General features: G+C 44.7%; 55 protein-coding genes, 2 tRNA genes, 1 pseudogene, 1 riboswitch and 1 other annotated feature (1 of these 60 running past the window's edge). Of the genes and pseudogenes, 42 read left to right on the top strand and 16 right to left on the bottom strand.

What is annotated here, in order from left to right:
* The 4 genes in view from T487_RS0105100 to T487_RS0105085 are tightly spaced (at most 12 nt apart) and all read right to left on the bottom strand, a layout consistent with a single transcriptional unit that may run on beyond the window.
* Positions 1 to 1,011, bottom strand: partial view of an electron transfer flavoprotein subunit alpha/FixB family protein gene (locus T487_RS0105100; RefSeq protein ID WP_031574852.1) — the 5' portion only. 15 nt of this gene lie to the left of the window's left edge; the window shows 1,011 of its 1,026 coding nt (coding positions 1-1,011); its start codon is at positions 1,009 to 1,011; its stop codon lies off the left edge, out of view.
* Positions 1,012 to 1,022: 11 nt separating this feature from the next.
* Positions 1,023 to 1,811, bottom strand: a complete 789-nt coding sequence (locus tag T487_RS0105095) for an electron transfer flavoprotein subunit beta/FixA family protein (protein WP_031574850.1) — start codon at positions 1,809 to 1,811, stop codon at positions 1,023 to 1,025.
* A gap of 12 nt (positions 1,812 to 1,823) precedes the next feature.
* Positions 1,824 to 2,963: an acyl-CoA dehydrogenase gene (locus T487_RS0105090; RefSeq protein WP_031574848.1), complete on the bottom strand. Its 1,140-nt coding sequence runs from the start codon at positions 2,961 to 2,963 to the stop codon at positions 1,824 to 1,826.
* Positions 2,964 to 2,972: 9 nt separating this feature from the next.
* The gene (locus T487_RS0105085; protein WP_031574846.1) at positions 2,973 to 3,389 is read right to left on the bottom strand and encodes a MaoC family dehydratase; all 417 of its coding nucleotides are present in this window, start codon (positions 3,387 to 3,389) and stop codon (positions 2,973 to 2,975) included.
* 769 nt (positions 3,390 to 4,158) lie between these two features.
* On the opposite strand from T487_RS0105085, the gene fabG reads away from it, so the two are divergent.
* The 10 genes from fabG (at position 4,159) to T487_RS0105035 (ending at position 13,792) form a co-directional block, all read left to right on the top strand.
* On the top strand, positions 4,159 to 4,878 hold the full coding sequence (gene fabG / locus T487_RS0105080) for a 3-oxoacyl-ACP reductase FabG (RefSeq protein WP_031574844.1): 720 nt from the start codon (positions 4,159 to 4,161) through the stop codon (positions 4,876 to 4,878).
* Between the two features lie 11 nt (positions 4,879 to 4,889).
* Positions 4,890 to 5,909 (top strand): 3-oxoacyl-ACP synthase, encoded by a 1,020-nt coding sequence (locus tag T487_RS0105075; RefSeq protein WP_031574842.1) that lies wholly within the window; start codon positions 4,890 to 4,892, stop codon positions 5,907 to 5,909.
* Positions 5,910 to 6,785, top strand: coding sequence for a branched-chain amino acid ABC transporter permease (locus tag T487_RS0105070; RefSeq protein ID WP_031574840.1), 876 nt, complete (start codon positions 5,910 to 5,912; stop codon positions 6,783 to 6,785).
* Positions 6,786 to 6,795: 10 nt separating this feature from the next.
* On the top strand, positions 6,796 to 7,821 hold the full coding sequence (locus T487_RS15365; RefSeq protein WP_074542634.1) for a branched-chain amino acid ABC transporter permease: 1,026 nt from the start codon (positions 6,796 to 6,798) through the stop codon (positions 7,819 to 7,821).
* A complete protein-coding gene (locus T487_RS0105060) occupies positions 7,814 to 8,605 on the top strand; it encodes an ABC transporter ATP-binding protein (RefSeq protein ID WP_207638294.1) in 792 nt (263 codons plus the stop codon). Before T487_RS15365 ends, T487_RS0105060 begins: the two co-directional genes overlap by 8 nt.
* A gap of 1 nt (position 8,606) precedes the next feature.
* Positions 8,607 to 9,332 (top strand): ABC transporter ATP-binding protein, encoded by a 726-nt coding sequence (locus T487_RS0105055; RefSeq protein WP_031574834.1) that lies wholly within the window; start codon positions 8,607 to 8,609, stop codon positions 9,330 to 9,332.
* 138 nt (positions 9,333 to 9,470) lie between these two features.
* Positions 9,471 to 10,733, top strand: a complete 1,263-nt coding sequence (locus T487_RS0105050) for an ABC transporter substrate-binding protein (protein ID WP_031574831.1) — start codon at positions 9,471 to 9,473, stop codon at positions 10,731 to 10,733.
* A gap of 185 nt (positions 10,734 to 10,918) precedes the next feature.
* Positions 10,919 to 12,232 (top strand): acetyl-CoA hydrolase/transferase family protein, encoded by a 1,314-nt coding sequence (locus T487_RS0105045; RefSeq protein WP_031574828.1) that lies wholly within the window; start codon positions 10,919 to 10,921, stop codon positions 12,230 to 12,232.
* Positions 12,233 to 12,240: 8 nt separating this feature from the next.
* Positions 12,241 to 13,059, top strand: a complete 819-nt coding sequence (locus T487_RS0105040; protein WP_031574826.1) for an alpha/beta fold hydrolase — start codon at positions 12,241 to 12,243, stop codon at positions 13,057 to 13,059.
* A 115-nt stretch (positions 13,060 to 13,174) separates the two neighbouring features.
* Positions 13,175 to 13,792, top strand: a complete 618-nt coding sequence (locus T487_RS0105035) for a TetR/AcrR family transcriptional regulator (RefSeq protein ID WP_031574823.1) — start codon at positions 13,175 to 13,177, stop codon at positions 13,790 to 13,792.
* Positions 13,793 to 13,850: 58 nt separating this feature from the next.
* Here the strand turns inward: T487_RS0105035 and T487_RS0105030 are convergent, their stop codons facing one another.
* From T487_RS0105030 to T487_RS0104990, 9 genes are all read right to left on the bottom strand, one after another.
* Positions 13,851 to 14,525 carry a TraX family protein gene (locus T487_RS0105030; protein ID WP_031574819.1) on the bottom strand — a complete coding sequence of 225 codons (675 nt, stop codon included), beginning with the start codon at positions 14,523 to 14,525 and terminating at the stop codon, positions 13,851 to 13,853.
* 128 nt (positions 14,526 to 14,653) lie between these two features.
* A complete protein-coding gene (locus T487_RS0105025) occupies positions 14,654 to 15,430 on the bottom strand; it encodes a DUF1295 domain-containing protein (protein WP_031574817.1) in 777 nt (258 codons plus the stop codon).
* Positions 15,427 to 17,226, bottom strand: coding sequence for a DAK2 domain-containing protein (locus tag T487_RS0105020; RefSeq protein ID WP_031574814.1), 1,800 nt, complete (start codon positions 17,224 to 17,226; stop codon positions 15,427 to 15,429). Before T487_RS0105020 ends, T487_RS0105025 begins: the two co-directional genes overlap by 4 nt.
* 20 nt (positions 17,227 to 17,246) lie before the next feature.
* Positions 17,247 to 17,651, bottom strand: a complete 405-nt coding sequence (locus T487_RS0105015) for a DUF2177 family protein (RefSeq protein ID WP_036909220.1) — start codon at positions 17,649 to 17,651, stop codon at positions 17,247 to 17,249.
* A gap of 76 nt (positions 17,652 to 17,727) precedes the next feature.
* Positions 17,728 to 18,411 (bottom strand): hypothetical protein, encoded by a 684-nt coding sequence (locus T487_RS0105010; RefSeq protein ID WP_031574808.1) that lies wholly within the window; start codon positions 18,409 to 18,411, stop codon positions 17,728 to 17,730.
* 1 nt (position 18,412) lies between these two features.
* Positions 18,413 to 19,789 carry a deoxyribodipyrimidine photo-lyase gene (locus tag T487_RS0105005; RefSeq protein ID WP_242848018.1) on the bottom strand — a complete coding sequence of 459 codons (1,377 nt, stop codon included), beginning with the start codon at positions 19,787 to 19,789 and terminating at the stop codon, positions 18,413 to 18,415.
* Between the two features lie 20 nt (positions 19,790 to 19,809).
* Positions 19,810 to 20,493, bottom strand: a complete 684-nt coding sequence (locus T487_RS0105000) for an ABC transporter ATP-binding protein (RefSeq protein WP_031574803.1) — start codon at positions 20,491 to 20,493, stop codon at positions 19,810 to 19,812.
* Positions 20,486 to 21,646: an ABC transporter permease gene (locus T487_RS0104995; protein ID WP_031574800.1), complete on the bottom strand. Its 1,161-nt coding sequence runs from the start codon at positions 21,644 to 21,646 to the stop codon at positions 20,486 to 20,488. The genes T487_RS0105000 and T487_RS0104995 overlap by 8 nt, the downstream gene beginning before the upstream one ends.
* Complete coding sequence (locus T487_RS0104990; protein WP_031574798.1) at positions 21,643 to 22,293, bottom strand: cobalamin B12-binding domain-containing protein; 651 nt, start codon at positions 22,291 to 22,293, stop codon at positions 21,643 to 21,645. Before T487_RS0104990 ends, T487_RS0104995 begins: the two co-directional genes overlap by 4 nt.
* 212 nt (positions 22,294 to 22,505) lie before the next feature.
* Between T487_RS0104990 and T487_RS0104985 the strand changes: the two genes are divergently transcribed.
* Together T487_RS0104985 and zupT are read left to right on the top strand one after the other, a co-directional pair.
* On the top strand, positions 22,506 to 23,387 hold the full coding sequence (locus tag T487_RS0104985) for a helix-turn-helix domain-containing protein (protein WP_051651526.1): 882 nt from the start codon (positions 22,506 to 22,508) through the stop codon (positions 23,385 to 23,387).
* A gap of 140 nt (positions 23,388 to 23,527) precedes the next feature.
* Positions 23,528 to 24,352, top strand: coding sequence for a zinc transporter ZupT (gene zupT, locus T487_RS0104980; RefSeq protein ID WP_031574794.1), 825 nt, complete (start codon positions 23,528 to 23,530; stop codon positions 24,350 to 24,352).
* 118 nt (positions 24,353 to 24,470) lie between these two features.
* Here the strand turns inward: zupT and T487_RS0104975 are convergent.
* Positions 24,471 to 24,546, bottom strand: a tRNA-Pro gene (locus T487_RS0104975).
* A 159-nt stretch (positions 24,547 to 24,705) separates the two neighbouring features.
* On the opposite strand from T487_RS0104975, the gene T487_RS0104970 reads away from it, so the two are divergent.
* The 9 genes from T487_RS0104970 (at position 24,706) to T487_RS0104930 (ending at position 33,857) form a co-directional block, all read left to right on the top strand.
* Positions 24,706 to 25,080 (top strand): ArsR/SmtB family transcription factor, encoded by a 375-nt coding sequence (locus T487_RS0104970; RefSeq protein ID WP_162178221.1) that lies wholly within the window; start codon positions 24,706 to 24,708, stop codon positions 25,078 to 25,080.
* A 1-nt stretch (position 25,081) separates the two neighbouring features.
* Entirely contained in the window at positions 25,082 to 25,438 is a 357-nt protein-coding gene (gene arsD / locus T487_RS0104965) for an arsenite efflux transporter metallochaperone ArsD (protein ID WP_031574790.1), read from the top strand.
* A 9-nt stretch (positions 25,439 to 25,447) separates the two neighbouring features.
* A complete protein-coding gene (gene arsA / locus T487_RS0104960; RefSeq protein ID WP_031574788.1) occupies positions 25,448 to 27,190 on the top strand; it encodes an arsenical pump-driving ATPase in 1,743 nt (580 codons plus the stop codon).
* A gap of 138 nt (positions 27,191 to 27,328) precedes the next feature.
* A complete protein-coding gene (locus T487_RS0104955; protein ID WP_031574786.1) occupies positions 27,329 to 27,520 on the top strand; it encodes a hypothetical protein in 192 nt (63 codons plus the stop codon).
* Positions 27,521 to 27,628: 108 nt separating this feature from the next.
* Positions 27,629 to 29,017 (top strand): tRNA lysidine(34) synthetase TilS, encoded by a 1,389-nt coding sequence (gene tilS / locus T487_RS0104950; protein ID WP_031574783.1) that lies wholly within the window; start codon positions 27,629 to 27,631, stop codon positions 29,015 to 29,017.
* A complete protein-coding gene (hpt, locus tag T487_RS0104945; protein ID WP_031574781.1) occupies positions 29,004 to 29,546 on the top strand; it encodes a hypoxanthine phosphoribosyltransferase in 543 nt (180 codons plus the stop codon). Before tilS ends, hpt begins: the two co-directional genes overlap by 14 nt.
* Before the next feature lie 129 nt (positions 29,547 to 29,675).
* Entirely contained in the window at positions 29,676 to 31,616 is a 1,941-nt protein-coding gene (ftsH, locus tag T487_RS0104940; RefSeq protein ID WP_031574780.1) for an ATP-dependent zinc metalloprotease FtsH, read from the top strand.
* Between the two features lie 157 nt (positions 31,617 to 31,773).
* The gene (locus T487_RS0104935) at positions 31,774 to 32,160 is read left to right on the top strand and encodes a thioesterase family protein (protein ID WP_031574778.1); all 387 of its coding nucleotides are present in this window, start codon (positions 31,774 to 31,776) and stop codon (positions 32,158 to 32,160) included.
* 29 nt (positions 32,161 to 32,189) lie between these two features.
* Positions 32,190 to 33,857: a formate--tetrahydrofolate ligase gene (locus T487_RS0104930; protein WP_031574775.1), complete on the top strand. Its 1,668-nt coding sequence runs from the start codon at positions 32,190 to 32,192 to the stop codon at positions 33,855 to 33,857.
* Positions 33,858 to 33,891: 34 nt separating this feature from the next.
* On the opposite strand, the gene T487_RS0104925 is transcribed toward T487_RS0104930, so the two are convergent.
* The gene (locus tag T487_RS0104925) at positions 33,892 to 34,758 is read right to left on the bottom strand and encodes an AraC family transcriptional regulator (protein ID WP_031574772.1); all 867 of its coding nucleotides are present in this window, start codon (positions 34,756 to 34,758) and stop codon (positions 33,892 to 33,894) included.
* A 174-nt stretch (positions 34,759 to 34,932) separates the two neighbouring features.
* On the opposite strand from T487_RS0104925, the gene T487_RS0104920 reads away from it, so the two are divergent.
* The 13 genes from T487_RS0104920 to lysS all read left to right on the top strand — a co-directional run bounded on the left by T487_RS0104920 (position 34,933) and on the right by lysS (position 48,406).
* Positions 34,933 to 36,318 carry a carbohydrate ABC transporter substrate-binding protein gene (locus T487_RS0104920; protein WP_031574769.1) on the top strand — a complete coding sequence of 462 codons (1,386 nt, stop codon included), beginning with the start codon at positions 34,933 to 34,935 and terminating at the stop codon, positions 36,316 to 36,318.
* Positions 36,319 to 36,390: 72 nt separating this feature from the next.
* Positions 36,391 to 37,281, top strand: a complete 891-nt coding sequence (locus T487_RS0104915; protein ID WP_031574766.1) for a carbohydrate ABC transporter permease — start codon at positions 36,391 to 36,393, stop codon at positions 37,279 to 37,281.
* Between the two features lie 13 nt (positions 37,282 to 37,294).
* Positions 37,295 to 38,164 (top strand): carbohydrate ABC transporter permease, encoded by an 870-nt coding sequence (locus tag T487_RS0104910; RefSeq protein ID WP_031574763.1) that lies wholly within the window; start codon positions 37,295 to 37,297, stop codon positions 38,162 to 38,164.
* A gap of 1 nt (position 38,165) precedes the next feature.
* Complete coding sequence (gnpA, locus tag T487_RS0104905; RefSeq protein WP_031574760.1) at positions 38,166 to 40,343, top strand: 1,3-beta-galactosyl-N-acetylhexosamine phosphorylase; 2,178 nt, start codon at positions 38,166 to 38,168, stop codon at positions 40,341 to 40,343.
* Complete coding sequence (locus tag T487_RS16385) at positions 40,333 to 40,494, top strand: DUF6903 family protein (RefSeq protein ID WP_155953240.1); 162 nt, start codon at positions 40,333 to 40,335, stop codon at positions 40,492 to 40,494. The genes gnpA and T487_RS16385 overlap by 11 nt, the downstream gene beginning before the upstream one ends.
* 11 nt (positions 40,495 to 40,505) lie before the next feature.
* Positions 40,506 to 41,429 (top strand): nucleotidyltransferase family protein, encoded by a 924-nt coding sequence (locus T487_RS0104895; RefSeq protein ID WP_031574756.1) that lies wholly within the window; start codon positions 40,506 to 40,508, stop codon positions 41,427 to 41,429.
* The gene (locus T487_RS0104890) at positions 41,426 to 42,529 is read left to right on the top strand and encodes a phosphotransferase enzyme family protein (protein ID WP_051651524.1); all 1,104 of its coding nucleotides are present in this window, start codon (positions 41,426 to 41,428) and stop codon (positions 42,527 to 42,529) included. Before T487_RS0104895 ends, T487_RS0104890 begins: the two co-directional genes overlap by 4 nt.
* A 25-nt stretch (positions 42,530 to 42,554) precedes the next feature.
* Positions 42,555 to 42,632: riboswitch (Fluoride riboswitch) on the top strand.
* A gap of 55 nt (positions 42,633 to 42,687) precedes the next feature.
* Positions 42,688 to 43,869, top strand: coding sequence for a cation:proton antiporter (locus T487_RS0104885; RefSeq protein WP_031574753.1), 1,182 nt, complete (start codon positions 42,688 to 42,690; stop codon positions 43,867 to 43,869).
* A 160-nt stretch (positions 43,870 to 44,029) separates the two neighbouring features.
* Positions 44,030 to 44,407, top strand: a complete 378-nt coding sequence (locus T487_RS0104880) for a YbjQ family protein (RefSeq protein ID WP_051651523.1) — start codon at positions 44,030 to 44,032, stop codon at positions 44,405 to 44,407.
* A 196-nt stretch (positions 44,408 to 44,603) separates the two neighbouring features.
* The gene (locus T487_RS0104875; RefSeq protein WP_031574747.1) at positions 44,604 to 45,383 is read left to right on the top strand and encodes a type III pantothenate kinase; all 780 of its coding nucleotides are present in this window, start codon (positions 44,604 to 44,606) and stop codon (positions 45,381 to 45,383) included.
* Positions 45,367 to 46,338, top strand: a complete 972-nt coding sequence (dusB, locus tag T487_RS0104870) for a tRNA dihydrouridine synthase DusB (protein ID WP_031574744.1) — start codon at positions 45,367 to 45,369, stop codon at positions 46,336 to 46,338. Before T487_RS0104875 ends, dusB begins: the two co-directional genes overlap by 17 nt.
* Positions 46,339 to 46,404: 66 nt before the next feature.
* Positions 46,405 to 46,893, top strand: a complete 489-nt coding sequence (gene greA, locus T487_RS0104865) for a transcription elongation factor GreA (RefSeq protein WP_031574741.1) — start codon at positions 46,405 to 46,407, stop codon at positions 46,891 to 46,893.
* Between the two features lie 4 nt (positions 46,894 to 46,897).
* Entirely contained in the window at positions 46,898 to 48,406 is a 1,509-nt protein-coding gene (gene lysS / locus T487_RS0104860) for a lysine--tRNA ligase (RefSeq protein WP_031574738.1), read from the top strand.
* 69 nt (positions 48,407 to 48,475) lie between these two features.
* Here the strand turns inward: lysS and asnA are convergent, their stop codons facing one another.
* Positions 48,476 to 49,459: an aspartate--ammonia ligase gene (asnA, locus tag T487_RS0104855; RefSeq protein WP_031574736.1), complete on the bottom strand. Its 984-nt coding sequence runs from the start codon at positions 49,457 to 49,459 to the stop codon at positions 48,476 to 48,478.
* 44 nt (positions 49,460 to 49,503) lie between these two features.
* Positions 49,504 to 49,754 (bottom strand) — a binding site (T-box leader).
* A 221-nt stretch (positions 49,755 to 49,975) separates the two neighbouring features.
* Here asnA and T487_RS0104850 point away from each other — a divergent pair.
* The 8 genes and pseudogenes from T487_RS0104850 to T487_RS15360 all read left to right on the top strand — a co-directional run bounded on the left by T487_RS0104850 (position 49,976) and on the right by T487_RS15360 (position 57,655).
* A tRNA-Asn gene (locus tag T487_RS0104850) sits at positions 49,976 to 50,050 on the top strand.
* A gap of 225 nt (positions 50,051 to 50,275) precedes the next feature.
* Positions 50,276 to 51,667: a glycine--tRNA ligase gene (locus T487_RS0104845; RefSeq protein WP_031574732.1), complete on the top strand. Its 1,392-nt coding sequence runs from the start codon at positions 50,276 to 50,278 to the stop codon at positions 51,665 to 51,667.
* Positions 51,668 to 51,786: 119 nt separating this feature from the next.
* Positions 51,787 to 52,494, top strand: coding sequence for a DUF624 domain-containing protein (locus tag T487_RS0104840; protein ID WP_031574730.1), 708 nt, complete (start codon positions 51,787 to 51,789; stop codon positions 52,492 to 52,494).
* Positions 52,495 to 52,496: 2 nt separating this feature from the next.
* On the top strand, positions 52,497 to 53,867 hold the full coding sequence (gene murD / locus T487_RS0104835; protein ID WP_031574725.1) for a UDP-N-acetylmuramoyl-L-alanine--D-glutamate ligase: 1,371 nt from the start codon (positions 52,497 to 52,499) through the stop codon (positions 53,865 to 53,867).
* A 113-nt stretch (positions 53,868 to 53,980) separates the two neighbouring features.
* Positions 53,981 to 55,078, top strand: a complete 1,098-nt coding sequence (locus T487_RS0104830) for a 6-phosphofructokinase (RefSeq protein ID WP_031574722.1) — start codon at positions 53,981 to 53,983, stop codon at positions 55,076 to 55,078.
* A 240-nt stretch (positions 55,079 to 55,318) separates the two neighbouring features.
* Positions 55,319 to 55,926: pseudogene (locus T487_RS16800) on the top strand (pullulanase-associated domain-containing protein); the annotation flags it as partial.
* A 99-nt stretch (positions 55,927 to 56,025) separates the two neighbouring features.
* Positions 56,026 to 56,595: an early set domain-containing protein gene (locus T487_RS16795; RefSeq protein WP_423219166.1), complete on the top strand. Its 570-nt coding sequence runs from the start codon at positions 56,026 to 56,028 to the stop codon at positions 56,593 to 56,595.
* A complete protein-coding gene (locus tag T487_RS15360; protein ID WP_051651521.1) occupies positions 56,537 to 57,655 on the top strand; it encodes an alpha-amylase family glycosyl hydrolase in 1,119 nt (372 codons plus the stop codon). The genes T487_RS16795 and T487_RS15360 overlap by 59 nt, the downstream gene beginning before the upstream one ends.
* Positions 57,656 to 57,671 lie beyond the last annotated feature (16 nt).

Raw genomic sequence — 57,671 nt, 5'->3', positions numbered from 1 at the left:
CCGGTAGTTTCTGATTTCTTTTGTGAGGAGCGGAAGAATTTCCAGAGCATTTCCCACAAGTCCGATGTTTGCCACTTGGAAGATGGGTGCATCGGGATCTTTATTGATGGCAATGATGTAGTCGGATTTCTCCATACCTGCCAGATGCTGTACTGCACCCGAAATACCGCAGGCGATATAGACTTTGGGTTTTACGGTTTTACCGGTCTGTCCAACTTGGTAGTCCTTCTCGATTCTTCCTTCGTCTACAGCGGCTCTTGAGCCTGCTACTTCAGCCCCAATCATATCCGCGCATTCCCTCAGAAGATCAAATCTGTCGCCAACGCCTCTGCCGCCGGAGATGAGGATGTCTGCCTTAGCAATGTCCACGGCCATGTGGTCCTTCTTCAGCACCTCCAGAATACTCACAGGATCTTTCATCCCATCAAGGCTGACCTTCTTAGTGGTCACTTTTCCGGTGAGGGCTGGGTTTCTTTTCATTTTATCCATGACACCAGGTCTTATGGTGGTCATTTGCGGTCTTTTGGTCTCATTGATGATGGTGCCGAAGAGGTTTCCCCCAAAGGCCGGTCTTGTGACATAAAGAAGAGAAGAGTCCGGGTTTTCTGGATCAAACTCCAGCTTTGTTGCGTCTGCCGTAAGTCCTGTGTCGCATCTTGCAGCCAGTCTTGGTGCCAGATCTCTACCTAGGACAGTGGCTGGAATGAGGAAAATATCGGGTTTTCTCTCCTCAATCATCTGATGCAGAAGATGTGTGTAGTGAAGTGTGCTGTACTCATTCAGTTGTTCATGGTGAAGATATACCGTCTCATCTGCACCCCGCTGTGACAGTTCAGAAAGAAGATCCTCACTTACTTCTCCAAGAAGAACGGCAACCACCTGATAATTCAGGGAAGGCCTGTCTTCTTTCAGTCTTCTGGCTTCTCCAAGCAGTTCAAGACTCGCTTCGTGTATTATATTCTCTTCATGTTCAATGAATACATAAAGATCCTTATATTCCTGTATGTTCATACTATATCCTCCTACTTTCCGATAAACTGGTTCTCAAGAAGCACGTCCAGAATTTTTGCCGCTGCCAGTTTTGGTTCCAGAGTCAGCACATCTGAATTTTTATGGACTTCCTTGGTGAAGGTCTTCTTCACTTTTGTGGGGGAGCCCTTGAGGCCGATGTCTTTCTGTTCCAGCTTCAAATGCTCGTTGGTGATGACCGTCACAGGTTTATCAAAAGCCTTCATGATTTCACGTACATGCATATAACGTGGTTTTGCAATGGAGCTTAGGGTGGTGATGAGGCAAGGCATCTCGGACTCCAGAATTTCATATCTGCTCTCCAGGGCCTTACGTACTCTGATTTTTTCCTCTGAAATGGAGAGTATCTCATCCACATAGGTAATCTGTGGCAGATTCAGCTTTTCAGCAGTTTGAGGTCCTACCTGTGCGGTATCGCCATCAATGGCCTGTCTGCCTGCAATAATAAGATCGTAAGGGATGGTTGCCAGGTAGGCACCTAGGGTATTGGAGGTTGCCCAGGTGTCCGCACCTCCAAACTTCCCATCACTGATGAGCACACACTCATCTGCACCAAGTGCATAGAGCTCTCTTAGCATGGATTCTGCCTGAGGAGGACCCATGGTAACACAAATCACTTTTGCCCCTTGTCTGTCTTTGACCTGCAGGGCTGCTTCAAGACCTGCCAGGTCATCTGGATTGGTGATGGTAGGGACGCCGGTTCTGATGAGCGTGCCCTTTTCTTTGTCTATCTTCATTTCTGTGGTATCTGGAACTTGCTTTAAAAGTACTACAATATTCATCTTCTCTCTCCTTTACTTCAGTAGAGACGCTGCGATGACCATCTTCTGAACTTCAGATGTGCCTTCGTAGATCTCGGTGATTTTTGCGTCACGGAACATTCTTTCCAAAGGATATTCTCTGGTATATCCGTAACCGCCTAGAAGCTGGAGGGAGATTCGTGTGCTCTCCATGGAAATGTCTGAAGCGTAAAGCTTCGCCATGGCAGCTTCTGTGGAGTAAGATTTCCCCTCATCCTTCAGAACTGCAGCACGGTAGGTAAGAAGCCTTGCAGCATCAATTTTTGTCTGGAGTTCCGCAATTTGAAACTGTGAGTTCTGGAAGGCGGAAAGGGGTCTTCCGAACTGTTTACGCTCTTTGATGTACTTGATGGCTTCATCCAGTGCACCCTGGGCGATACCAAGGGCTTGGGCTGCGATGCCGATTCTTCCGCCATCCAGAGTCTTCATGGCGATGCCGAATCCTTTGCCTTCCTGACCCAGAAGATTCTCAGCAGGAAGCATGAGATCCTTAAAAATCAGCTCAGTGGTGGAGCTTCCCTTGATGCCTAGTTTATGTTCTGTCTTTCCAATGGAGAAACCTTCCATGCCTTTTTCCACAATGAAGGCAGAAATGCCACGGGTGCCTTTCTGTTTGTCCGTCATGGCAAAGATGATGAAAGTGTCCGCATATCCACCGTTGGTTATGAATATCTTAGAACCGTTGATTCTATAAAAATCTCCTTCCCGCACTGCGATGGTCTGCTGCATGGCTGCATCAGAACCTGCATTAGGTTCAGTTAGGCCAAATGCGCCAAGTTTGTCACCGGATGCTAGAGGGAGAAGATATTTTTCTTTTTGTGCTTCTGTGCCAAAGGCCAGAAGAGGAGCGCAAGCCAGAGAAGTATGAGCGGATACAATGACGCCTGTGGTGGCACAATGTTTGGAAAGCTCTTCCACAGCCATGATATAGGTCAGGTTGTCACCGCCGGAACCTCCATAATTCTCGGGTACTGGAATGCCCAGCATACCAATTTTTGCCATTTTTTCCACGGTTTCCACTGGAAATCGCTCTAATTCATCTACTTCCTGAGCCAAGGGTTTTACCTCATTCAGGGAGAATTCTTTAAATAATTTCAGAGAAAGGGCTTGTTTCTTGTTCAGTTCAAAATTCATATGGTCCTCCTATTTGGGTGGCATGACGGTTGCAGTGCCTTTCACCACAACGTCTCCATGCTGGTTGTATGCGATGGTGTCCAGTTTGACAATATTCTTTTCTTCCAGGATCTCTGATACAGTAACTACTGCTTTGATGGTATCCTGAAACCTGACTGGTTTTGTGAATTTCAGATCCTGACCTAGATAAATGGTGCCTGGTCCTGGAAGAAGAGTGCCAAGAACGGTGGAAAAGTAAGATGCGGTAAGCATCCCGTGTACAATTCTACCTTTAAACATGGTTTCTTTCGCATAGGATTCATTAAAATGTGCGGGATTCAGATCACCGGAAATGCCACCAAACAGAACGACGTCTGTTTCCGTGACGGTTCTTTCGTAAGATTCCTGATCACCAATTCTCATATCGTGAATAGTTTTTCCTTTCATGTTGACCTCCCTATGATAATTAAATAACGAATGGTTTCCATGTAATTGTTTAACATGATGAACCTTTCATGTTTAACTCTATTATATTCCTTCGTTGAGAAAAAACAATAGATTTAGCGAAAATAATGTTATTAATTTAACGAAAATGAATTTTGAACCTGGGAAACAAGGAAACAAGCCTTTCTGATAGTCATACAACCATTTTTATTATACAGGATGCGATCAGAGTTCTCCAAGGGAAAAGTGAACTTTTCTGTCAATCCTGATAAAAAATAACTTGTAGATGAAATAACGAATTCATTGGGCTTTGGACGAAGCTATTTCTTTTCTTGGTAATTCCATCACAATAAAGCAAGGAATCATAAAGGATATGTATACAAGCTGTGGATAGATGAATCTCATTGAGAAACGAAAACAACATGGCACTCAAGGTTAAAAATGTGTATTCATACAGCACAATTAATGATAATAAAATAACAAAATGAGAGGAAGGGAAATGACAACCTTTTCATTTGTTTTCATAAAAATCGATGATTTATTAGTTTATGGAACGATTCATTAAAGAAATGGCATAAGTGTTCATGGATTTTAAACGAATAATTAAATATGTCTTTGTTTTATTAAATGGATTGACTTTGCAAACCTTATCATTTATTCTGAACATGAAGATTGATTCATGTTTCATATCTTGGTATTTGATTCTTTGTTTATGCATAATAAGCACTCAAATGAGACGATATGAAATAGGTAAAATAATGGAGGTAGAGAAATGAGATTACAAGACAAAGTTGCAGTTATTACTGGTGGAGCTCGTGGACTAGGACAGGCTATGGCAGAGCTATTCGTAAATGAAGGTGCTAAGGTGATTGCAGCTGACATGGGTGAGCTTGCTTATGAAAATCCAAATGTGGAAGGCTATAAGCTGAATGTAGCAGATGGAGAAGCTTGTAAGGCATTTGTTGATTACGTTACAGAAAAGTATGGTAAGATTGATATTCTTGTGAACAATGCTGGAATCACACGTGATGCGCTTACAAGAAAGATGACTGATGAGATGTGGGATCTGGTGATTGATGTGAATCTGAAGGGTGTATTCAACCTGACAAGACACGTAGGACCTCAGATGCAGGCAAACGGTAAGGGTTCCATCATCAACATTTCTTCTGTAGTAGGAGAGTTCGGAAACATTGGCCAGGCAAACTATGCTGCAACAAAAGCAGGAGTCATTGGTATGACGAAGACCTGGGCTAAGGAATTTGCGATGAAGGGTGCACAGGTCAGAGTAAATGCAATCTCCCCTGGCTACACCATGACAGATATTCTGAAGACTGTTCCACAGGATCTTCTGGATAAATTCGCTGCACAGACCATGCTTGGAAGACTGGCTCAGCCTGAGGAAATTGCAAATGCTGCACTGTTCCTGGCTTCAGATGAATCTTCTTACGTAACAGGTCACAATCTGTCTGTCAACGGAGGCATGAGACTGTAAGGAGGTTTAACATGACGAATGTAGGAATTGTAGGAACTGGGATTTATATTCCAGAATCCTTTATGACTGGGAAAGAAATCTCTGAGAAAACCATGGGCGTCTGGTCTGAAGAGGCTGTAGTAGATAAACTGGGTATCAGAAAGAAACCAATCCCTGGAGCACAGGACGGTACACAGGAAATGGGCGCTCTGGCAGCGCTGGATGCACTGAAAAACACTGGCACCGATCCTCTGGATATTGATGTGATTCTCTGTGTAGGAGAAGAATGGAAAGAGTATCCACTGACCACTTCAGCACTGTATATTCAGGACAGAATCGGCGCGGTGAATGCTTGGGGTATAGATCTGGCCAACAGATGCTGCACCACTGTATCCACCATGAAGATTGCAAAAGATATGCTTATGAACGATGACTCCATAAACACCATCCTCATTGCAGGCGGATACAGAAATGGAGACTTCGTGGATTACAGCGATAAGAACATGTCTATGATGTTCAATCTGGGGGCTGGCGGCGGAGCCATCATCCTCAAGAAAAATTATGGAAAGAACCTTCTTCTGGGATCCCACATCATTGCTGATGGATCTTTAGCCCGAACCGCAGGCGTGGAAATCGGAGGCACATGCAATCCGATTACTCCTGAAAACAGAGACGAGGCTTACAAGAGTCTGAGACTCATGGATGCCAAGAAGATGAAAGACAGACTGAATGTGGTATCAATGCCAAATTGGTACAAGTGTATCGACGAATCATTAAGAAAATCAGATCTTGAAAGAAAGGATATTGACTATCTGGCGATTCTTCACATGAAGAGATCCGGCCATGTAGCCATGCTGAATGAACTGGGACTTTCGGAAGACCAGTCCATCTATCTGGAAGATTATGGACATATCGGACAGGTGGATCAGATTCTGTCTCTTCACCTGGCTCTCCAGGAAGGGAAGGTTCAGGACGGAAGCGTTGTAAGCATGGTTGCCGCAGGAATCGGCTACGTGTGGGCTGCCAATGTCATTAAATGGGGTGAAAGCTAATTGAGTACTTTCATACAAATTATTCTTAGAAGTTTGGAAACCGGAAGCATCTATGCACTGGCTGCTTTAGGAATCATCATCATCTACAGAACATCCTATACCACGAACTTTGCTCAGGGAGCCGTTGCCATGTTCAATACCTTTGTGGTGACCTTCCTCTTCAATAAGTTCGGACTGCCGCTATGGCTGGCGGTCATCGGCGGAATCCTCAGTGCGATTCTCATGGGATTCCTCATCGATGTGCTGATCTTAAGGCACACGAAAAATGTGTCTCCGGTGGCAAAGCAGATCATCACCTTAGGCCTCATCATGATTGTTCTTGGACTTGCGCCCATCTTCTTTGGTGTGGATCCGCTAAGACTGCCAAGACTTATTGAATCAGGTGATCTCTCCTTCCTTGGAGCATCCATCTCCTATAATGGATTGTTCAACATTGCCTTAGGCCTGGCCATCATGCTTCTGATGTTCTATATACTGCAGAAGACAAAATGGGGACTTGCCATTAGAACCACAGCTTCCAATGAATATGTGGCAAGGCTCATGGGAGTTCCTACAAAGAACGTCACCATGGCAGCCTGGGGAGTTGCGGGAGTTTTGGGTGTCATAGCTGGTGTCATGACCGCGCCAATGACCTCAGTTACGCTGAATCTCATGGATGAAGTGCAGATCACAGCCCTGGTTGCTTGTGTTCTTGGTGGATTCCAGACCTTCCACGGACCAGTTATAGGTGCGTATATCATGGGTATCGTAAGAAACCTCTTGCTGTTTTATGTGTCCTCCGTTTGGGGCGGACAGATTCTCTATATTCTGATCCTGGTGTTCATTGTCTTCAGACCATATGGACTCATCGGGAAGAAGATTGTGAAGAAGGTGTAGGATGAAGAGTATGACGAAAGAGAAGAACATTTTAAAGAAATATCCGATTCTGGGCCTGATTCTATTTGGTGCTGTTCTGGCACTGGTTCCACCTCTGGCGGAAGCAGGAATCTTGAAAAACGGATACATCACCACCATCGGTGGTACACTCATTTATGCCATTGCAGCTCTTGGCCTCAACATCCTGCTTGGATGGTCCGGCCTGATCTCATTAGGTACTGCTGGATTTATGGGACTGGCTTCCTATGTCTCTGCTTATCTGACCATAGACCTGGAACTTCCTTTTGAAGCTGCATTTTTGCTGGCAGTTCTGATTCCTACACTTCTCGGAATACTGGTAGGACTGGTATCTCTGAAAATTGAAGGTCTTTATCTTGCCATCGCAACCCTGGCTGTTTCAGAGGTTCTCAGAAAGACCTTTGAAGAGCTGGTGCCATTCACTGGCGGATTCAGCGGCAAGTCAGCAAGTTATCCAACTCTCTTAGGATTTATACCTGGATTTGATGGATTTGAACTGGATCGAACGACGACGTATTACTTCATTGTTGTAATACTGGTCATCGTGATGATCCTGACTTATAACATGATGAATGGAAAGCTGGGGCGTGCCTTGAACGCCATGAGAGGTTCTGAAGCAGCGGCACAGGCTATGGGTGTGAATCTTCTTACCCACAGACTGATGGCTTTTGCTCTGGCTACCGTATTTGCAAGTATCGCAGGGGTGCTCTATGTGCACTTCATCAAATTCTCCTACCCAAGCACATGGATTCTGAAGATGTCACTGGATTTCCTTGCCATCATCATTATCGGTGGATTGAGATCCATTTATGGAACAGTACTGGGTGCGTTCATCGTATTTGCAGTACCTGATCTGTTCCTGAAGCAGATTCCATATTTTGAGAATCTCTCCTATATCCTGAATGGACTTCTGATCATCCTGGTGATTATCTTCTATCCGAATGGACTGATAGGAATCGGCTACGATATCAAGAAGCTTTTCGGAAAACTGAAAAAAGGAGGAAAGAAAGATGAGTAAGATGGAGAACCGTGTACTGAATGTCGAGGGACTTTCCATTGCCTTTGGCGGATTGAAAGCTGTTGACAATCTTTCTTTCGATATTAAAGAAAAAGAAATCTTTGGACTTATCGGACCAAATGGAGCGGGAAAAACCACTGTGTTCAACTGCATCACACAGTTCTATAAGCCTAATACTGGAGAAATCCTGTTTAAAGGGCACGGCGATCAGGTAACAGAACTGACGACAAAGCCTGTACATGAAATCATTAAGCTGGGACTGGTCAGAACCTTCCAGAACGTAGAGCTGATCAGAGAGCTCAGCATCATCGACAATGTGCTCATCGGCGGTCATATCGACTTCAAGGCGAATACATTCTCCCAGGCGCTGAGACTGCCAAAGGCGAGAAAAGAAGAGAAGCAGTACAGGGAAGAGGCTGAAAAAATCCTTGAGAATCTGGGTATTCTGGACAGAAAGGATATGCTCGTCGGAGGTCAGCCATATGGAATCCTGAAGAAGGTAGAGATGGCAAGAACGCTCATGGCAAGACCAAAGCTCATCATTCTTGATGAACCTGCTGCAGGTCTTAATGACAGCGAAACATTGGAACTGGCTAAGCTGATCAAGAAAATCAGAGATGAGTTCAACTGTGCCATCCTTCTGGTAGAACATGACATGAGGCTTGTGATGGATATCTGTGACCGCATTTGCGCCATCAACTTCGGTAAACTCCTGACCATCGGCACCCCTAAGGAGATACAGCAAAATCATGCTGTCCAGTCAGCATATTTAGGAGTGGAGTAGTATGAGTGAAAAGAAAATAGCATTACAGATCAAAAATCTCAAAGTGAGCTACGGTGCCATTCAAGCACTGAAAGGCATTGACCTTACGGTATACGAGGGAGATGTAGTGGCGATTCTTGGTGCCAATGGTGCAGGAAAGACCACAACACTGAAAAAAATATCCGGAATCATCGAAAGTGAGGGCGGATCTATAGAACTCTATGGACAAGACATCACGAAGATGGAACCTGAAAAAATAGCTCGACTTGGTATTTCCATGTCACCAGAAGGACGAGCGGTATTCAGAGATCTGACTGTTGAAGAGAATCTCAAAGCGGGAGCTTTTACTGTAAAGGACAAGGCAACCATCCAGAAGAACTTTGACAGAGTATACAGATACTTCCCAGTCCTGAAGGAAAGAAAGAATCAGGTTTCCTCCACATTATCCGGAGGAGAGCAGCAGATGCTGGCCATCGGCAGAGCTCTTATGAGCAGCCCCAAAGTGCTTCTTCTGGATGAACCTTCCTTAGGTCTTGCACCGCTGATTGTGCAGGACATCATGAACATCGTGAAGGAAATCAAGGAAGAGGGAACCACCGTCATCATCGTGGAGCAGAATGCTGCACAGACACTGAAAATTGCAGATTATGGGTATGTCATTGAGCTGGGCCTTGTGAACACTCATGGCAAAGCCAGCGATCTTGCAAATGATCCTAAACTTGTGGAAGCCTACCTGGGCAAACACTAATTTATATTTAAGGTACTTCTGTACTTAAATAAACAACACACAACATACCAGAACCTAAACAACACAACATACCAATCAATCTACCATTATTAAGTTCAAAACAATGAATGATCATTGTAATTTAAGGAGGAACACTACATGAAAAAAATCATCGCTATGCTGGCATCCCTAGCAATAGTAGCATCTTTCGCTGCATGCGGCGCAAAGGAAGAAACTCCAGAAACACCAGGAACTCCAGGAACTGAAACCCCTGTAGAAAAGCCTGAGGACGAAGAACCTGCTCAGGGTGTATTCGATGACAAGATTATCGTTGGTAACTCTGCTGCTACATCCGGAAACTATGCTCCTGTTGGTGTACCATTCAACGCTGGTATCGAAGCTTACTTCAAGATGATCAATGAAGCAGGTGGCGTGAACGGAAGAAAGATTGAATTCAAGCATATTGACGATGAATTTGATCCAGTTAAGGGTAAGGCTGCTCTTTCCACACTGGTTGAAGATGAAAAGATCTTCGCTCTTGTTGGACACTTTGGCACACCAGTTGTTGGTGCTACCATCGAAGACGTGAAGGAATACGGAATTCCTGCAGTTTACTTTGCAACAGGTATCGGTCAGCTTTACAATGACAAGGCTGAAGGCAAAGACAGAGGAATCTTCCCTGTACAGCCAATCTACCAGACTGAAGGACAGATCATGGTAGCAAGAGCAGTAGGTGACTTCGAAGCGAAGAAGATTGGTGTAATCTACACTAACGACGATGCTGGTAAGGATCTATTTGCTGGTGTAGAAGCAAAAGCGAAGGAACTTGGCGTAGAAATCGTTGCAGAGCAGGTAGCTGCTGGTGCAACAGACGTTTCTTCCGCAGTGACTTCCATCAAGAATGCTAACGTGGACTTCGTCATCGGAGCTGCAATTCAGGCAACCATTCCTACCATCGTGAAGGAACTGGCTGCTCAGAACGTAAACAAAGACCTGATCACAACCTACGTGAACGTATCCCCAGTAATCTCTGAAGCTGTTATCAATGAAATCAACGGCAAGTTTGATGTATACGGACTTGGTTGGGTTGACCTAGTTGCAAATGCAGACAGCCTAGCAGCATTTGCTGAATGGGCTCCAGACTACGCAACAAACGTATATGCAATGACCGGATGGATCGCTGGACACTTCTTCGTAGAAGGTCTGAAGAGAGTAGAAGGAACTGTTACATGGGACAAGTACATGGATGCACTGGAAAGCGCTCCAATCAAGAACCCATTTGGTGGAGAAATCAACTACGCTGGAGGTCTTAGAGCAGGTACACAGGAAATGAACCTGTCCAAGGTTGGCCTGGTAGAAAATGCACCAGGTTGGGTACCAGTAGACGGACTTCAGTCCATGGATTCCCTTCTAGGAAAATAAGACTCAGTAACACAGACGATATGATTTCTTGAAGATGCATCTATTTTTAAAAACCCCTATCATCAACGTTTAAAATATCCTATTCTAGTAATAGGAAACCTGTATCAAAAGGAAAACATAATGGTCTTAAAGGGCAGGTGAAGACCTGCCCTTTTTTAAAAAAATAAATCAGGAGGCGCCTAATTATGTCCTATAAAGAAAAAGTGATCAGCCTGGAACAGGCATTAGCCATGATCCAATCAGATATGAATGTAGTAACAGGCCTTGGTGCGGGAGAAGCTCAGCTTATTATGAACAGCATCCACACCATCGCAGACAGAGTGAAGAATGTCACCATCACCAACTGTCTTTCTATGGCCAGCGGGGAATTTCTGAAGGAAGAATACGTGGATGCATTTAATATCGATGGATGGTTCTTCTCTCCACCTCTACGTAGAGCATTCAAAAACGGCAATGTATCGTTTATACCCAATCATCTCCATCTGGCGGGATGGAAGAGACTGGACCATGTGAAGCCTGATATTTTTGTCGGTACCGCTTCTATGCCCGATGAGCATGGATTCATCTCCCTCTCCACCTCCAATACCTATGAATCCCAGATGATAGAGAATGCAGGCATTGTGATTATAGAGATCAATCCGAATTATCCAAGAACTTTCGGGGATGTGGAGATTCATTATTCGGACATTGATTATTTCATTGAAGCGGATTATAAAGTGCCTTCACTTCCTGACACAGTACCCAATGAGAAGGATCTGAAGATTGGTGCTTACATTGCAGACCTCATCCATGATGGTGATACGCTGCAGCTGGGCATCGGCGGTATCCCCAACGCAGTGGCATCTGCGCTGAAGGGAAAGAAGGATCTTGGAATCCATACGGAGATGATGACCTCTGGAATGGTGGATCTTATCGAATGTGGTGCAGTGACAGGAAAGAAGAAGTCTCTTCATAAAGGAAAGCATGTGGCTACCTTTGCCCTGGGCAATCAGAAGCTGTATGACTTCATTAATAATAATCCTTCTGTCATGATCCTCAACGGAAAGTATGTCAATGATCCTGCAATCATCGGACTCAATGACAACATGGTATCCATCAATACAGCACTAGAAGTGGATCTCACCGGCCAGGTGTGCTCTGAGTCCATTGGACATATTCAGTTCTCAGGAACCGGCGGCCAGTCTGACACTGCCGTAGGTGCTCAAAATGCCAAGAATGGCCGAAGCTTCATTGCTCTTTATTCCACAGCCATGGTGAAAAATCCAGTAACTGGTGAAAGAGAAGAGAAGTCCAAGATTGTGCCATTCCTAAAGCCGGGAGCCATTGTGACTCTTTCCAGAAATGATGTGGATATGGTTGTGACAGAATACGGTATCGCTCATCTTCGTGGCACCAATGTCCGCGAGAGAATTGAAAGACTCATTGCAATTGCACACCCTGATTTCAGAGATGAAATCCTCAAGGAAGCACATGAGCTGGGCCTGATTTTTGATAAGTAGGTGAAAAAATGGTATATTTTGAATATCAGGGGAAAAACGTATATTATGAAACCCATGGTGCAGGAAAACCCCTGATTCTTCTGAACGGCATCATGATGTCCACAAAAAGCTGGGGGATCTTCAAAGAAGCCTTCAGTGCAAACAACAGACTGATCCTTCTGGATTTTCTGGATCAGGGACAGTCAGATAAGGTGGAAGAAGAGTATACTCAGGACCTTCAGGTGGAAGTGCTTCATGCGCTCATAAAAGAACTGAACTATGAAAGAGTGAACCTCTTAGGAATCTCCTATGGGGGAGAAGTTGCTTTAAGATTCATCACAAAATATGAGTCCCTGGTGGAACGGCTGGTGCTTTTCAACACGTCCCACAGAACCAGCCCTTGGCTGAAGGACATCGGAGATGCGTGGAACTTAAGTAGAGACAATGCACTGGATTACTATCTCACAACCATTCCTGTCATCTATTCCCCTGAGTTCTATAACCGGAACAGGGAATGGATGGAGAACCGGAAGAAACTTCTTACGGCTACAGTATTCAGTAATAAGGAGTTTATGGACTCCATGGTGCGCCTGACAAGAAGCGCAGAGACCCACGATGTGACAGAGGGGCTGAAGGATATCAGAACCAGAACACTCATTGTGAGCAGCGAGAATGACTTCATCACCCCAAAAGAGGAACAGGAAGCGCTTCATAAACTTCTTGTGAACTCTGATTATGTGATGCTGCCAAAGACAGGACACGGATCCATGTATGAAAAGCCAGCACTTTTTACCGCACTGACTCTAGGTTATATCAATGCTTCCGATTTAGAAATGACAGTACTATAATCTTTTGAGAATGATAGTGTTTCATAATTGTCCCTGTTGTGATAAAATCGAAATGATATAATTTGAAGAGACCAGTCAAAGACCCGAAGAGTAAGACTGGCAGTTAGGAGATACTTTGGAAGAGTTTGTAAATTTACCAAAAACCAAAAGAGGACAGAAGACTTTAGATAATATCGTCCGTGCGGCTGAGGAGCTATTCTTTGAGAAGGGCTATCATGCTACTTCCATCATCGATATTACCAACGAAGCCAATATTGCTCTGGGCACCTTTTATATTTATTTTAAGGACAAATACAGTCTGTATAAATTTCTGCTTTTAAGCTACAGCCACGATATCAGAAAAGCCATTGCATTGGATATCAAGCCAAGCCATACAAGATTTGAAGCGGAAAAAATAGGTTTGAAGGCGTTTTTGGTGTATATCAGAGACCATAAACATGTCTACAACATCATCTGGGAGTCACTCTACATCGATAAGACACTGTTTATTGAGTACTATGAGGACTTTGCCGGAAGATATGCCACAGGACTTGTGAAAGCCCAGGAAAAAGGAGAAGTTGTAGATGTGGATACCACAATCCTCAGCTATTTTCTCATGGGGGTTTCAAACTTCATCGGACTGAAGTATGTGATGTTTGATGAAGACAAGGATGATAACCTGGATGAAGTGGTGGAAAAAGTCATGGATATCCTGGAAGCAGGCATGTTCCTAAACAAAAAATCCAAGAACTAGAAGTAAGGAGAAGGATCTATCAGCAAGATGGATCCTTCTCCTTTCTTTATATAGATTTTCAGTTCATAAAAGTCTGGATCAGATAAAGAATCATAAGATGTACTGGATAGGCCGCATAAAAACCGTATTGGACCAGTCTGCTTCTTAGGCCTGGCTTACCATTATAGAACATGATTGGAATCACGGCAAAAATGGCATACATCTGAATGGAACTGGAGAGGAAAGAGGTTGCAGTGCCAATTCCAAGGAGTATATAGATTTCCTTCAGCCCATGAGGCATACTTTTCGCAGAGTAGAAGATTAGAATGTAGAGGATGCCTAGAATGGTGTAGTCAGTGTTCAGAATGGTTGACAGTACCGCAGCGCCGACAAAGCCAGCGACAGAAATCAGCGGATTTTTCCGACGGAAGCTTTCTGATATCCATATTGCAGAAAGCCCAAGGAACAGAGTGAAGAAAATATTCTGATGGCTGCCATTCAAACCGCCAAAAAAAGCATAATCAAAGGGAAGTTCTGAGATCAGAGCGAAAATGAAAAGCCTTAGGGCATACTTTTCCCTGCTCTTTGTATGAAAGAAGCCTTCCACCAGAAGGAAGCAGTAAATGGGAAAAGAAAGACGGCCTATGATCCGGTAGATGTCCTGTCCGCCAAAAAATATAGCGCCAGTGTGGTCAATAATCATTGTTATCAGTGCAAGCAGTTTCAAATGCATAGAATTAAGCAGTTTCATCATTCCACCTCCACTTCTTATTATAGAGGTTTCTTATGACTACTGAAATAGAATCTTTACTGTATCAGTGAACGAATAAACTGCAGTAAAATAACCAGCCATGGTTTTCTTGCCAATGGCTGGTTGAGGCTTTAGGATGCTTTTTTAGGGAACCAGGGAAAGAACTTGCTGGTTCTTCTGGCATAGGCTTTAAAGTCTTCTCTGTCCTTATATTTCTTTTCCAGGAGTGGTACTCCGGAAACAAAGAGGAGAAGAAGGGTCATGAGGATGGGACTGAACACAAAGGGCAGGTCTTTCAGACCGGAATAGGAAATCAGATAGAAACCGAACCACATGGCTGATTCTCCAAAATAGTTCGGATGTCTGGTCAGAGCCCAGAGTCCTGTGGTCATGAGTTTTCCTTTGTTTGCAGGGTCTTTTTTGAAATTCTTCAGCTGTGCATCCCCCACGGCCTCGAAGAAGAATCCAATGGCGAAGAGGGCGATTCCAACATAGTTGAGAATACTGAGAGAAGAAACGTCAGAGCTGTTTCCTCTGATAAGAGGAAGACCCACCAGGTAGGAGAGAACTCCCTGAAGAAGGAATACATTAGCATAGGCCTTCAGCCGTGGCAGCTTGGTACCCCATCTTTTTCTCATATTCACATAGCGGTAATCCTCAGGCTTGTTCCAGTTTCGAAGCGTGATGTAATAAAAGAGCCGTAGAGACCAAAGAGCCACCACTGCGGTTAACAGATTTTGGCGAAGTCCCGGACTATCTGCGGTGATCAGGGTATAAAGTGCAATCAGAAGAAATGAAGGACCCCAGAAGCTGTCCACGATGGAATTATTCTCCAGGTACTGTGCAAGAACAAAAAGTAAAGTAAAAAATACCAACAGCATCAATGCTGTGCCTACGTATGGATTCATAGAAGATCTCCTTTCTCGCGCATGTATGACAAAGCTACAGCACCCACACCAGCACTCATACCGACAATGGTAGAAATGTTCATGATGTATGAGGGTTCAAATCCCAAGTACTCCTGACATTTGGCTTTCATGTCCAAAGCCCGCTTTTCATCGTTGGCGTGGACAATACTGTAGCGTGTGATTGCGCTTTCTTCATGGTCTTTTTTCATAATGTCTATGATTTTTTGTGTATTTGCTTTTTCACTGAAAGCTTTGGCAGCGATGGAACCTTTTCCCTCCGAGTCTAAAGAGACCACGGGTTTCAGGTTCATGATTTTTCCGGCAAATCCTGTGACTTTACTGAGCCTGCCGGATCGCACCATATACTTCAGCGTGTTCACACTGACGAGAATTTTTGTTAGATCCCGTAAAGACTCGATGGTCTCCACGATCTTTTCAAAGGGTTTCCCTTCTTTAATCAGTTCTGTAGCTTTCATCACAAGAAGACCTTCGGCGGCGGAATTCTGCTTTGAATCCACCACATAGATGTTCTTGCCTTCTTTTTTCAATTTTTCTGCAGCTTTTTCAAAGACATTGTGGGTACCGCTCTGTACTTTTGCCACTGTAATCACAAGGATTTCGTCATAATGTGCGGCAATGCTGCCTAAGAAGGCTTCCACAGTCTTTGGGTTTGGCTGTGCTGACTTTGGATATTCAGTGGCTCCATCCAGCAGAGGATAGAACACATCTGGTGTCATGGTTACTTTGTCCAGATAAGTTGTCCCTTCAAACACAAGGTTCAGGGGCAGCATATGCACTTGTTCCTCATCCAGATAGGATAGGGGAAGATCAGCGATGGAATCGGTGACCAGTGCGATGGGGTACTTTCTCTTGTAGGCAGCTTCATTCTGTCGAATCATATCATCGGCTTTCTGCTGCAGGATGGTTCCTTTTGTTTTCAGTTTTTGAAAGAAGTCCACAGGAGAGTTGGTGTGGATGTGGATCTTCACTTTATTGGGATTCCCTGCAACGATGAGAGAATCTCCAAGTGAAGAGAGTTCTTCCCTAAGTGCATCCAAATCAAGATTCTCTCCTGAGATTAGGGCTTCCGTGCAGTATCTCTCCCGGATCTCTTCATGGTCATGACCAGGATATTCTGTGAAATCAATGGTCTCTCGAGAAAGATTCTGGTCGGATTTGAAGAGTCCTGTACTTAAGAAAGATGCAAACCCTTCCAGAAAGTACACAAATCCCTTTGCTCCTGAATCCACGACTTTTGCGTCTTCCAGTACCTTCAGTTTCTCCGGTGTATGCTTTAGAGAAGTCATGGCATCGTTGACGGAAGAGGAAAGGAGCTCATGAAAGTCTTTTGCATGGTCTTTGTACCGGTGAATGGCCGAAGCCCAATCTTTAATCACCGTAATGATGGTTCCCTCCACGGGATTCGCAATGGCATGATAAGCATGAGGAACGGCGCCATTGACCATTTCTGAAAATCCGGACATGGTGATGGATTCTTCTTTGGGAAGACTCATGAAGATACCGTTGATATACTGAGCCATAATGATACCAGAGTTTCCTCGGGCACCAGTAAGGGCCGCATCAGCGATGGAATTCATGGTATCCTTCACAGTGGGTTTGATTTGTGCTTCCTGAAGAATGGAATGCATCGTATGGGCGAGATTACTTCCTGTATCTCCATCAGAGACGGGGAACACATTGATCTCATTTAGGATTCTTTTGTTTCGGATGACTTCTTGTGCACCGGAGAGAAAAGAATAGTAAAGTTTTTCGCTGTCCAGATACTGAATACTCATAGAGATTTCTCCTTTGACTGTTACAATTTTAAAAGGCTGGTGGCTACAAAATAGGTGATCCCTGAGGTTGCTGCGTTTAAGAAAGTACCCCAGATGAGATCAATAATTGTGATGTTCAGTGGCCAGTCTTTTAATGTGGCTAGATTGGTAAGATCATATGTTCCGTAGGTGATGAGTCCAAAGAAGGCACCAAGGGTAATGGCATACATGAGATCGCCCTTTTCAATAGCAGGCATAATGACAAAGAAAACAAGGCCTGCAATGAAGAGAAAATAAAAGACCAGTGCTGCGGCCCAGTTGACATTTGGTGCCATGAGATGTCCCAGATACTCTTTATAGAGCTTTTTGGAAATGACACCCAGCCAGACAATGTCTACAAGAAAGAAGATGACTAAGGTCAGTGCGTAAACTTTTAAAAACTGCATAATGATACCTCCTGTCTATTGTTACTATTAGTGTACTTTATTCAAGGGTGCTAAGGTTGAACAATCTATTATATTTTCAAGCTTGGCTTGATATTACGGGCTTTTTTTCCTTATAGAGGACTGGAGATGTGCCAAAGAAAATATGCTTTTTCATGGCTTCTTCTTCCAGAAGGTGAAGCTCATGGACCAAGGTGTCTTCAAAGACACCATCTTTAGGATCCTTGATCTCAGAAAGAGGGTGATGGGTCTTCTTCAGCTGATTGGTGTAGTTTTTCCAAAGACTTCCACGGATTTTCTCCGGAGTGGAAGGATACTTTAGAAGAGACAGGATCTTTTGGCGAAACTCTTCTAAAACCTCTATACCTGCATCAGACTGAAGAGCGGCAATGTCGCGTCCCAATTGCCTTGCGTCTACATTCTTAAGCTCCTGACAAAGAAACTTCAAGATATACCAGCTTTCAAAAAGGCTTTGACGGTGGGGCAGTGGAATATTTTTCATCCAGTGGTATGCAAGGATTCTTCTTTTCAGGTCCCAGAGCTTCAGTGGATCCTCCAAAACAGAACATGGTGAAGAATAGACCTCTTCCTTGTTCTGAGAGTCTCCTAGGATAAAGGGAGGAAGATCTTCACTTTTCTCCAGGACAACCATAAAGATGCCCTCTAATCCTTCCGAAGAAAGGCTGGTTTTATGGAGTTCGTAATCACGCTCTGTGATGCCTAGAGGCGCTTTTTCATGAACGATGATATTGATTTTATCCATCTTAGTCCTCTCCCTTTTTGAGTGCATCTACATTTTTCACATAAGTACCGATACTGAATTTTCTCTCAAGACCTTTGTCATTCATATACCGTACTTTTCCAAATACCTCACGTTCTTTCCAGGCTCTGTCGTGCTTTCCAAAGCACCAGGCGATTCCGGCATAGCCGTTGGGATCGCGTCCATCGAGACTGTATCTGTTGTTAAGGTGTACAAGAATGTCATAGGCTTCTTCTGGAGATGCGGTCCATTCGATGACTTTTTTCCCCCAGTACATCCTCATATAGCCGTGCATTTTACCTTTTAACACCAGTTCTTTTTGGGCTGCATTCCAGTAAGGATCGTGGGTTTTTGACTGTTCCAGCTCCTCCTTTGTGTAAAGATAGGGCCGCGGATCCTCCTTGTGGATAAGAAGTGTGTCCCTTGCAAAGGAAGAGATGGACCCAAAGGTGTCATACTGAGGATTGTTCTCCACAAAGTTCATGGCAAGCTCCCGCCTTACAACGAGTTCATCCACCATAGAGGCCCTGTTTTCTGAGGCATCTGCAGGAAGGGAGAGATAGATCTCCAGAGGAGAAATCTGACCGAAGTGGAGATAGGGAGAAAGGTTCGATGCAGCATCTTCGGAGGGGTCATTTCTTAAAGCGGCAAAATAAGGATATTTTTCCTGAAGGAAAGTTTCAAGATGCTTTTTCGCTTCTGAATATCCGCCTTGAAAGATATGGGAGACAGGTAGAACGCTGCGATCCAGGTCCAGGAGATGTAAGACTTCCGTAAGGTTCGTAAAGACCATCTCCTCCACAGGCAATGCACCGGTATACGCTTTACCCTCATAAGGTGGAAGCTCCATGGGATATGTAAAGTCCGGAAGCAGCCGTTCAATTTTTCTTCGAATGGTTGCTGCGGCATACTCTTCCTTCTGTGAAACAGTATCCACTGGAACCACCACATTCGTCTCCACCTGGATGAAAGGACAGGGAACCTTTTCTTTGATGCGGCTTCTAAACTCTCGCTCAATCCGAAGATATCCTCTGTCTGTCACAAGAACCGAAGCGTTCTCAGAAAGCTTCAATGCACCTATCTCAGGAGAATTATGGACCACCACAAAGCGGATACCTCTTTTTGACAGTTCATGCTTTACTTCCAGGAGCCCCTCCACCATGAACTGATAGTGACGAAGTGCCGCATCAGGGAAATGATCCATGAGGCCAAAATAAACCACAAGAGGAAGAGACAAACGCTCTGATTCTGATAAAGCATACAGGAAGGCATGGTTATAGTGGAGCCGTTGAGATGCCTGCATCCAGTACAGCACATAGTCACCCTCTGATGAGGCGATGTGATTGAGATGTTTTATCCGCTCCTTTTCTATCATGAACATTCTTCCTCTCCTTCTATACGTTAGACGTCCATACCAATGCGTCCGTCTTTGATTTCAATGATACGGTCCGCTTTTTCAGCAATTCTTCGATCATGGGTGATGATCACAAAGGTAGTATTGAATTTCTTGTTGATGTCTCTTAACAGATTGTAGATGGTTTCGGTGGTGTCAGAATCCAGGTTGCCTGTGGGCTCATCTGCAAGGATGATCTTGGGGTTGTTCATGAGCGCCCTTGCGATGGCTGTTCTCTGCTGCTGACCACCGGACATGTTGGTGGCCAGATTGTTCTTCACCTTTTCAAGTCCTACCAGGTTCATCAGTTCGTTGGCTCTTTCTTCTGCTTCCTTGCTGACTTTTCCGTGGAGTATTTTATACGGCATCAGTACGTTCTCGAAGGCCGTGAATTCCGGGAGCAGGTAATGAAACTGGAAAATGAATCCCATGGTCTCATTTCGAAGAACCGCCAGCTCTTCTTTATTCATTTGGTCTGTTCTTTTTCCACCGATGTAGACTTCTCCATTGGTAGGCTTATCTAATGTGCCCACGATGTTTAAAAGGGTGCTCTTACCGGATCCGGATTGTCCAATGATAGAATTGAAGGTCCCTTCTCGGATCTCTAGACTCAGATCATGGAGCACCTGGGTCTTCACCGTCGTTCCATATATTTTATTGATATTTTTCAGTTCAATCACATTATTAGGCATTTCTAATCACCTCTATTGGACTTAATTTGCTGGAATTTCTTGCAGGGATAAGCGCTGCGATGACAGAAGCTGCCACAGCGATCACTGCAGAGAATGTAATAAACATGGGGTCAATGAATAGTGGCACCACAGGAGTTCCATCCGGATTCAGAGCGAACTTTGTGAAGGTGAAGGCCAGAAGAAGGCCTAGAGCTACACCCAGTATTGCCCCAAGTACACCTAGAAGGAGTCCCTGGAAGAGGAAAATGAGACTGGAGTCTTTGTCTTTTATGCCCATGGCTTTCAGTATGCCTATCTGTTTGGACTTCTGAACCACAGTGATGGCAAGAATGCTTGCAATACCAAGCAGTACAGAAATCATGACAAAGACCTGGATCATAATGCTGGATACACTTTGTCCGTTGAGCCCGCTTAAAAGATCTTCGTTCTGGGCTTTCCAGTTATCTACTACTAAGGTCTCTGAGGTTTCTCTCTCTTTGATGGAATCAGCCACGGTATCCGCTAGAAAGACATCTTTCAGCTGCATATTGATGCTGGTGACCTGATCGTCATAGGAGAAGACATTCTGAGCCGTTTCAAGATTTGTGATGGTCCAGGACTTGTTTAAGGAAGCGACACCTAAGTTGAAGAATCCAGTAACCGTGACGGTTGAGGTATCACCAAAGTTTGCCAGAAGCTCAATTTCATCCCCGATGGAGATGTCGGCTTCCTCCTTGAGATCCACACCGATGAGCACTTCTCCTTCACTGTCAGGAAGAGTTCCTTCTACAAGACTTTCTTTGATGTTGAAGATACTATCCGCTTCATCAATATTGAAGCCCCGGAGCAGAATGCTGTAGGTCTCTTCATTTTTTGAAATCAGTGCGGGGCCGTCTGCAGCCACAGAAAGGTTGATGACTTCTTCATCGTTCGCAGAAATTCTATCTGCGATTTCTTTATAATCTGCAATGAGTTTCTCTTCATTATTCGAGGTTAAAGTGATTTGGGGCTGGTTGCCGATGGTGGTATCCACCAGAGATTTCTGAAGGCCCTGAATCAGGGAACCGATGAAAATCTGAACGGAAACACCAATGGCGATGCCAAGGGCGATGAGTATGGTCTGTCCTTTACTGGACTTTAAAAATCGGGTTGCGATTTGAAATGCTAGTTTCATTTTATGTCCCCTCCAGAGATGGAAATAATATCATGGAATGTTGTCATGTAATAGTCTGCACCAAGGCTTTCTCTCTTTTCGCCAAGTTTTGAGATGGCGTAGCCGCCTGCGATGATTTTGGTCTCTTTGCTTGTCTCACGGATTTTTGCGATGGTGTTTCTTGCAGAAACCAGGTGATACGGATTGGTGATGCTTAAAGCGATGTAGTCGAGTTTTTGAGATTTCAGTCCAGCCACGAAGACTTCTTTCGGGGTATTGCTGCCCACAAAGACTGCGTTGTAGCCAAGCATGGTGAAGTAGTCTGTGATCATTCTTGCACCCAGTTCGTGATGCTCATCCTGGGGACAAACTACAGCTACCGTTTTATGACTGGTGACACCGTATTTTTCTTCCCGTTCTTTCATTACATAAGGGAAGCAGTTTTCCACAATGGTACGGATGATGGAGGTTCTTACATGTTCTTTCCAAATATCCTGCTCCTCAATTCCCGTGCTTTTCATTGTATTTAAAGATGGAGCAAGGATTTCTTCATAGACTTCCATTAGACTGTAGGTTCCCTGCTTTAGAAGGGACAGGATATAGTGCAGGGCTTCATTTCTGTTTTCTTGTTCCAGTAGATGGGTAAATTCTTCTAAATGCTGATTCATAACACACCTCTTGTTCAATTAGTTATTTCTTACAACAATAATATAACACGGAATGAAATATTGCAAACAATTGAATTGAACAACTTGCAATCTATCACAAAACGTGATTTAATGTATGTAAATACGAGAATCCGATAAGAATAACACGTATCGGGTGTCATCCTAAATCGAAAGGAGGGTTGGTACACAAGGACTTCGGTGTACCAGAGAGCATGAGCAATGAGTTTTCATCCCGTATTAAAGAGTTAAGAAAAAAATATGGCATGACCCAGAAGGATGTAGCATCTGCTTTGGGCATAGGACAGACCACTATTGCAAACTATGAGAATGGCACAAGAGTTCCGGATCTTAGCAAGGTATCTGAGATTGCTGATCTTTATAAAGTATCTGTGGACTATCTTTTAGGCAGGGATGACCAGCTGGTGAGAAAAGAAGTGGAGAGCAAAGGGCCTGAAGATTCGAAAGATTATCCCTACGAGCTTTATATGAAAAGCCTCCTGGAAGGGGATAAGAAGATGGTGCGGAAGATTCTTCTCCATCTGCTGAAGAAAGGTGTTCCATCTAAAGTGATTTATCATGATTATATTGAGCGTTCTCTGAAAGAAACAGGGGAGCTCTGGGAAAAGGGAGAAATGCCCATCTGGAAAGAGCATTTTATTTCAGAGATCTCCCTGGAGAATATGGCGCTGGTGAAAAGAAGAAAGTTCCAGGAAGGGGACGGAGAAAGACCGATTCTACTTCTGACTCCAGGAGCGGAGCAGCATCATATCGGATTGAAAATGGTAGGAGATATTCTCGAGTCCAATGGACATAATGTCATGTATCTTGGAAACATGATTCCTACAGATAATATCGTTCAGGCCATCAAGGACAAAAAGCCTTATGCCATCATTCTTTCCGTCACCATGCCGTATCATATTGATTCAGCGAAGCTCCTCATCGATGTCATCAAACAGAAGTTTGGAACCAAGACCCCTACCATTATTATCGGAGGAAGAGCTTTTCTCAATGTAGGAAATGTGGCGACAGAAACGGGTGCGGATGTATACTGCCAGAGTGTGGAAGAAGTGGAGAGGAATCTGAAGAGAATATAAGGCTAAAGCATCTATAAAAAAGTTAAAGGCAGATTCCTTCAATACACGAAGGAATCTGCCTTTTTACGTCATTTGACTGTAAATGGAGTGCTGCTTTTGTTAAACTAGATGATAAGTACATTAACAATGAGGTGATTTATGTGGAATATGACGTAAGCAGTATACTGTTTGCTTTTATGCTCACGGTATTTGCAGGTCTGGCAACGGGTGTAGGAAGCCTTATGGCCTTTTATACGAAACAGACCAATAAAAAATTCTTGTCCGCGGCTCTTGGGTTTTCTGCAGGAGTCATGATCTATGTCTCCATGATTGAGATTTTCGTAAAAGCGAAAGACTCTCTCCAGGCTGTTCACGGAGCGGATAAAGGGTATCTTTATACTACTTTGGCCTTTTTTGGGGGGATTTTTATCATCGCCCTCATCGACAAGTTGGTGCCGAAGGCGGAGAATCCTCACGAGATGAGAGATATTGAAGATCTCGAAGAGGCAAAGAAAGCCAGGGAAAACCACAATCTTATGAGAATGGGGATGTTTTCGGCTCTGGCCATCGCCATCCATAATTTTCCGGAAGGACTCGCCACTTTCATTGGTGCATTGGAAGACCCGGCCATGGGAGTCAGTATTGCTGTGGCCATTGCCATCCATAATATCCCAGAAGGGATTGCCGTGTCTGTGCCCATCTATCACGCCACAGGCAGCAGAAGAAGGGCGTTCAAGTACTCTTTTCTGTCAGGGCTATCGGAGCCTGTGGGTGCCATCATCGGCTATTTTCTATTACGGAATTATCTTTCAGAATCCATGTTTGGTATTGTCTTTGCCATTGTGGCAGGGATCATGGTCTACATTTCTCTTGATGAGCTTTTGCCCACAGCAGAGAAGTATGGAGAGCACCATATTGCCATTTATGGCCTCATCTCTGGCATGATGCTCATGGCGGCAAGCCTTGTGATGTTTGGAGGCTCTTAGACATGAAAAAGAACCGGATTACTTCATTGATGAAGGCGTCTGGTTCTTTTTTATTCCATAAATCCAGTGAACTGCAATAAAAAAGAGCTTTCTCCAAATGATATGGAAAAAGCTCTTATGGTCGGAGTGACAAGACTTGAACTTGCGACCTCTAGACCCCCAGTCTAGCACGCTACCATCTGCGCTACACCCCGATGAACATTACTAATTATAGCCTAAGGTATAAAAACATTCAAGGGATTGTGAAGGAATCTCCAGGAGAATTTTGAAGAACAGATTGCTATCTTTAAGGTTTTATCATATGATTATAATTGAATATGATAATGTGAGGGAGGCGAAAGAATCTGGATGTGTTGAAGATCACTAAGGCTTTGGGGGACCAAAACCGGTTGAGAATACTATATCTCTTGTCAGAAGGAGAACTGTGCGCCTGCGAACTGGAAGGGATCCTTTCCATGAGCCAGTCCAATGTTTCGAGGCATCTGGCGAAGTTGAATGAAGCTCTGGTGACAGACTATAGGAAGGACGCCAAGTATAGTTACTACAGGCTGAAAAGAGAGACTTTGAAATCCTATCCGTTTATTTCCTCCATGATTGAATCTCTGAAAGGGGAGAAGATTTATGAGGAGGATTGGAAGAGGCTTCAAGAATATAAGGTGAAAAACTATAATTGTGAGTCTCTGAAAGAAAATGTGCTTCTGTTTATGAATGAAGAAAGGGTTGTTTAATATGAACGAAAACTGCGAAATCAAAATCTATGAAAAAGCATTGTGCTGTGAATCTGGCGTCTGTGGTCCCTCTGTGGATCCGGAGCTGCTAAGAATCACCACCGTTATCCGGGGTCTGAATAAAAAAGGATTTGGAGCAAGACGTTACAATCTCTCTATGCATCCCATGGAGTTTGCGAAGAATACAGATTTGACGCAGCTCATGAAGGAAAAAGGAATGAGCGTGCTTCCTGTTACACTCTTGAATGGAAAGATTGTGAAGACAGGAGAGTATCCAAGTACAGAAGAGCTTTCCTCATGGACTGGCCTTCATCAGGAAGAACTTGATGGCAGCAATGAAAAGCTGCTGACTCTGTAAGGTGTTCCTATGAGAGTATTTAATCCCGAAGATCTGCAGTCCTATCAGTATATTTTTTTCACGGGCAAGGGAGGAGTCGGAAAAACTTCGGCAGCTTCGGCTTCAGCAGTTGCTCTGGCTGAGATTGGAAAGAAGATTCTTCTGGTAAGTACAGATCCCGCTTCAAACCTTCAGGATCTTTTCGAGCTGAAAGCTTCCAACGAGAAGACAGAAATTGAGAGTGTGAAAAATCTGTACCTGATGAATCTCGACCCGATTGTTTCTGCTGAAAAGTACAAGGAATCTGTTGTAGCTCCATACCGAGGTATTTTGCCAGACGTTGCTATCCAGAATATGGAGGAGCAGCTTTCAGGATCATGCACCGTAGAAGTGGCTGCTTTCAATGAGTTCACCACACTTCTGGCAGATGAACTGATTCAGGAGGAGTTTGATCATATTATATTTGATACAGCACCTACGGGTCACACGTTAAGAATGCTGGAACTGCCCTCTGCCTGGACCAGTTTTCTTGATCAGAATACCTCAGGGGCATCTTGTTTAGGGCAGCTGTCAGGGCTCACAGAAAGCAGAGAGGTCTATAAAGGAGCGGTAGAAGTATTAAAGGACAAGAAGAAGACAAAAATGGTTCTGGTGACAAGGCCGGACAGATCTCCTCTTCTGGAAGCTGCCCGAGCATCGAAAGAGCTGAAGGAGCTTGGTGTTATAAATCAGCTTCTTCTCGTTAATGGGCTCATCACAGAAGAAAGTCCACAAGGAGTCCTGGAACTGATGAAGCTCAAGCAAGAGAAAGCTTGGAAGGAACGGCCAGAAGAGCTGGACGGCATAGAAACAGCATCGATCCCCCTGAGATCATATGCCATGGATTCGGTGGAGAACATCAGAAGAATGCTTACAATCACTTCAGGTAGAAATGTGAACGAAGAATACGATATCCATTCCTCCATGGATTTTCAGCTGCTGCTGGAGGAAATCCGGAAAGATGGCACAAGAGTTCTCTTTACCATGGGCAAAGGAGGAGTTGGAAAAACCACCATCGCTTCGGCCATGGCAATGTATTTTGCCAAAAACGGAGTGAAAGTGCATCTGACTACCACGGATCCAGCAAATCACCTGACAGAAACGGTTCATGAATCGGAAAATCTGAAAGTATCCTTTATTGATGAAGAAGAGGAGCTTAGACACTATAAAGAAGAGGTCCTGAAAAAAGCGGAAGGTGCTTCTGAAGAAGATCTTGCTTATATAGAAGAAGACCTCCGAAGTCCTTGTACCCAAGAGATTTCCATTTTCAGGAAGTTTGCTGAGATTGTTCATGGAAGCGGAGAAGAGCTTCTCATTATTGATACTGCGCCAACGGGGCATACTTTGCTCCTTTTGGACAGCACAGAAAGTTACCATAAAGAAGTAGAAAGAAGTCAGGGGGAAATTCCGGAAGCGGTGAGAACTCTCCTGCCCAGACTCAGGAATAAGAAAGAGACCAAAGTGTTCATCGTATCACTTCCTGAACCCACTCCGTTCTATGAAGCAAAAAGGCTGAAAGAGGACCTCATCAGAGCGGGAATCCATGTGGACAGCTGGATACTCAATCAGACTCTTGAGCAGCTCTCCGACAACTCGCTGTTTGTCAGAGAAAAACAGAAAGAGGAACGAAAATGGGCGAACCTGGTCTTTGAAGAAATGGAGGGACGTTTTGTGATGGTTCCTTGGAGCAAAGAAGAATTAAAAGGTGAAACGCTCCTTCAGCTGATTCCGTAGGAACTTAAAAATCAATGGCATAACATGATGGCATCCTAATTCATAATGTTCACAGTTATTTTCTAAAGTCTTCATGAGAGTCTCAGAAGATGTTTGTATAATTATAGATACAAATAAACTGGAAAGGGGATGGAGATCATGTTGGAAGCCAAAGACGCATATTGTGTGAACTGTGAGAAAATCACTTATTTCGTTCCTGTGGAGGGGGGCTATGAGTGTCAGAGCTGTAAATCCGTGAACACCATGCGGGGCATGAAAGACATACACGAGGATCCGTCCCAGAAAGCGGACACGGTGGTAGATCTCAATCTGCCGGAAGATATTTTTTGAATCAATAAGAAAGCAAGGCAGGGAGAAATCCTTGCCTTTTCAATTGATATGAAAGAAAAAAGAAGGTAAACTAGTAAGAGTAGCAAAATAAGTCCTTGGGAGTATGAAATGCTGACAAATAAATTTCTTGATACACTCATGAAAGAAGAGATCATTGGAAAAGAAGACAGGATACTTGTTGCCTTTTCCGGAGGGATAGATTCTGTCGCGCTTTTATGCCTTCTTCTCGAAGTGAGAGAGACTCTTGGACTACGTCTGGGAGCTGCACATCTCAATCATGGATTTCGAGAGAATGCAGACAGCGATGAAGCCTTCTGCAGAAGCTTTTGTGAAGAAAAGAAAGTTCCATTTTTCTCCAGAAAAATAGATGTGGCAGCCTATGCAAAAGCTGAGAAAATGTCTTTTGAAATGGCGGGAAGAACACTCCGGTATGCCTTCTTTGAGAAAGTCATGGACGAGCAGGGATTTTCAAAATGTGCTACGGCCCATCATCTGGATGATCAGGTGGAGACGGTTCTTCTGAATCTTGTAAGAGGCACTGGGTTAAAAGGCCTGACAGGGATATCTCCAGTTCGTGGACGATACATTAGACCATTGCTTTTCTATAAGAAGAGTGAACTGCTGGGTTATCTTGAAAAAAATCAGATTTCATACCGTCATGACCACACCAATGATGAAGTGGAGTATCAGAGAAACCGGATCAGAAATGAAGTGCTGCCTTATCTGGAAAAATACTTCAATGCGGACGTCTCTCAAAGCATCTCCAGGATGACGGGGCTGCTTGTAGAAGATCTGAAATTCATCGAAAGAGAAGTGGAGAAGGCGAAAAAGAGTTTTCTTCATGAAGACGGTGAACAGGTTCGCCTGTCAAAAGAGGTGAAAGAACTTCCTTATGCCATATCTTCCAGGCTTCTCATGGATGCAGTCCAAAAGGTGAAAGGAAATCTGAAAGACATTGAAGAGGTTCATATCAGAGATCTTCTTCAGCTGTTTCTGAAGGAGACAGGGAAAAAACTGGATATCAAAGAAGGAGTACAGGGAAGAAATGACTATGGAGACCTTCTGATTGAAATAAAAAAAGAAAAGACAGAAAGGGAAAATACGATGCTGCACGAAGTGCTGAGTATACCAGGAACCTATCATGTAAAAGGACAGAAAATCACACTCCGTTATATTGAACGGGAAGAGATGAAAAAAGACAAACAGCTCCGGTTCTTCAATGGGGATCTCATCAGTGGGGAAATCCTTGTGAGACACAGAGATGAAGGGGACCGGATGAGACCTTTTGGCATGAATGGATACCGGAAACTGAAGAACATTCTTATTGACAGGAAGGTCAGCCGGGAAGACCGGGATGAGCTTCTGGTGTTCCAGTATGAGAAAGACATCATCTACATCGGTCACATGATGATCAGTGAAGACTATAAAGTACGAGAGAAAACAGAAAGAATCCTGGAAATCGGGATATTTGAGGAGGATACAAATGATAGCAAATGATGTGAAGGACATTTTGATCAGCCGGGAAGAGCTGGCCGAAAAATGCAGAGAACTGGGTGCAAGAATCAGTAAAGACTATGAAGGGAAGGAACTTGTTCTTGTGGGGATCCTCAAGGGCTCTGTGGTGTTCATGACAGACCTGATGAAGGAAATCACCATCCCTTGCAACATTGAATTCATGGAAGTTTCCAGTTATGGATCCGGAGCGGAAAGCTCAGGTGTCGTGAAGATTACGAAGGATCTGGATGAGGATGTCACCGGAAAACATATCCTTATTGTAGAAGACATCATAGACACAGGGCTGACACTTAGTTACCTTGTAGAATACCTGAAAGCAAGAAAAGCAGCCGGAACGGACATTGTTTGTCTGCTCAATAAAAAAGAAAGAAGAGTAAGAGATATCCCTGTGACGTATGTAGGGTTTGAAGTGCCAGATGAGTTTATCATCGGCTATGGCATCGACTATGCGGAAAAGTACAGAAATCTTCCTTATGTTGCTTCACTGAAGGATGAAATTTACAAAAAATAGGCAAAAAATAATGTTAAGTTTAAGGTTTATGGAGTATAATTAGTAGCATACAATTTAATTGAGGCTTCTGCTTCATAATACTAAGTAACAGAGGAAAGGAGCGGGTAATTCAGTTTACCTGATAATACGATGAATACGACTAAAAGAGGACCAAATCTTTTCAGCTTCATCGCTGTAATCATGCTGCTTGTCATTGCCATGATTTACTTCAGCGATTTGGATGCGCAAAAAAATTCCATATCATTCAATGAGTTCACCACTGCTTATTCTGAAAACAAGGTCAAAGAGATCAATGTGGCTTCCGATGGTATGACCATCCGGGGTGTTATGACAGATGACACCATTTTTACAACTGTAGCCGCACCAGAGAGACTGGCTCAGTTTCTAAACGAGAACAACAACGAGGCCGTTGTGGAGCGCTATGCTCCAAGGTCTGATTTCTCCATCTGGACGGTGATTACACCGCTGCTTCTATTGGGTGGCGTGGTGTTCTTCATTTTCTTTATGAACAAGCAGAACCAGAATATGGGCTCAAGCAACCGGAATGCCATGAATTTTGGCAAGAGCAGAGCCAAAATGGCAAACCCTGACAATAAAACCGTCACATTTAAAGATGTGGCTGGTGCAGAAGAAGAAAAATTTGAACTTCAGGAAGTGGTGGAGTTTTTAAGAAACCCTAAGAAGTATCTTGAAGTTGGCGCTAGAATTCCTAAGGGGATTTTGCTTGTAGGACCTCCAGGAACTGGTAAGACTCTTCTTGCAAAGGCTGCTGCCGGAGAAGCTGGGGTACCGTTCTTCAGCATTTCAGGTTCAGACTTTGTGGAAATGTTTGTCGGTGTCGGTGCTTCCAGAGTACGTGACATGTTTGAACAAGCTAAGAAAAATGCACCTTGTATCATCTTCATCGATGAAATTGATGCTGTGGGCAGAAAAAGAGGCGCTGGCCTTGGTGGCGGACATGACGAAAGAGAACAGACGCTGAACCAGCTTCTGGTGGAGATGGATGGCTTCGGCATCAATGAAGGCATCATCATGGTGGCAGCAACCAACAGACCGGATATTCTTGACAATGCACTCCTTAGACCAGGCCGTTTTGACAGACAGATTGCAGTAGGCTATCCCGATGCCAAAGGCAGAGAAGAAATCCTCAAGGTGCATGTTCGTAAGAAGCCTCTTGGAGAAGATGTGAACCTGGAAGTTCTGGCGAAGATGACCAGCGGATTTACAGGAGCTGATCTAGAAAATCTAACCAATGAAGCGGCGCTTCTTGCCGTTCGTGCCGATAAAAAGTTCATCACCATGCGTGAACTGGATGAAGCCATCACCAGAGTGATTGCAGGAACAGAAAAGAAATCCAGAGTGGTTTCGGATCATGAAAGAAGACTCACTGCGTATCATGAGGCAGGACATGCCATCATCGGCAGAGTTCTCCCTAATATGGATCCAGTGCATCAGATCAGTATCATTCCAAGAGGCATGGCAGGTGGATACACCATGCATATGCCGACGGAAGACCGCTCTTATATGAGTAAGTCCAGAATGATGGACAGCATGGTTGCCTTACTTGGTGGACGTGTGGCGGAGTCTTTGGTGCTGAAGGATATTTCCACAGGAGCCAAAAATGACATCGACCGCGTTTCAAGAATCGCAAGAGCCATGGTGACCGAATATGGTATGAGTGAAAAAGTGGGTACCATTTCCTTTGGAGAAGACCAGGAAGTATTCCTGGGACGTGATTTTTCAAAGTCCAAGAACTTCTCCGAAAAAATGGGAGAGCTCATTGACGACGAAGTGAAAGAGCTGGTGGACAATTCTTATAAAAGAGCAGAAGAGATTCTGAAGGAGAACATTGACAAGCTGCATCTTCTTGCAGAAAAACTTCTGGAATTTGAAAAAATTGAAGCAGAAGAGTTTGAAGAACTCTTCACCACTGGGAATATCACCAAGCGTACCCATGAAGTGCTGCCAGTGGAGAAAAAGAATGAATCTGTGAAAAAAACAGAGAAAGATCCATCTAAAGAAGATACCAAAAAAGAGGATTTTTCAGGGAACCCTCTGACAGAGGCTTAAAAACAAGTGTAGTTCAAACTGAAACAGAATCGATAGAAAAGGCAGTAAAGCTGCCTTTTCTTTTGGAAAGTTATGTAAATGATTACAGAAACTTCACCTTTCCATGTTTCGGGATTGGGGAAGGGATGCTATAATAAAATGGATTGGAGGTGCGCATTTGACAGAAAAACTCATTGGACTGGAAAAGGAATTTATACGGTCAGTAGAAGAAAAAGACACCGCTGAGGTGTTGGGATCCGGAGATCTGCCGGTATACGGCACACCTGGACTCATTGCTTTTATGGAGTATGGCGCCAAGGAGTCTCTGATTCCTTATTTAGCTTCAGAAGATACAACGGTGGGCATTTCCATGGAAATGAAACACCTGAAAGCAAGCCTTGTTGGTGCAGAAATCTTGCTGAAGGTAAAGATCATCGAGGTTTCAGGGAAGAAAGTGAAGTTTCATCTCCGGGCTTTTGAAAAGGAACATCTTCTGGGAGAAGCCCATCATGAGAGAGTTCTTGTGAACCGGCAGAAGTTCATGGATAAACTGCATAATTCATAAAGTAATATATAACTGGGAGGTACATATTGTTGAAAACCGATATTCAAATCGCTCAAGAATCCACCATGCTCCACATCAGAGATGTGGCAGGGAAGATAGGTCTTTCTGAAGATGACCTGGACTTTTATGGCAAGTATAAAGCCAAGATTTCTCTTGATGTATTAAAGAGAAACAAGGACAAGGAAGATGCGAAGCTTATTCTTGTCACTGCCATCAATCCAACACCTGCAGGAGAAGGAAAGTCTACAGTAACTGTAGGTCTTGGTCAGGCACTGAACAGAATCGGCAAAAAGACTGTCATCGCCCTGCGTGAGCCATCTTTAGGACCAGTATTTGGTGTGAAAGGCGGAGCAGCAGGTGGCGGATACAGCCAGGTTGTTCCTATGGAAGACATCAATCTTCATTTCACAGGTGACATGCACGCCATCACCACCACAAACAACCTCTTGGCAGCAGCCATCGACAACCATGTTCATCAGGGGAATGCGCTGAACCTGGATATCCGAAGAATTCTCTTCAAGAGAGTTATGGATATGAATGACAGATCCTTAAGACAGGTGAATGTAGGACTTGGCGGAAAGCCAAACGGATTCCCAAGAGAAGATGGATTTATGATCACCGTTGCTTCTGAAGTCATGGCCATTCTCTGTCTTGCCACTTCTTTGGAAGACCTGAAAGAAAGAATGGGCGAGATCATGATCGGATACAATCTGCAGGGAGAGCCTGTATTTGCCAAGGATCTGAAGGTTCAGGGAGCCATGGCCCTTCTGATGAAGGATGCCATCATGCCGAACCTGGTGCAGACATTGGAGAATACACCAGCCATCATTCATGGCGGACCTTTTGCAAACATTGCCCATGGATGCAACAGTATCTTAGCCACCCAGACAGCATTGAAGCTTGGGGACTATGTAGTGACGGAAGCCGGATTTGGTGCAGACCTTGGTGCAGAGAAGTTCCTGGACATCAAATGCAGATTCGGTGGTCTGAACCCTAGTGCAGTGGTTATTGTCGCTACGGTAAGAGCACTGAAACATCATGGTGGTGTGCTGAAAGCAGATCTTTCCACACCAAATGTGGATGCGCTGAAAAAGGGAATCGTGAACCTGGAGAAGCAGATCGAGAACATCAGAAAGTTCAATCTGGAGCCTGTGGTTGCCATCAATCGATTCATGTCCGATTCCGTGGAGGAGCTGCAGTTCATTGAAGATTTCCTCAACAACATCCACGTGAATGTAGCACTGACAGAAGTATGGGAAAAGGGCGGAGAAGGCGGAGAAGCACTTGCACATAAAGTTGTGGAAGTTGCAGAAAAATCCGGAGCCTATCAGCCGCTGTATGATGTGGAAAAATCCATCAAAGAAAAGATAGAGATCATCGTCAAGGAGATTTATGGTGGAAGCTCTGTGGCCTACAGCGCCCAGGCAGAAAAAACCATCAAGGAAATTGAAGCCATGGGACTCCATAAGAAGCCCATCTGTATGGCGAAGACCCAGTATTCTCTATCCGATAATCCGAAGCTTCTGGGTGCACCTAAGAACTTTGAAGTAAAGGTGAATGAAGTGAAGCTCAGTAACGGGGCAGGATTTATTGTATGCCTCACAGGAGATATCATGACAATGCCAGGCCTTCCAAAGGTGCCTGCGGCAAATCTCATGGATATTGATGAAGAAGGAAATATTGTAGGTCTGTTCTAAGCATAAGGAAAAGAAGAGCGGTGATTTTTTGGAATCACCGCTCTTTTGAATGAAGGGAAGATTTACGTTCTCTTTTTCTGTATTCTGCCGGAGTGCAGCCCATCATCTTCCGGAAAGTTTGAGTGAAGTAGGACTGGGAGTTGAAACCTACAATGTTCGAGATCTGAGAAACCGTATGGTGGGTGGTTTCCAGGAGATGTTTGGATTCCTCGATTCTTTTATCTATGAGATAATGGATGGGGGTGGTGTCGAAATGTTTCTTGAACACATGAACCAGATAATACTTGTCCAGATAGGTTTCATTGGCTAAGGTATCCAGGGTGATGGGCTCTGAATAGTGAATATCGATGTAGTTTTTGATATAGGTGCATTCCTTGGTGGTGTTTTTTTGAGGAGTCAGCCTCAAGGAGGATTTGGTTCTTCGGACCAGATTAAGGAGAAGGATGTTCAGGTAGTTCTGGCAGATGACTTCATAAGCGTCTTCTTTCTTTTCCACTTCACTGATGAGGGATTGAAACACAGTGAGGATTTCTTCTCTATGTTTCCGGTAATTGTGGAAACTGTAGAAGCTGTCTTCCTGAGCACGCCCCGTTTCGTAAAGAGATAAAGAGAGCCCCTCGATGCCAAGGACGATATACTCCAGAGGGTTTGCATCCTTGGAGGACTCTGTATGGACCACATTGGCATTGACAATGACCAGGTCATCTTCTACGACGTGGAAGGTTTTATCCTCTATGAGAAAGTTGCCGGATCCCTTCACCACATAGAAGAGCTCTGTGAAAGGGTGACTGTGCATGGTGGAGTGCCAGTCTTTCTCATAACGTGCCTTTGAGACATAGATGAGGCTGGCGGAAATCCGTTCGTTGTTGTGGTTGATGATCTTATAGACGATATTGGACAAACTGGCAGCTCCTTTCCTCTGGACATGTAATCCTTTTACCTTATTATAAAACCAATTTTCTGATATAGCAATATAATGATAATTCATCACAAGATAATGATACTAAAAACGTTTACCGAAATTTATACTAAAGATAACAAGTTGCGTAGAGCAATGATTAACTAGGAGGGTCCCATGAAGAAAATTTTAGCACTTCTTATGTCCATTACCCTGGTCGTTGGCCTTTCAGCCTGCGGTCAGAAAACTGAAGATGATCCTGTTACTCCAGGAGGTACAGAAACCCCATCAGAAACCCCTGGCGAAACCGAAGAAAGAACCCTGAAGATTGCGGGTCTTGACGGAGGATACGGAAAAGAGCATTGGATGGCCGTTGCCGAGAAGTTTGAGGCAAACAATCCTGGCGTTACTGTGGAACTGACACTGGAGAAGAACATTGAAGATGTTCTGAGACCTCAGATCCAGGCGATGAATGTGCCAGATCTTATGTACATCTCTGTAGGCCGTGAAGGCATGATGACAGAAACTCTTATCAAAGAAAATGCTGTCATGGATATCACAGATGTACTCTCCATGAAGGTTCCTGGAGAAGAGGTCACTGTTGGCGATAAAATCATCCCAGGCTTTACAGATACTTTAATCACCAATCCCTATGGGGATGGAAAGACCTACCTGGCACCACTTTTCTATGGACCAACAGGACTATTCTATAACAGTGGTCTGGTGGGAGAAGGAAAGACTTATGCCCTTCCAGAAACCTTTGAAGAGCTTTTTGCGCTGAATGAAACTGCAAAAGCCAACGGAAGCTCCCTATTTACCTATCCTACCACAGGATACTTTGATGCCTTCTTCTATGCACTGGTCAACGAGGTGGGTGGCGCTGAATTCTTCAACAAGGCCATGACCTTTGATGTGGAAACCTGGAGCAGCGATACGATGAAAGAAGTGTTCGCCATCGTTGGTGAACTTGTTTCCTACAATCATCCTGACACAGTGGCTCAGGCAAACAATGAAGGGTTTACCAAGAACCAGCAGCTGATTCTTGATAACAAAGCACTGTTTATTCCAAACGGTACCTGGCTACCTGGAGAAATGGAAAAAGCACCAAGAGCAGAAGGCTTTGAGTGGGGATTCACCGCACTGCCAGCAGTGGAAAAGGGCGGAGACCGCTACTCCTACACATTCTTTGAACAGATGTACATTCCTGAAGGAGCCAAGGAAGCGGATCTTGCAAAAGAGTTCATTGCTTATATGTACTCAGACGAAGCAGCAAAGATCATCTATGAGAAGTCCGGTGCAGTTATGCCTGTGACTACAGCTTCCTCCTTCATGACGGATGAGGATCCAAACAAGCTATATTATTCTGTATATGACGATGGAGCAAAGGCGGCCATGGGCGGTTTCCAGTCTGCGCCAGCAGTGGAAGGTGTAGACCTTGTGAGCAGCACCGGAATTCTCTTTGGCACCATCAATTCTGTAGCCACAGGAGACAAGACAGTGGATACATGGCATCAGGAAGTTGTGGATGCAGTGACCAAAATCAGTGCAGCAATGAACAACTAATGAGTTGATTTTACGGATGATTACGGTGGAAGAAAACTCTTCCACCGTTCATTTTTGAAAGGGGTGATATGAATGAAAGACAGAGCAAAGAAAAGATTCATCGCTGCCTGCATTGCGCCGGCCTTGATCCTTGTCCTTGTATTTATGGCGTATCCTACGCTGAATGTCTTCATCATGTCTTTATACAAATGGGGAGGTCTCTCGAGAAACAAGACCTTCGTAGGACTTAATAATTTTCTTCTTCTCACAAAAGACACCAATTTTATACGGTCACTGCAGAACACCCTTATGATCATTGTGCTTGTCACCATGGTGACGCTTTCTGTGGCCATGATTTTCGCTTCTATTCTTGTGCGCGAAAAGATCAAAGGACAGAACTTTTTCAGAATCGTATTCTATATACCGAATATCCTGTCCGTGGTGGTGATTTCCTCCATCTTCTCGGCCATCTACGATCCCAGCATGGGACTTCTCAATGGTCTTTTTAGAAGCATCCGGGGAGAGGGATTTCAGAATATCCAGTGGCTGGGCAATCAGAAAATTGTGCTCTATGCCATCATTGTGGCCATGATCTGGCAGGCGGTGGGATATTACATGGTCATGTATATGGCCAGTATGAGCAGCATCCCAGTCCATCTTTATGAAGCGGCAGATATTGAGGGTGCTGGTAAAGTGAAGCAGTTTTTCAGTATCACTTTGCCCCTTGTATGGGATACGGTAAGGACAACCCTGACATTTTATGTCATCAGCTCCATCAATCTGAGTTTTCTCTTTGTGAAGGTGATGACTTCTGGAGGACCTGATGGTGCTTCCAATGTAATTTTGAACTATATGTACAACCAGGCATATACCAATTCCAGTTACGGATACGGTATGTCCATTGGTGTGGTGATATTCCTGTTTTCGTTCCTCTTGTCACTGCTTGTGAACAAGCTGACAAAACGCGAACAGTACCAGTATTAACGAGGAGGATCGGATGAAAAAGAAAAAAATCAATCTGTATAAGCTCTTCATCTATAGTGCGCTGATTGCCCTTGCTGTCAGCATCATCGTTCCGGTTCTCTGGGTTTTCATGGCTTCCGTCAAAGACAATCAGGAGTTTTACGGAAATCCCTGGAGCTTGCCCAAGGCCATCCGCTGGGAGAACTTCAAAGAAGCAGTGGAGATTGCCAATATGGGAGAGTACTTCACAAACTCCATTGTGGTGACGGCACTGGCCATCGGAATTCTTCTTCTGGTCTCTATACCCTGTGCCTATGCTCTCGCAAGATTTGAGTTTAAAGGACGGAAAATTCTTTCGGGTATTTTTCAGGCTGGAATTTTCATCAACGTGAACTACATCGTCGTGCCGATTTTTCTGATGCTCCTGGACTGGGACATCGCGCTTCGGGGACGTTTCGACAGAGGATTTTTTCTGGACAACCGGTTTGTGCTGGCTCTGGTGTATGCCGCCACAGCCATCCCTTTTACCGTATATCTTCTGTCCAATTATTTCAGAACTATACCTAAAGAGTTTGAGGAGGCGGCCAGTGTGGATGGAGCCAGCCATTTTAAAACCATGGTTTCCATCATGATTCCCATGGCGAAACCCAGCATCATCACAGTGATTCTCTTCAACTTCCTGGCATTCTGGAATGAATACATCATAGCCTTGACGCTGATGCCAAGCAGCACCAAAACGCTGCCGGTGGGGCTCATCAATCTGATGCAGTCCCAAAGAGGTGCGGCAAACTATGGTCCCATGTACGCCGGTCTTGTGCTGGTGATGCTGCCGACCTTGATTCTCTATGTGCTTGTACAAAAGAAACTAACTGAAGGAATGACTGTTGGAGGAGTGAAAGGATAATATGAGTAATACAAAAGGTCGAGTGACCTTGCCAAGTGAAACGGGGTTTTTAGAAGAAACCAAGGAAATGATGGAGCGCTGGGGTGCAGATGCCATCAGAGACAGTGACGGAACAAAGCTTTCAGAAGATCTGAAAAACCTGGATGCCAAAATCTACACCACTTATTTTGTCAGTAGAGGACATAATGATTTTTCCAGAAATCATATGGAGGAGACCCAGTCTCTTTATCTCATGAGCCGTCATACCATGGCAGTGGAGAGCACTGTCAGCATCCCTTTCATGGAGGGATATTTCCGCCAGCAGGTGACGCCGGATTATGATCATGACCCAAAGATCTACTGGGAGGTCATGGACCGGACACTGGACACCGTGGTGCCTGTGGAAAACTGGGAGATTTTGCCTGAACGTGATGAAGTGGTTATAAAAGACATCGCGCCTTACCATGAGTACACAGTGTCTTTTCTCGTGAAAGCCATCTGGGATCCTACTCAGATGTACAACCATATCACCAACAATTGGGGAGACAAAGAGCATGATATTCCCTTTGATGTGAGAAAAAAACACTCCAATGAGTATATCCATAGCTATATGAGCCAGTGGCTGAAAGAGAATCCAAGGACTGACGTCGTAAGATTCACCACCTTCTTCTATCATTTCACTCTGGTGTTTAATGATCTTGGAAAAGAGAAGTTTGTGGACTGGTTTGGATACAGCGCCAGCGTTTCTGTAGATGCCTTAGAAGCCTTCGCCAAAGAGAAAGGCTACAGACTGCGCCCAGAGCATATTGTGGACAAGGGATACTATAATACAGCCTTCCGAGTGCCCACGAAGGAGTATCTGGACTTTATTGACTTCCAGAGTGCTTATGTGGCAGAGCAGGCGAAAAAACTCGTGGATGAGGTGCACAGGCACGGAAAAGAAGCCATGATGTTCCTGGGGGACAACTGGATCGGCACAGAGCCCTACGGCAAGTATTTCCCTAAGATCGGGTTGGATGCAGTGGTCGGGTCCGTAGGTGGTGGAGCAACACTTCGAATGATTTCAGAAATTCCCGGGGTTCAGTATACAGAGGGCAGATTCCTTCCGTATTTCTTCCCGGATACGTTTAGAGAAGGCAATGATCCCACCATCGAAGCAAAAGAAAACTGGAGAATGGCCAGACGTGCCATCATGAGAAAGCCTGTGGACCGTATCGGCTATGGCGGATACCTTTCTCTTGCTTATCAGTTCCCTAAATTTGTGGATTATATCGAAAAGGTCACAGATGAGTTTAGAGAAATCTATGACAATATTAAAGGAAGAAAACCATATACAGGCCTCAAAGTAGCGGTCCTCAATTCCTGGGGTAGCCTCAGGTCCTGGCAGACCCATATGGTGGCTCATGCACTGTGGTATAAGCAGATTTACTCCTATTTGGGCATTCTGGAAGCCTTAAGTGGAGACAGTGTGGAAGTGGCCTTCCTGTCCTTTGAAGATGTGAAAACAAATGGGGTGCCACAGGATGTGGATGTGCTTCTCAATGCCGGGGATGCAGGGACAGCATTTTCTGGTGGAGAGGAGTGGCTCGACGAGAAGCTCGTTACCATCATCAGGAGATGGGTCTACGAAGGCGGTGGATTCATCGGGGTGGGAGAACCCTCTGCAGTGCATCATGGCGGCAGATACTTCCAGCTGGCAGAAATTCTTGGGGTGGACAAAGAGCTGGGCTTCAGTCTCAGCACAGACAAATATTTCCACACAGCCAAGGAGAAGCATTTCATCACAGAGGGGATAGAATCCACGCTGGACTTTGGTGAAGGTATGAAGAACATCTATGCGTTAGGAAAAGACACTGAGATTTTAAGTTATCATGACGGTCAGGTGGAACTTTCCGCCCACGACTTCGGAAAAGGAAGAGGCATCTATATTGCAGGACTTCCCTTCAATTTTGAGAATGCAAGGCTCCTTCACAGGTCCATGTTTTATGCGGCCCATAAGGAAGAAGAGCTTCATAAGCTTTTTGCTGAGAATATTTATGTGGAAGTGCATGGATATCCGGAGATTGGAAGATATGCTCTGGTGAACAATACAGATTCGGAACAAGAAACTGCAGTCTATGATGAACAGGGCAGAAAGACCGTAACGGTGTTAGCGCCTCAGGAAATCAGATGGATGGAGATGGAGAAAAATGAAGAGTAAGGCGATTCTTATGACAGGTGTTTTCCTGGCAGGACTGGTACTCCTCTTTGCAGGTCATAGAACGCAAGGTCTGGGAGGTCTGGGAATTATGATTCTTGGCCTCGGCCTTCTTCTTGGCGATCTTTATCTTTATAACGTGGCACAACGCTAAGGAGGAGAAGGATGATCGGACAAAAGAGAGAAAAAAACCTGCTGGTTATGGCTGCGGGTATGGGCTCCAGATTTGGTGGCCTGAAGCAGCTGACTCCTGTAGGTCCAGCAGGAGAGTGCATTCTGGAGTACTCTATGTATGATGCTTTCAGATATGGATTCACAAAAGTTGTGCTGATGATCCGCAAGGAGAATCAGCATCTCTTTGAAGCAGCTTTTGCGGACAAAATGAAACCTTATGGAAAGATTGCCTATGCCTATCAGGAGAAAGAAGATGTGCCTGAGGGGACCGATAAAGATGTTCTGTCTTCAGATCGGGAAAAGCCCTGGGGGACTGGACAGGCAGTATATGCGGCACGCCATGAAATCAGCGGACCCTTTATGGTCATTAATGCAGATGATTTTTATGGAGCAGAAACCTTCGAGAAGATGTCCATTATACTGGATACACTGGATGAAAAGCAGGGAGCGCTCATCGCCTATGAGCTGAAGAAAACCATGAGCAGGTTCGGCAGCGTATCCCGGGGGCTCGTCACTGCAAGAGAAGACGGTATGCTTCTTCACGTGCGGGAGATTAAAGATCTTTCCTATGAAGGAGAAGAAATCCGCTCACAGGAATGGGCAGATCTGAAAGTGCTTCCCAGTCAGCCGGTTTCCATGAATGTATGGGGGTTTCATCCGACCATTTTCAGCCAGCTGGAGAAAGAGTTCGCAGCATTTCTGAGAACCTCGGGACAGGAAATGAAAAAAGAGTTTCTGCTTCCAGAAGCTGTTCAGGCTCTGGTAGATGGGAAAGAGCTGGAGGTTCTTGTGAGGGAAAGTAAGGAGACCTGGCTTGGGATGACATATCAGGAGGACAAAGCCTATGTGGCCGAAGGACTTCTTGAAAAAATCAGAAAGGGACAGTATCCCGAAAAACTGTGGGAGGAAATATGAGAGATAGTCTAGAGAAGATATTCCTGCCCTTTTTAGAGGGGGGAGAAATTACAGAAATCACAAGATACGGAAAAGGACACATCAATGACACCTACCGTGTCAGTGTCCGCATGGAAAATGGAGAGGAAAAGCGCTTTATTCTTCAGAGGATCAACCGTTCGATATTCAAGGACCCTGTGGCGCTCATGGATAATATCGTGAAAGTCACAGAGTATCTGAAAGAATGTGTGGAAAAAGCCGGTGGAGATGTGGATAAAGAAGTGCTCCAAGTACTGCATACAAAAGAAGGGGCCCACCATGTGCTCTACGAGAGAGAGTTCTACAGATGTTACCGCTTCATTGAAGGGGCCAGATCCTACGAAATTGTGGGAGGACCAGAGGACTTCTTTAAGTCCGGTCAGGCGTTAGGAAAGTTTCAGAAGCTTCTTGGGGAGTTTGATGGACAGACACTCCATGAGACCATCAAAGATTTTCACAACACAGAAAAGCGATTTTTGGACTTCCAGCATACCGTGCGGGAGAATCCGGTAAACCGCGCAGCAGCGTGTGCGGAGGAGATTGAGTTTTTTCTGGAGAGAGAGAAGGACACGAAGATCATCAACGGACTTCTTCGGGAAGGAAGTCTCCCGGTGCGTGTGACTCATAATGACACGAAATACAACAATGTCATGATTGATGATGAGACCAGAGAAGCGGTGTGCCTTGTGGATCTTGATACCGTAATGCCAGGGGTTTCACTTTATGATTTTGGAGATGCCATCCGGTCCGGTGCGACCACTGCCGTGGAAGATGAGAAAGACCTCAGCAAAGTGCATTTTGATCTGGGGCTTTTTGAAGCCTATGTGAATGGCTACTTCAGCCACGGAGAGTTTTTGATGGACCTTGAGATTGAATACCTTCCTTTTGCAGCCAAAATTATGACCTTTGAATGCGGTATGAGATTTCTGAAGGATTATCTGGAAGGGGATGTGTACTATAAAACATCCTATCCGGAACATAATCTGCACCGAGCAAGGAATCAGATGAAGCTTGTTTCTGACATGGAGCGGGACTATCAGCAGATGATAGAAATCATTAAAAAACACAGAAGTGGGTCTTGACTGAAGCGCAGGTCATGTACTAAGATAGTTTTCTGGAAATGAAGTGCTTCCGTGGTATGAAAATTGCCAAAACCGCTTGAATGCTGATGACTTCTACGACGAAAATCGTAGGGGCATTGGCTTTTTTTTTGCCCTTACTTAAGAATGGAGAGTGTATTATGTTATTTTCTTTGGCGCTGATCTTTCTTCTGGGGATGTTTCTCGGTAAAATTTTTGATAAGCTTGGTCTTCCGAAGCTTCTTGGCATGCTGCTGACTGGGGTGCTTCTTGGCCCCTACATGCTGAATTATATTGATGGGAGCATCCTTGGAATTTCTTCTGAACTGAGAAAGATCGCACTCATCATCATTCTCACCAGGGCAGGACTCAATCTGGATCTGAAGGATCTCAGAAAGGTAGGAAGGCCCGCAATGCTTCTCTGCTTTGTCCCTGCAGTATTTGAAATTTTAGGTGTGACGCTTCTGGCACCAAAGTTTTTGGGGCTGGGTGTCCTTGATGCGCTCATCTTAGGTACCGTGGTGGCTGCGGTATCTCCGGCGGTGATTGTGCCGAGGATGCTGAAGCTGATGGAGAACGGATACGGAAGAGATCAGAAGATCCCTCAGATGATCATGGCGGGAGCCTCTGTGGATGATGTGTTTGTCATTGTTCTATTTACGGCTTTTACGGGATTTGCCCTCACAGGAGAAATGCACGCAGGTGAATTTCTTAGTATTCCTGTGGCCATTCTTTTAGGCGTGGTTACAGGAGGCGCCGTAGGAACAGTTCTTTCATGGCTTTTTGTGCGGTTCCATATAAGAGACACCGGAAAGGTTCTCGTGATTCTTTCCGTGGCCTTTCTTCTGGTCTCTTTGGAAGACAGGCTCCAGGGAAAGATAGGATTCTCCGGACTATTAGCCGTCATGGCCATGGGGATTTTGCTTCAGGAAAAGAAGTATGAGGTGGCAAAGAGACTTTCTGGGAAGTTCTCCAAGCTTTGGGTAGCAGCGGAGCTCCTGCTCTTTGTCCTTGTGGGCGCCTCTGTAAACTTGAGCCTTGTGCTCACTGCAGGTCTGCCAGCGGTCTTTCTGGTCCTTCTGGCGCTTCTTTTTAGAGTTCTAGGGGTATTCCTCAGTCTTTTGAAAACACCGCTCACAAGGAAGGAAAGGGTCTTCTCGGCCATGGCGTATCTTCCCAAGGCTACAGTTCAAGCAGCCATTGGAGGGCTGCCTCTTGCCATGGGGCTCCCATCGGGTGAAATCATCCTGACGGTGGCTGTGGTCTCCATTGTGCTCACAGCACCTTTAGGTGCGATTCTTGTGGATCGAAGCTATGAAAGGCTCTTAGTAGGATCTAAGTGAAAATATGATACTATAGTACATAATAGTAATAAACGCATCGGAGATGAATAGTTTGAGTATTATATGTAGTTCTTGCAAAAAAGAAATCAGTGATTTGACAGATGATTATAGGATTGTATTAAATGAGGAGTACTGTAGCCACTGTGCGACAGAAATCATCATGGAGAAAGCTGAACAAGTTATTCTCACAACAACAAATCATATTGACGGCTTTTTAGTGGAAGAGTATGTCGATATTGTCACATCTGAAGTAGTCTTGGGAACGGGTTTTTTCTCAGAATTCAGTGGCGATTTTGCTGACTTTTTTGGACTGAGGTCAACTGGATTCGAAAGAAAGCTTCAGGATGCCAAAAAAGCTGCATTTCTGCAGCTGAAAGCGCAAGCGGTGATTCATGGAGGCAATGCAGTAATTGGTGTAGATTTTGACTACACAGAGTTTTCGGGAAACAGAGTTGGTGTAATCGCCAATGGAACGATTGTGCATCTAGTACCTGCAACAGAAGAGTATGTATCAAAACATAGTAAAAGAATCTTATGATTTACTGTGATTCAATCTCTGGAATGTAGAGCTTTGCGTATGGTTGTCTCCTTGTGAATCAAGACGAAAGATGAAAATTGGCTTGACAAAAAGGGGTTTTTTACTATAATTATAGTGTTAAAAATATTATTGCTATAATGAAGTTTAGGGAAAGCAGCTTTTCAGCTGCTTTTAAAATTACATGGGGAGTTGTCTTATGATCCTGTTAATTGACGTAGGAAATACCAACATCGTCATGGGTGTCCATGACGGTAAAAAGATTATTTCTGATTTTAGACTATCCACCAACAGCATGAAAACATCAGATGAAATCTCCATTGATGTCATCAGTCTTTTCAGACTGAACAATCTGGAGCCCAGTGCCATAGAAGGAGTCATCATCTCCTCTGTTGTACCGAATGTCATGTACTCACTAGAGAATATGGTGCGCAAGGTATTCAAAGTGACACCAATTGTAGTGGGCGCCGGCGTGAAAACAGGCATCAATGTAAAAACAGACAATCCGAAGGAAGTAGGAGCAGACAGAATCGTAAACGCTGTGGCCGCTTCCGCAAAATACAAAAAGAGTCTGATCATCATTGATTTTGGTACTGCAACCACCTTCTGTTCTGTGAAGAAAGATGGAACCTATGCAGGAGGAATCATTTCTCCGGGCATTAAAATTTCTGCAGATGCTCTTTTTGAAAAAGCAGCGAAACTGCCCCGTATTGAGCTCCTGAAGCCTGAGAAGGTCATCGGGAAGAATACTGTGGTCTCCATGCAGTCGGGCCTTGTCCATGGCTATATCGGCCTTGTGGAGAGACTCGTGAAGCTGATGAAGATTGAGATGATGGAGGATGGAGAAGAGGAGCCATTTGTAGTGGCCACTGGAGGATTCTCCAGACTCATGAAACAGAGCACGGACTGTATCGATGCCCTGGAACCTAATCTTACCCTGGAAGGGCTGAAACTGATCTATGATAAAAATAAGAAATAAGATCCTTGAGAGTAAAGTCTTTCTTGCGCCGATGGCAGGCATTACAGATATTTCTTTCCGAGAAATTGCCATATCCATGGGTTGTTCTATGGTATACTCAGAGATGGTCAGTGCGAAAGCGCTCCATTATGGAAGCCACAACACCAAGGAGCTTCTGAGAATCTCACCCAAGGAAAAACCTATAGCGGTGCAGCTTTTTGGCAGCGAAAAGGATATTATGGCGGAAACAGCTAGAGTTCTTGATGAAAATGAGGACATCGTTCTTCTTGACATCAATATGGGATGCCCTGCGCCAAAGCTTGTGAAAAACGGGGAGGGTTCTGCACTTATGCTGGATCCAGAAAAAGCCGCAGGCATACTCCGTGAGGTGAAGAAAGCCACTTCAAAACCCGTCACCTGCAAGTTCAGAAGAGGGTTTAAGATGGATGACGAAACAGCACTGGACTTTGCCAAAATGATGGAAGACGCTGGCGCGGATCTTGTCACAGTCCACGGAAGATTCAGGGAGCAGTATTACTCCGGCGAGTCTGATCGTGAAATCATTCGAAAAATCAAGGAATCACTTTCTATTCCTGTCATAGGGAATGGCGATATCTTCACAGGAGAAGATGCCTTAGAAGTTCTGGAGACAGGATGTGACGGCATCATGGTAGCCAGAGGAGCTTTAGGAAATCCATGGATTTTCGAAGAAATCAATGCGGCACTCGAAGGTAAATCCTATGAACGTCCAGGATTTGAAGAGAGAATGGATATTCTGATGCTCCATTATAAAAATACTTTATCCTATGAAGGGGAGCATAAAGCAGTTCGTGAGATGAGAAAACATATCGGATGGTATATCAAAGGACTTCCAAGAAATACGGAAGTGAAAAATGCTATCAACCAGGAGACCGACCCTGAAAAGGTGCTGGAACTCCTTGCAACATACAAAGACGAGCTTCTCCAAAATGGCTAAAATCATTGACAGGGAAGGGGAATGTCACTATAATAGAAAATCAAATATAACAGAAGGGGATTTAAAATGAGCGAAGCAAAGAAATTTATCATGACCTATGAAGGGGTCAAAAAGCTTGAAAGCGAGCTGGAATATCTAAAGACAGTGAAACGTAAAGAAATCACTGAAAAGATCAAGGTAGCCCTAGGTTATGGAGATCTCAGCGAAAACTCCGAATACGATGAAGCGAAGAATGAACAGGCTTTCGTGGAAGGAAAGATTGTTCAGCTTGAAAATACACTCCGTAATGCATCTGTCATCGATGAGAATGATATCTCCTCTGATGTGGTGGGCATAGGTTCAAGAGTTACTGTCTATGACTATGACTTTGAAGAGGAAGTGACTTATTCCATCGTTGGATCCACAGAAGCAGATCCAATGAACTTCAAAATTTCCAACGAGTCTCCAGTGGGCAACGCCCTGCTTGGACATAAAGTGGATGATGAAGTGGTAGCCCAGGTGCCAAATGGCATGAGCAAGTTTAAGATTTTAGAAATTGGAAGAGAGCAGGTGTAGAATTTTGACAAACGAAGAGAACCAGATCATAGACCAGGAAGAGAAGCTGTCAGAGCAGGAGCTGCAAAGACGCGAAAAGCTGAAGGCGCTTCAGGAGGATGGCAAAGATCCTTTTGATGTGTATAAGGTGGAAGTAACCCATAGTTCCAAGGAAATCAAGGAAAACCATGAAACTCTGGAAGGCGTTCATATCAAGACCGCTGGAAGACTCATGAGAAAGAGAGTACAGGGAAAAGCAGGTTTCTCCGATATCCACGACCGTGAAGGAAAGCTGCAGCTTTATGTGAAGCTGGACAACGTGGGAGAAGAAAAGCTGAAGTTCTTCAAGACTCTTGATCTGGGAGACTGGATCAGTGTAGAAGGAAATGTCTTTATCACAAAAACCGGAGAAGTGTCTCTGGAAGTCAAGAGCTTTGAGCTCATTGCCAAGGCACTGAAGCCGCTGCCAGACAAGTGGCATGGCCTGGTGGACACAGACATCAGATACCGTCAAAGAGAAGTGGATCTCATCGTGAATCCAGATGTGAAGGAAAAGATGATCAAGAGAACGAGAATCATTTCTGCCATCAGAAATTACCTGGATGACCGAGGATATCTTGAGGTGGAGACACCAATTCTGTCTCCCATCGCCGGTGGTGCTGCTGCAAGACCTTTCGTCACCCACCACAATGCGCTGGACATCGACATGTACTTAAGAATTGCCACAGAGCTTTATCTGAAGAGACTCATCGTTGGTGGATTTGAGAAGGTGTATGATATGGGCAAGAACTTCAGAAATGAAGGAATTGACTACAAGCACAATCCAGAGTTCACCATGATTGAGCTTTATGAAGCTTACAGTGATTATAATGATATGATGGACCTCACAGAGGATCTGGTATCTTCTGTTGCGATGAAGGTCAACGGTTCCATGATGATCAACTATGAAGGGACTGAAATCGATCTGACACCACCATGGAGAAGAGTCACCATGGCAGATATTGTTAAGGAAGAAACCGGTATTGACTTCAACACCATTACTTTAGAAGAGGCCCATGAGGCAGCAAAGAAGTTCCATATGCAGGATGACTTCAAATATGACATCAAGCATACCACCAAGGGAGATGTTCTGAACGCTATGTTCGAGCGTTTCTGTGAAGAGAAGCTCATTCAGCCAACCTTCATCTGTGACTATCCGGTGGAGATCTCTCCTCTGACAAAGAAGAAGAGAGGAAATGAAGAATACACAGAAAGATTTGAAGGGTTCATCTTTGGACGTGAGATCTGTAATGCATACTCAGAGCTGAATGATCCGATTGTTCAGAGAGAGCGTTTCAGCCAGCAGGCTAAGGAAAGAGAACTGGGCGATGACGAAGCTTACATGATCGACGAAGAGTTCATGAGCGCACTGGAGACAGGTATGCCTCCAACAGGCGGACTTGGTATTGGTGTGGACAGAATCGTTATGTTCCTGACGGATGCGCATTCCATCAGAGACATCATTCTCTTCCCAACCATGAAGCCACAGGACTAAGAATGAAAAATAAACCGGAAGCTATTTCCTTAGAAAGGAAGGCTTCCGGTTTTTTGCTTGTACTAAAACTTAAAGCAGATGGATGTTCTTTTTCATGAGGTCCAGTCTCATATCTTCTGGCCAGATGCTGCTCTGCACTTCACCGATATGATATTTTCTTAAGAGAAACTGACAAATTCGGGACTGCCCGATGCCACCGCCGATGGTCTGGGGCAGCTTGCCTTCCAGAAGAAGACTGTGATAGATGAGTCCTTTGCGGTCTTCTTTTTTTGCTGCTTCCAGCTGATAAAGAAGTGCATTCTTGTCCACACGGATCCCCATGGATGAAAGCTCTAGAGCATCATCATGCACTTCGTTGTAGAAAATGAGATCTCCATTTAGAGACCAGTCATCGTAGTCCGGTGCTCTTCCATCATGGCGCTCTCCACTGGAGAGAAGGTCTCCAATACCAATAAGAAAAAATGCGCCTGTTTCTTTTGCAAAAGCCCGCTCCCGTTCCTTGGAAGTCAGGTCTGGATATTTCAGCAGAAGCTCCTCTGAAGTGATGAAAGAAAGAGACTCCGGAAGCTGTGGCTTCAGATGAGGATAGGTCTTGTAGAGCAAAATCTCTGCATCCTTAAAGATGGAGTAGATGATAGAAACTGTATCTTTCAGGGTATCTAGAGTTCTCTCTCCTTCTCCGATGATCTTTTCCCAGTCCCACTGGTCCACATAGATGCTGTGAATGGCGTCTAGCGTCTCATCGCGCCGGATTGCGTTCATGTTGGTATAGAGGCCTTCTCCTAAAGTGAACTCATAGTCCATGAGGGCTTTTCTTTTCCATTTGGCCAGGGACTGCACAATCTCCACTTCTTTTCCGGTATGGAGAATATCGAAGGAGACTGGGCGCTCAATGCCGTTCAGGTCGTCGTTTAGACCGTTGCCCTTTTCGATAAACAGTGGGGCGGAGACGCGAGTCAGATGAAGACGCTCTGAGAGCTCCCGCTCAAAAAAGACTTTGATGAGCTTGATGGCTTTCTGGGTTTCTTTGATGGTCAGTGTGCTTTGGTACATGGTGGTTTCCTCCCGTAAAATAAAAAATTCCTTTCCATCCCTACAATTGGGACGAAAGGAAAGGTCTTCCGCGGTACCACCCAGTTTAGCCAAATTGCTTCAGCTCACTTTTAAGATACGGGCATGGTAAACGCCGATATCCGACTTCTGTAACGGGAAGGCCCGGCCGGGTCTACTAAGATTCTTCCGGCAGCTCCGAGCTGTTTTTCCACTGATCTCCTGAAGACCGGGCTCACACCTTTCCCCGGCTCTCTGAACTTTTTCAATCGTGTACTCGTCTCATCAACACTTGTTTATATTTATTATAGGAATTCTGAGAGAAGAGTCAAGCTTTTTTTATTTTTGCTTGTGCGTAGGAAAAGAATTTTAGCTGCAGAACTACCTTCCGCTCAGGAGAAAGAACAAGGTTGGATGGAGAGTCATTCTGTAAAATAACGGAAAAACTCCTGTAAAAATTTTTGAAATAAAGCCTTGCATTATTTTTTGGGCTTGGTATAATAGTCTTTGTAATGACGTTCCGCGATAGCTCAATGGTGGAGCACTCGGCTGTTAACCGATAGGTTGGAGGTTCGAGTCCTCTTCGCGGAGCCATTTTTTTTATCTAAATATCTGTGATGATAAAGAGGAGTATTCCTTTCTGAACTTTTAGAGAAAATCCGGATGGTGCAAGGATTTAAGGCAGAAGGAAGAAGGGCGCTTTGGAGCAGAATGTGTTTGTAAAAGCAGGGCTTATGCCAAGAAGGGTGGAACCGCGGAATTATCCGTCCCTTCACGGTATAAGCTCTTTTTGGTTTCAAAATTTAATTTCAAGGAGGAATCACCATGGAAAAAACAATGGATAAAATTGTAGCACTCAGCAAGGGAAGAGGATTTGTCTACCCTGGCTCGGAACTGTACGGAGGACTTTCAAACTCTTGGGATTATGGTCCTTTGGGGGTAGAACTGAAAAACAACATAAAGAAGGCCTGGTGGAAGAGATTCATCCAGGAAAGCCCTTATAATGTGGGACTGGATTCAGCGATTCTTATGAACCCAGAAGTATGGAAAGCTTCTGGTCATGTGGACAGCTTCTCCGATCCGCTCATGGACTGTAAAGAGTGCAAGGCTCGTTTTAGAGCAGACAAACTGGTGGAAGACCATATGACAGAGCAGGGCGTAGAGTATGCCTCTGCGGACGGAAAGACAGAAGCGGAGCTGAAAGCCTACATAGACGAGCATGGCATTGTATGTCCAAAGTGCGGGAAGAAAAACTTCACAGACATCAGAAAGTTCAATCTGATGTTCAAAACCTATCTTGGTATCACCGATGAGTCCAAGACTGAAATTTATCTTCGTCCTGAAACAGCCCAAGGTATTTTTGTGAATTTCAAGAACATCGCAAGAACGACCCGTAAGAAAGTGCCATTTGGGATTGGTCAGATTGGTAAGTCCTTCAGAAATGAAATTACCCCTGGCAACTTCATTTTCAGAACCAGAGAGTTCGAGCAGATGGAGCTGGAGTTTTTCTGTAAGCCTGGTACCGATCTGGAGTGGTTTGCCTTCTGGAAGAAGTACTGCATGGAGTTTTTGACGGATCTGGGACTCACCGAAGAGAACCTCAGAATGAGAGACCATGCACCAGAGGAGCTTTCCTTCTACAGCGTAGGCACCGCAGACATCGAGTACAGATTCCCCTTTGGATGGGGCGAGCTATGGGGTATTGCGGACAGAACGGATTATGATCTCATGCAGCATGCCACCCATGCAAAGACCGATATGATGTATATGGATCCTGTGACCAACGAAAAGTATGTGCCCTACTGTGTGGAGCCCTCTGTAGGTGTAGACAGACTGTTCCTTTCCTTCTTGTCCGACGCTTATGAAGAAGAAGAGCTGGAAGGCGGAGATGTAAGAACCGTTCTGAAGTTCCATCCTGCCATCGCACCGGTGAAAGCTGCAATTCTGCCCCTTTCAAAGAAGCTTTCTGAGAAGGCTATGGAAGTCTATGCACAGCTGTCCAAGCATTTCCAGTGCGAGTATGATGATGCGGGAAGTATTGGAAAGAGATACAGAAGACAAGACGAGATCGGAACACCTTACTGCATCACCATCGACTTTGATACCCTGGAAGATCAGACAGTAACCCTAAGAGACAGAGACACCATGGAGCAGATCCGTCTGTCCGTCTTTGATCTCATTGACTATATTGACAAGAAACTTATATTTTAACCACTTAAAGGAGAAGAAGGCATAGTCTGCCCTCTTCTCTTTTTTCTGACTGAAATAATTTGCAGTTTAAGCAAAAGACTGTAGAATAATAGATGAATACAGGAAGTATGGGAGGACGTATGAAAGACAGTAAAAAAGAACGGGATCAGGAGCTTGCCCTTTCACAGGTGAAAAAATCCGTGGATCAGGTCTATGATGGCATCATGGGCAACGCACTTTTTATCCTTGTGAACATCCATATATTGATTTTTCTTTTGTTTGCAGAACCGGATAATCTGGCCGTCTACTATCTTCTCATGGCGCTGGTGATGATTCCGCTTTACCCTGCCTACACTGCGCTCTACATAGCGTTGGGAGGAGCTGGAGAAGACAAAAGCAACATTTATAAACGGTTTTTCGAAGGGTACAGAAAGCAGTTCAAAAAAACCATAGTGCTTGGAACACTCGGTTCTTTTTTCACTGCATTCATGCTCAACAACAGTCTCTTTTTCAGCATCATAGACCAGAATGGTATGAGAAGAGCTGTGGATATCCTGCTGATTTTTGTGCTGATGTTCCTTCTTGGACTGGTACCGCTCATAGCGGAGGAAAAAGGCACGTTGAAGGAGCACCTGAAGAAAATGAGAATAAAGCTGTTCCAAGGAGTGCTGAGAGGTGCAGCTGCACTGCTCATACTGTTTGTCAGTGTGTATTTTGGAAGGCTCATTATTTTTCCTTTGGTCATCGGGTTCTCTTTAGCTGCCTATGTACAGAGGATTCTTTATAAACATCAGAAAGACCGTGATTTGTCAGAGAAACAGGAAGCGAATAAAAAAACAAGGAAGTAGATATGAAAAAGGATTTTAGTGCATTCAAAAACTTTATCAGAGACAAAAAAGTAGGGGTTGTAGGTCTTGGTGTCAGTAATATCCCTCTCATGGAATTTCTTCTGAAGCTGGGGGCCAAGGTCTATGGGTTTGATAGAAGTCCATTGGAGAATCTGCCGCCTCTTGTGAGAGAAATGAAAGACCAGGTGGTGCTCCATCTGGGAGAGGATTATCTCAGCCATCTCGCAGGTCTTCATGTGATTTTTAAAACGCCCGGGATGAGGCCAGACCATCCCGCTCTTCTGGAAGCGGAAAAAGAAGGGGCAGTGGTGACCTCAGAAATGGAAGAATTTCTGAAATACACCAAAGGAAGAACCATAGGAATCACAGGAAGTGATGGAAAGACCACCACAACTACTGTAGTGGGAGAACTATTAAAAGCCGTAGGACATTCGGTTTATGTGGGCGGAAATATCGGAACCCCTCTCTTCACAAAAGTAGAGGAGATCACAGAAAAGGATTTTGTGGTGCTGGAGCTGTCAAGCTTCCAGCTCATGACCATGACGGTCTCTCCAGAAACCGCCGTCGTCACAAACCTTACGCCAAATCATCTGGATGTTCATAAGGATATGGAAGAGTACGCGGAAGCGAAGAAAAATATCTTCAGATTCCAGAACAAAGGGGATCTTCTCATTCTCAATGAGGACAACGAGGTGACCCACAGTTTTAAATCACTGGCAGCTGGGGAGATGAGAACCTTCTCCAGCAAAAATGAAAATACAGATGCGTATTACAAAGACGGCATCTTGTATCTGCACAAAGAGCCTGTAGTAAGCCTGCCTGAGATGAAGGTGAAGGGCGTGCACAATGCGGAGAATTTTCTGGCCGCATTTCTGGCGGTGGAAAAATGGGTGCCAGTTCCGGTCATGAAAAAGGTCGCTTTGGCTTTTGAAGGGGTAAAACATAGGTGCCAGTTTGTTAGAGAACACCACGGTGTCAGATACTACAATGACTCCATTGCTTCCAGTCCGGTAAGGACCCTTGCAACGATCTCTTCCTTTGAAAAAAAAGTCAACATCATTCTGGGAGGGTATGATAAGCATCTGGACTTTGCGGTTTTAGCAGAGAATGCGCATTTATATGTGAAGGGCGCAGTTTTGGTTGGCGCTACAAAAGAGAAGATCCATCAGGCCTTTGTGGATACCAAGAAGAAAAATGGTGTGGAGATTCCGCTTTTTTTTGCGGAGAACTTTGATGACGCAGTGCTGAAACTTAAAGAAATCAGCGAACCTGGGGACTTTTCACTTCTGTCGCCGGCTTGTGCAAGTTTTGATGAGTTCAAGAACTTTGAAGTCCGTGGAGACCGCTTTGTGGAACTCGTGAACAATTTCTAAAAATCTGTCGTGATAATTGTAACAATGGCAACTTTGGGGTAGAATTGTAAAGGACACAGCAACAAAAGAATCGGGTACTATTTTGCCGTTTGGCAAGCAGGAGGGTAAATCTTATGAAAACGAACATTAAAAGAATTGGCATTATGACGGGCGGTGGGGACTGCCCAGGACTGAATCCGGTCATCAGAGCGGTAACAAAAACAGCCATCAGCCAGTATGGTTGGGAAGTCATCGGAATCCGTAACGGGTATAAGGGACTTTATGAGAATGACTGGGTAAAACTCGATGGAGAGTCTATTTCAGGTCTTCTTCACAAGGGTGGAACTATGCTCTATAGCTCCAACAAAGACAATCTGTTCCATTATCTTGTGGAAGAGAATGGCGAGATGGTATATAAAGATGTGTCAGATGTAGGGGTTGAAAACCTGAAGAAACTGGACATCGATGTGATGTTTATCATAGGTGGAGACGGTACACTGACCTCTGCAAGAGATTTTGCAAGAAAAGGTGTGAAAGTCATTGCAATTCCAAAGACCATCGACAATGATCTGGCATCCACAGACACAACCTTCGGTTTTAATACGGCGGTTGGTGTAGCTACAGAAGCACTGGACAGACTCCATACCACAGCCATGTCCCATCACAGAATCATGGTTCTGGAAGTCATGGGAAGATACGCTGGATGGATTGCTCTCCATGCTGGTATTGCAGGTGGTGCAGATGCGATTCTTCTGCCTGAAATTCCTTATGATATCCATAAGATTGCTGAGAAGATTGAAGAAAGAAAGAGACAGGGAAAGAACTTCTCCGTCATTGTTGTAGGAGAAGGTGCAAAGCCTATTGATGGCGAAGTGGTGGTTCGTGAAGTCATTGCAGACTCACCAGACCCAATCAGACTGGGTGGTATTGGACTGAAGGTTGCCCATGATCTGGAAAGAATCTGTGGCAATGAAGCAAGAGCTACCATTCTGGGACACCTGCAAAGAGGTGGAAGTCCATCCTCTTCCGACAGAATTCTCTCCACACGGTATGGTGTAGCTGCTGTAAAGCTTGCAGTGGAAGGAAAGTTTGGTAATATGGTAACCCTGAAGGGAGACACCATGTCCTATGATTCCCTGGAAAATGTTATTGGCAGAAAGTCCAAGAATGTGAATCCAAACGGTGAACTGGTTGAAATGGCCAAAGCCATCGGAATCGCTTTCGGAGACTAATTTTATAAAGAACGTAAAAGGCTTTGCTTCACAGCGGAGCCTTTTTTTTGATGCAGTTATGCATACGTTTGCATGATATACTTTCTGTAAACTGTCGAAGAAAGAATCATAAGAAAAGGAAGGGAAAAGAATGAGAAAAAATAAGATGCTCAGAAGGACCAGCGTGCTTCTTCTGATATTACTGCTGCTGTCCCCGATGCTTTCGCTGGGAGATGTGATGGAACAAGAGCGGACAATGAAGTGAAGCTTACAGTCCACTATCAGAGAAAGAACCAGGATTATGAGGGCTGGAATCTATGGCTGTGGGCCCAAGGGGGACAGGAGAGCAGCTGGACTTCACCGAAGAGGATGAGTTCGGAAAGATCCTGGAAGTGACGAAAAGCAGCGATTCTGGATCCTTCGGATTCATTCTACGAAAGGGAAACTGGGAAGAGAAGGACGTGGACAAAGACTGGTTCATCGAGGTTTCTGGTAATGAAGCAGAAATCTGGCTGGTAGAAGGAGAGGAAACGATCTATACAGAAGAGCCTGGGGTAGAGACAGATACGCCTAAACTTCCTGGAGAACTGACACTGAAGGTTCATTACCGAAGATTTGACGAGAACTATGATGGATGGAACCTTTGGATCTGGCCACAAGGCGGAGAAGGTGCAGCTTATGAATTTACAGCATCAGATGAATATGGGGCTGTGGCAGAAATTCCAGTGGTTCCTGGAGATGCTGAGGAACTTGGTCTCATCGTGCGGAAAGGAGAATGGGAAGCGAAGGATGTGGACGTGGATCGTTTCATCCAGCTTTCTAAAACCAAGGATGGAGTCCTTGATCTATATCTCCTCGAGAAAGATGCGACTCTATATTATGCGCTGGAAGAAGTGGATCTATCGCCAAAGATCCTGAAAGCAGAACTTGCGACAGTGAATAAAATCAAAGTGAACCTGTCTGTGCCCATGACGCTTCTGCATGACAGGAAAGAAGGCCTTAGAATCCTGTCCGGAGAAGAAGGGATGGAGATTGAAGCCATCTACTTCAGTGAAGGGGGAAGACCGGAGACGACGAGCTCTTTTGAGATTCTTTTGAAAGAGCCGCTGGAACTAGGAAAATCCTATCTGGTGGCAAAAGAGGGCTATGGAGAAAAAGAGATTCTTATGAGCGGCGTGTTTTCTACCAGCGCTTTCGAGAAGACCTATCACTATGATGGAGAACTGGGTGCTCTTTATGAGAAAGAAGGAACTACCTTCAGGCTCTGGGCGCCTAAAGCTTCAAAAGTACTCCTCAATCTTTTCCAGAAGGGAGATACGGTGGAAGCGTTTGACCAGGTGGAAATGGAGAAGAAAGCTCAGGGGGTTTTCGAAACAGTGATTTCCGGAGACATGCATGGCGTGTACTACACCTACTCAGTTGAAAATCTTGGCCTCGCACAGGAAGCTGTGGATCCTTATGCGAAATCTGTGGGGGTGAATGGTCATCGATCTTGCCCGAACCGATCCGGAAGGGTTTCAGGAGATTCAGAAGCCTGAGTATAAGGTGTACACAGATGCAGTCATCTACATGCTTCATGTACGCGATCTGTCAATCTCTGAGGATTCGGGTATCGAGCATAAAGGGAAGTTCTTGGGCCTTACGGAAACCGGAACCAAAGGACCAGGTGGCGTATCAACTGGGCTGGATCATCTGGTGGAGCTGGGTATTACGCATCTTCATCTTCTGCCGTCCTTTGACTTCAGAAGTATTGATGAGACAAAGCTTGCGGAGAATAACTTCAACTGGGGATATGACCCCCAGCATTTCAATGTGCCAGAAGGATCCTACTCCACCAACCCTTATGAGGGAGAAGTGAGAATCAGGGAGTTCAAAGAAATGGTGGCAGCGCTCCATGAAAAGGACATCCGTGTGGTGATGGACGTGGTATACAACCACACTGGAGCGTCAGGGGATTCAGACTTCTCAAAGATTGTTCCTGGATACTACTACCGCATGAATGAGGACGGAAGCTTTTCCAACGGCAGCGGAACCGGAAATGAGACGGCATCCGAACGGTCCATGATGAGAAAGTATATTGTGGACTCCGTGGTGTACTGGGCAACGGAATACAAAGTGGATGGGTTCCGGTTTGATCTTATGGCGCTTCATGACATAGAAACCATGAAAGCTGTTAGAGAAGCCCTGAACGAAGTGGATCCGACGATTCTCATTTATGGAGAAGGATGGACTGGGGGAGACTCCCCTCTACCTGACAAGGAAAAGGCTTTAAAGAGGAACACTTGGAGAATGGAGGGCATTGCGGCGTTTTCTGATGACATCCGTGATGGGATCAAAGGACATGTATTCACCGATGAAGACCGAGGATTTGTGAATGGTGGGGAAGCTTTGGAAGAAAGTATAAAGTTTGGTGTTGTGGCTTCCATTGACCATCCTGGGGTGAATTATCAGAACGTGAAGTACTCCAAAGGGTTCTGGGCGAAGGAACCCAGTCAGACCATCACTTACAGGAATTGCGCCAGAAAGCCCATACCGAGCTTGCCTGGCTTCAGCCGTGGGATGAATGGCGCTTGCGTGGCAAAACATATTGCAGTTTGAATCTCATACCGATACA

The sequence above is a fragment of the Proteiniclasticum ruminis DSM 24773 genome, from assembly GCF_000701905.1.
Classification (GTDB): domain Bacteria; phylum Bacillota; class Clostridia; order Clostridiales; family Clostridiaceae; genus Proteiniclasticum; species Proteiniclasticum ruminis.
The sequence above is the reverse complement of the archived record's forward strand: the minus strand, read 5'-3'. Positions and strand labels throughout refer to the sequence as shown.

Coding starts and splice junctions, on each gene's coding strand:
- T487_RS0105095 (WP_031574850.1), bottom strand. CDS start 1,811: ATGAATATTGTAGTACTTTTAAAGCAAGTTCCAGATACCACAGAAATG.
- T487_RS0105090 (WP_031574848.1), bottom strand. CDS start 2,963: ATGAATTTTGAACTGAACAAGAAACAAGCCCTTTCTCTGAAATTATTT.
- T487_RS0105085 (WP_031574846.1), bottom strand. CDS start 3,389: ATGAAAGGAAAAACTATTCACGATATGAGAATTGGTGATCAGGAATCT.
- fabG (WP_031574844.1), top strand. CDS start 4,159: ATGAGATTACAAGACAAAGTTGCAGTTATTACTGGTGGAGCTCGTGGA.
- T487_RS0105075 (WP_031574842.1), top strand. CDS start 4,890: ATGACGAATGTAGGAATTGTAGGAACTGGGATTTATATTCCAGAATCC.
- T487_RS15365 (WP_074542634.1), top strand. CDS start 6,796: ATGACGAAAGAGAAGAACATTTTAAAGAAATATCCGATTCTGGGCCTG.
- T487_RS0105060 (WP_207638294.1), top strand. CDS start 7,814: ATGAGTAAGATGGAGAACCGTGTACTGAATGTCGAGGGACTTTCCATT.
- T487_RS0105055 (WP_031574834.1), top strand. CDS start 8,607: ATGAGTGAAAAGAAAATAGCATTACAGATCAAAAATCTCAAAGTGAGC.
- T487_RS0105050 (WP_031574831.1), top strand. CDS start 9,471: ATGAAAAAAATCATCGCTATGCTGGCATCCCTAGCAATAGTAGCATCT.
- T487_RS0105045 (WP_031574828.1), top strand. CDS start 10,919: ATGTCCTATAAAGAAAAAGTGATCAGCCTGGAACAGGCATTAGCCATG.
- T487_RS0105040 (WP_031574826.1), top strand. CDS start 12,241: ATGGTATATTTTGAATATCAGGGGAAAAACGTATATTATGAAACCCAT.
- T487_RS0105030 (WP_031574819.1), bottom strand. CDS start 14,525: ATGATGAAACTGCTTAATTCTATGCATTTGAAACTGCTTGCACTGATA.
- T487_RS0105025 (WP_031574817.1), bottom strand. CDS start 15,430: ATGAATCCATACGTAGGCACAGCATTGATGCTGTTGGTATTTTTTACT.
- T487_RS0105020 (WP_031574814.1), bottom strand. CDS start 17,226: ATGAGTATTCAGTATCTGGACAGCGAAAAACTTTACTATTCTTTTCTC.
- T487_RS0105015 (WP_036909220.1), bottom strand. CDS start 17,651: ATGCAGTTTTTAAAAGTTTACGCACTGACCTTAGTCATCTTCTTTCTT.
- T487_RS0105010 (WP_031574808.1), bottom strand. CDS start 18,411: ATGGATAAAATCAATATCATCGTTCATGAAAAAGCGCCTCTAGGCATC.
- T487_RS0105005 (WP_242848018.1), bottom strand. CDS start 19,789: ATGTTCATGATAGAAAAGGAGCGGATAAAACATCTCAATCACATCGCC.
- T487_RS0105000 (WP_031574803.1), bottom strand. CDS start 20,493: ATGCCTAATAATGTGATTGAACTGAAAAATATCAATAAAATATATGGA.
- T487_RS0104995 (WP_031574800.1), bottom strand. CDS start 21,646: ATGAAACTAGCATTTCAAATCGCAACCCGATTTTTAAAGTCCAGTAAA.
- T487_RS0104990 (WP_031574798.1), bottom strand. CDS start 22,293: ATGAATCAGCATTTAGAAGAATTTACCCATCTACTGGAACAAGAAAAC.
- T487_RS0104985 (WP_051651526.1), top strand. CDS start 22,506: ATGAGCAATGAGTTTTCATCCCGTATTAAAGAGTTAAGAAAAAAATAT.
- arsD (WP_031574790.1), top strand. CDS start 25,082: ATGAACGAAAACTGCGAAATCAAAATCTATGAAAAAGCATTGTGCTGT.
- arsA (WP_031574788.1), top strand. CDS start 25,448: ATGAGAGTATTTAATCCCGAAGATCTGCAGTCCTATCAGTATATTTTT.
- T487_RS0104955 (WP_031574786.1), top strand. CDS start 27,329: ATGTTGGAAGCCAAAGACGCATATTGTGTGAACTGTGAGAAAATCACT.
- tilS (WP_031574783.1), top strand. CDS start 27,629: ATGCTGACAAATAAATTTCTTGATACACTCATGAAAGAAGAGATCATT.
- hpt (WP_031574781.1), top strand. CDS start 29,004: ATGATAGCAAATGATGTGAAGGACATTTTGATCAGCCGGGAAGAGCTG.
- ftsH (WP_031574780.1), top strand. CDS start 29,676: ATGAATACGACTAAAAGAGGACCAAATCTTTTCAGCTTCATCGCTGTA.
- T487_RS0104920 (WP_031574769.1), top strand. CDS start 34,933: ATGAAGAAAATTTTAGCACTTCTTATGTCCATTACCCTGGTCGTTGGC.
- T487_RS0104915 (WP_031574766.1), top strand. CDS start 36,391: ATGAAAGACAGAGCAAAGAAAAGATTCATCGCTGCCTGCATTGCGCCG.
- T487_RS0104910 (WP_031574763.1), top strand. CDS start 37,295: ATGAAAAAGAAAAAAATCAATCTGTATAAGCTCTTCATCTATAGTGCG.
- gnpA (WP_031574760.1), top strand. CDS start 38,166: ATGAGTAATACAAAAGGTCGAGTGACCTTGCCAAGTGAAACGGGGTTT.
- T487_RS16385 (WP_155953240.1), top strand. CDS start 40,333: ATGAAGAGTAAGGCGATTCTTATGACAGGTGTTTTCCTGGCAGGACTG.
- T487_RS0104895 (WP_031574756.1), top strand. CDS start 40,506: ATGATCGGACAAAAGAGAGAAAAAAACCTGCTGGTTATGGCTGCGGGT.
- T487_RS0104890 (WP_051651524.1), top strand. CDS start 41,426: ATGAGAGATAGTCTAGAGAAGATATTCCTGCCCTTTTTAGAGGGGGGA.
- T487_RS0104885 (WP_031574753.1), top strand. CDS start 42,688: ATGTTATTTTCTTTGGCGCTGATCTTTCTTCTGGGGATGTTTCTCGGT.
- T487_RS0104880 (WP_051651523.1), top strand. CDS start 44,030: ATGGAGAAAGCTGAACAAGTTATTCTCACAACAACAAATCATATTGAC.
- T487_RS0104875 (WP_031574747.1), top strand. CDS start 44,604: ATGATCCTGTTAATTGACGTAGGAAATACCAACATCGTCATGGGTGTC.
- greA (WP_031574741.1), top strand. CDS start 46,405: ATGAGCGAAGCAAAGAAATTTATCATGACCTATGAAGGGGTCAAAAAG.
- asnA (WP_031574736.1), bottom strand. CDS start 49,459: ATGTACCAAAGCACACTGACCATCAAAGAAACCCAGAAAGCCATCAAG.
- T487_RS0104840 (WP_031574730.1), top strand. CDS start 51,787: ATGAAAGACAGTAAAAAAGAACGGGATCAGGAGCTTGCCCTTTCACAG.
- murD (WP_031574725.1), top strand. CDS start 52,497: ATGAAAAAGGATTTTAGTGCATTCAAAAACTTTATCAGAGACAAAAAA.
- T487_RS0104830 (WP_031574722.1), top strand. CDS start 53,981: ATGAAAACGAACATTAAAAGAATTGGCATTATGACGGGCGGTGGGGAC.
- T487_RS16795 (WP_423219166.1), top strand. CDS start 56,026: ATGACGCTTCTGCATGACAGGAAAGAAGGCCTTAGAATCCTGTCCGGA.
- T487_RS15360 (WP_051651521.1), top strand. CDS start 56,537: ATGGTCATCGATCTTGCCCGAACCGATCCGGAAGGGTTTCAGGAGATT.